General features: G+C 71.0%; 38 protein-coding genes. 13 read left to right on the top strand and 25 right to left on the bottom strand.

Annotated features, from left to right (window positions below; genetic code table 11):
* The 4 genes from ACZ7H1_RS15325 to ACZ7H1_RS15310 all read right to left on the bottom strand — a co-directional run.
* A partial coding sequence (locus tag ACZ7H1_RS15325; RefSeq protein ID WP_470786922.1) for an FKBP-type peptidyl-prolyl cis-trans isomerase occupies positions 1-203 on the bottom strand: 203 nt, incomplete at its 3' end.
* Between the two features lie 41 nt (positions 204-244).
* Complete coding sequence (locus ACZ7H1_RS15320; protein WP_470786920.1) at positions 245-1,249, bottom strand: FKBP-type peptidyl-prolyl cis-trans isomerase; 1,005 nt, start codon at positions 1,247-1,249, stop codon at positions 245-247.
* Between the two features lie 126 nt (positions 1,250-1,375).
* Complete coding sequence (gene pafA, locus ACZ7H1_RS15315) at positions 1,376-2,737, bottom strand: Pup--protein ligase (protein ID WP_470786918.1); 1,362 nt, start codon at positions 2,735-2,737, stop codon at positions 1,376-1,378.
* A gap of 9 nt (positions 2,738-2,746) precedes the next feature.
* On the bottom strand, positions 2,747-4,033 hold the full coding sequence (locus ACZ7H1_RS15310) for an MFS transporter (RefSeq protein WP_470786916.1): 1,287 nt from the start codon (positions 4,031-4,033) through the stop codon (positions 2,747-2,749).
* 172 nt (positions 4,034-4,205) lie between these two features.
* Between ACZ7H1_RS15310 and ACZ7H1_RS15305 the strand changes: the two genes are divergently transcribed.
* Positions 4,206-5,207 carry a LacI family DNA-binding transcriptional regulator gene (locus ACZ7H1_RS15305; protein ID WP_470786915.1) on the top strand — a complete coding sequence of 334 codons (1,002 nt, stop codon included), beginning with the start codon at positions 4,206-4,208 and terminating at the stop codon, positions 5,205-5,207.
* Between the two features lie 75 nt (positions 5,208-5,282).
* On the opposite strand, the gene prcA is transcribed toward ACZ7H1_RS15305, so the two are convergent.
* The 6 genes from prcA to arc all read right to left on the bottom strand — a co-directional run bounded on the left by prcA (position 5,283) and on the right by arc (position 11,396).
* A complete protein-coding gene (gene prcA / locus ACZ7H1_RS15300) occupies positions 5,283-6,044 on the bottom strand; it encodes a proteasome subunit alpha (RefSeq protein ID WP_470786913.1) in 762 nt (253 codons plus the stop codon).
* Positions 6,045-6,080: 36 nt separating this feature from the next.
* On the bottom strand, positions 6,081-6,920 hold the full coding sequence (gene prcB, locus ACZ7H1_RS15295; RefSeq protein ID WP_470786911.1) for a proteasome subunit beta: 840 nt from the start codon (positions 6,918-6,920) through the stop codon (positions 6,081-6,083).
* Positions 6,872-7,246, bottom strand: coding sequence for an endonuclease VII domain-containing protein (locus tag ACZ7H1_RS15290; RefSeq protein WP_470787003.1), 375 nt, complete (start codon positions 7,244-7,246; stop codon positions 6,872-6,874). Before ACZ7H1_RS15290 ends, prcB begins: the two co-directional genes overlap by 49 nt.
* A gap of 262 nt (positions 7,247-7,508) precedes the next feature.
* Positions 7,509-7,721 (bottom strand): ubiquitin-like protein Pup, encoded by a 213-nt coding sequence (locus ACZ7H1_RS15285; RefSeq protein ID WP_470786910.1) that lies wholly within the window; start codon positions 7,719-7,721, stop codon positions 7,509-7,511.
* A gap of 162 nt (positions 7,722-7,883) precedes the next feature.
* A complete protein-coding gene (dop, locus tag ACZ7H1_RS15280; RefSeq protein ID WP_470786909.1) occupies positions 7,884-9,395 on the bottom strand; it encodes a depupylase/deamidase Dop in 1,512 nt (503 codons plus the stop codon).
* A 234-nt stretch (positions 9,396-9,629) separates the two neighbouring features.
* Positions 9,630-11,396, bottom strand: a complete 1,767-nt coding sequence (gene arc / locus ACZ7H1_RS15275) for a proteasome ATPase (protein WP_470786907.1) — start codon at positions 11,394-11,396, stop codon at positions 9,630-9,632.
* A gap of 263 nt (positions 11,397-11,659) precedes the next feature.
* Between arc and ACZ7H1_RS15270 the strand changes: the two genes are divergently transcribed.
* Positions 11,660-11,980: a ferredoxin gene (locus ACZ7H1_RS15270; RefSeq protein WP_470786905.1), complete on the top strand. Its 321-nt coding sequence runs from the start codon at positions 11,660-11,662 to the stop codon at positions 11,978-11,980.
* 4 nt (positions 11,981-11,984) lie between these two features.
* On the opposite strand, the gene ACZ7H1_RS15265 is transcribed toward ACZ7H1_RS15270, so the two are convergent.
* The 3 genes from ACZ7H1_RS15265 to ACZ7H1_RS15255 form a co-directional block, all read right to left on the bottom strand.
* On the bottom strand, positions 11,985-12,542 hold the full coding sequence (locus ACZ7H1_RS15265) for a hypothetical protein (RefSeq protein ID WP_470786904.1): 558 nt from the start codon (positions 12,540-12,542) through the stop codon (positions 11,985-11,987).
* Between the two features lie 227 nt (positions 12,543-12,769).
* Positions 12,770-13,675, bottom strand: coding sequence for a tRNA (adenine-N1)-methyltransferase (locus ACZ7H1_RS15260; RefSeq protein ID WP_470786902.1), 906 nt, complete (start codon positions 13,673-13,675; stop codon positions 12,770-12,772).
* Positions 13,676-13,693: 18 nt separating this feature from the next.
* Positions 13,694-15,157 carry a site-2 protease family protein gene (locus ACZ7H1_RS15255; RefSeq protein ID WP_470786901.1) on the bottom strand — a complete coding sequence of 488 codons (1,464 nt, stop codon included), beginning with the start codon at positions 15,155-15,157 and terminating at the stop codon, positions 13,694-13,696.
* Between ACZ7H1_RS15255 and ACZ7H1_RS15250 the strand changes: the two genes are divergently transcribed.
* Together ACZ7H1_RS15250 and ACZ7H1_RS15245 are read left to right on the top strand one after the other, a co-directional pair.
* Complete coding sequence (locus ACZ7H1_RS15250) at positions 15,078-15,998, top strand: RecB family exonuclease (protein WP_470786899.1); 921 nt, start codon at positions 15,078-15,080, stop codon at positions 15,996-15,998. The two genes, ACZ7H1_RS15255 and ACZ7H1_RS15250, sit on opposite strands and share 80 nt — an antisense overlap.
* A 63-nt stretch (positions 15,999-16,061) precedes the next feature.
* Positions 16,062-16,733, top strand: coding sequence for a response regulator (locus ACZ7H1_RS15245; protein WP_470786897.1), 672 nt, complete (start codon positions 16,062-16,064; stop codon positions 16,731-16,733).
* A gap of 23 nt (positions 16,734-16,756) precedes the next feature.
* On the opposite strand, the gene ACZ7H1_RS15240 is transcribed toward ACZ7H1_RS15245, so the two are convergent.
* The 4 genes from ACZ7H1_RS15240 to metH all read right to left on the bottom strand — a co-directional run bounded on the left by ACZ7H1_RS15240 (position 16,757) and on the right by metH (position 24,844).
* A complete protein-coding gene (locus tag ACZ7H1_RS15240) occupies positions 16,757-18,352 on the bottom strand; it encodes an ABC transporter substrate-binding protein (protein ID WP_470786894.1) in 1,596 nt (531 codons plus the stop codon).
* Positions 18,353-18,432: 80 nt separating this feature from the next.
* On the bottom strand, positions 18,433-20,037 hold the full coding sequence (locus ACZ7H1_RS15235; protein ID WP_470786893.1) for an ABC transporter substrate-binding protein: 1,605 nt from the start codon (positions 20,035-20,037) through the stop codon (positions 18,433-18,435).
* A gap of 479 nt (positions 20,038-20,516) precedes the next feature.
* Positions 20,517-21,218, bottom strand: coding sequence for an HAD family hydrolase (locus ACZ7H1_RS15230; RefSeq protein WP_470786891.1), 702 nt, complete (start codon positions 21,216-21,218; stop codon positions 20,517-20,519).
* A gap of 113 nt (positions 21,219-21,331) precedes the next feature.
* Positions 21,332-24,844, bottom strand: coding sequence for a methionine synthase (gene metH, locus ACZ7H1_RS15225; RefSeq protein ID WP_470786889.1), 3,513 nt, complete (start codon positions 24,842-24,844; stop codon positions 21,332-21,334).
* Positions 24,845-25,139: 295 nt separating this feature from the next.
* Here metH and ACZ7H1_RS15220 point away from each other — a divergent pair, with 295 nt between their 5' ends.
* From ACZ7H1_RS15220 to ACZ7H1_RS15200, 5 genes are all read left to right on the top strand, one after another.
* Positions 25,140-25,907: an IclR family transcriptional regulator gene (locus ACZ7H1_RS15220; protein WP_470786888.1), complete on the top strand. Its 768-nt coding sequence runs from the start codon at positions 25,140-25,142 to the stop codon at positions 25,905-25,907.
* 326 nt (positions 25,908-26,233) lie between these two features.
* On the top strand, positions 26,234-26,989 hold the full coding sequence (locus ACZ7H1_RS15215) for an MIP/aquaporin family protein (RefSeq protein ID WP_470786886.1): 756 nt from the start codon (positions 26,234-26,236) through the stop codon (positions 26,987-26,989).
* Between the two features lie 73 nt (positions 26,990-27,062).
* Positions 27,063-28,610: a glycerol kinase GlpK gene (gene glpK / locus ACZ7H1_RS15210; RefSeq protein ID WP_470786884.1), complete on the top strand. Its 1,548-nt coding sequence runs from the start codon at positions 27,063-27,065 to the stop codon at positions 28,608-28,610.
* 49 nt (positions 28,611-28,659) lie between these two features.
* The gene (locus ACZ7H1_RS15205) at positions 28,660-30,267 is read left to right on the top strand and encodes a glycerol-3-phosphate dehydrogenase/oxidase (RefSeq protein WP_470786882.1); all 1,608 of its coding nucleotides are present in this window, start codon (positions 28,660-28,662) and stop codon (positions 30,265-30,267) included.
* Positions 30,268-30,448: 181 nt separating this feature from the next.
* Positions 30,449-31,429, top strand: coding sequence for a PAC2 family protein (locus ACZ7H1_RS15200; RefSeq protein ID WP_470786880.1), 981 nt, complete (start codon positions 30,449-30,451; stop codon positions 31,427-31,429).
* 172 nt (positions 31,430-31,601) lie between these two features.
* Here the strand turns inward: ACZ7H1_RS15200 and mshC are convergent, their stop codons facing one another.
* From mshC to ACZ7H1_RS15180, 4 genes are all read right to left on the bottom strand, one after another.
* A complete protein-coding gene (gene mshC, locus ACZ7H1_RS15195) occupies positions 31,602-32,831 on the bottom strand; it encodes a cysteine--1-D-myo-inosityl 2-amino-2-deoxy-alpha-D-glucopyranoside ligase (RefSeq protein WP_470786879.1) in 1,230 nt (409 codons plus the stop codon).
* A 121-nt stretch (positions 32,832-32,952) separates the two neighbouring features.
* A complete protein-coding gene (locus ACZ7H1_RS15190; protein WP_470787002.1) occupies positions 32,953-33,789 on the bottom strand; it encodes an SCO1664 family protein in 837 nt (278 codons plus the stop codon).
* Positions 33,753-34,343 carry a DUF3090 domain-containing protein gene (locus ACZ7H1_RS15185; protein ID WP_470786877.1) on the bottom strand — a complete coding sequence of 197 codons (591 nt, stop codon included), beginning with the start codon at positions 34,341-34,343 and terminating at the stop codon, positions 33,753-33,755. The genes ACZ7H1_RS15190 and ACZ7H1_RS15185 overlap by 37 nt, the downstream gene beginning before the upstream one ends.
* A gap of 96 nt (positions 34,344-34,439) precedes the next feature.
* Positions 34,440-35,222, bottom strand: coding sequence for a histidine phosphatase family protein (locus tag ACZ7H1_RS15180; RefSeq protein WP_470786876.1), 783 nt, complete (start codon positions 35,220-35,222; stop codon positions 34,440-34,442).
* Positions 35,223-35,277: 55 nt separating this feature from the next.
* Between ACZ7H1_RS15180 and ACZ7H1_RS15175 the strand changes: the two genes are divergently transcribed.
* Entirely contained in the window at positions 35,278-36,270 is a 993-nt protein-coding gene (locus tag ACZ7H1_RS15175; RefSeq protein WP_470786875.1) for a magnesium and cobalt transport protein CorA, read from the top strand.
* Between the two features lie 26 nt (positions 36,271-36,296).
* On the opposite strand, the gene ACZ7H1_RS15170 is transcribed toward ACZ7H1_RS15175, so the two are convergent.
* Positions 36,297-37,085 carry a ferritin-like domain-containing protein gene (locus tag ACZ7H1_RS15170; RefSeq protein WP_470786873.1) on the bottom strand — a complete coding sequence of 263 codons (789 nt, stop codon included), beginning with the start codon at positions 37,083-37,085 and terminating at the stop codon, positions 36,297-36,299.
* A 318-nt stretch (positions 37,086-37,403) separates the two neighbouring features.
* The gene (locus ACZ7H1_RS15165) at positions 37,404-38,453 is read right to left on the bottom strand and encodes an LLM class F420-dependent oxidoreductase (RefSeq protein WP_470786871.1); all 1,050 of its coding nucleotides are present in this window, start codon (positions 38,451-38,453) and stop codon (positions 37,404-37,406) included.
* Positions 38,454-38,553: 100 nt separating this feature from the next.
* Here ACZ7H1_RS15165 and ACZ7H1_RS15160 point away from each other — a divergent pair, with 100 nt between their 5' ends.
* Entirely contained in the window at positions 38,554-39,546 is a 993-nt protein-coding gene (locus tag ACZ7H1_RS15160) for an aldo/keto reductase (RefSeq protein WP_470786869.1), read from the top strand.
* On the top strand, positions 39,543-41,837 hold the full coding sequence (locus ACZ7H1_RS15155) for a helix-hairpin-helix domain-containing protein (protein WP_470786868.1): 2,295 nt from the start codon (positions 39,543-39,545) through the stop codon (positions 41,835-41,837). The genes ACZ7H1_RS15160 and ACZ7H1_RS15155 overlap by 4 nt, the downstream gene beginning before the upstream one ends.
* A 114-nt stretch (positions 41,838-41,951) precedes the next feature.
* On the opposite strand, the gene ACZ7H1_RS15150 is transcribed toward ACZ7H1_RS15155, so the two are convergent.
* On the bottom strand, positions 41,952-42,635 hold the full coding sequence (locus tag ACZ7H1_RS15150; RefSeq protein WP_470786866.1) for a hypothetical protein: 684 nt from the start codon (positions 42,633-42,635) through the stop codon (positions 41,952-41,954).
* 47 nt (positions 42,636-42,682) lie between these two features.
* Here ACZ7H1_RS15150 and ACZ7H1_RS15145 point away from each other — a divergent pair, with 47 nt between their 5' ends.
* Positions 42,683-42,871: a DUF5703 family protein gene (locus ACZ7H1_RS15145; protein WP_470786864.1), complete on the top strand. Its 189-nt coding sequence runs from the start codon at positions 42,683-42,685 to the stop codon at positions 42,869-42,871.
* A gap of 73 nt (positions 42,872-42,944) precedes the next feature.
* Here ACZ7H1_RS15145 and ACZ7H1_RS15140 read toward each other — a convergent pair whose 3' ends face one another.
* Positions 42,945-43,718, bottom strand: coding sequence for a chaplin (locus tag ACZ7H1_RS15140; RefSeq protein WP_470786862.1), 774 nt, complete (start codon positions 43,716-43,718; stop codon positions 42,945-42,947).
* Between the last annotated feature and the right edge of the window lie 253 nt (positions 43,719-43,971).

Raw genomic sequence — 43,971 nt, 5'->3', positions numbered from 1 at the left:
TGGAGCCCCGCCGGGTTGCCGTGGTTCCAGGAGGCGTCGAACTCCTCGCCGGGGGACAGGGCCACACCCACGGGGTGGACCTGGACGAGGTCGCCGGCCTTGGCGACGGCGCCGTCGCCCTCCCAGATCTCCTCGATCACCAGGTCGGCCGGAACGCCGCCCTCGTAGAAGTCGATCTCGGGCTTCTCGAGCTTGTCGCTCACTGCACTGCTCCTCAGATGTACGTCAGGCAACCGGAACAGTCTTACATCGCTCCGACGATGTCGACGACGAACACCAGGGTCGAGTTGGCCGGCAGCTCCGGACCCTTGTCCTGGTCCTTGTACGCCTGGGCCGGCGGGATCACCAGCAGCACCCGGTCGCCGACCTTCTTGCCGACGAGGCCCTTGTCCCAGCCCTCGATGACCTGGCCTTGGCCGATGACCGTCGTGAACGGCGCACCGGTCTTCCACGAGTTGTCGAACAGGGTCGCCTTGGCCTTGCCCTCGTTGATCTTCCAGGCGGCACCGCTGTACTGCATGTACACCGTCTGGCCGCTCTTGACCACGGGACCCTTGCCCTCGATCAGCACCTGGCTGACGAGCTCCTTCGGCGGGGCGTTCTTCGGGATCGCGATCTCGGCGGCCGCTTCCTTGTCCGCCTTGACCTGCGGCAGGTTCGACGGGATCGCCGCCTGCGTGCCCTCGGCCTTCTTCGCCATGACCTGGTCGACGTCCATCACGAGGACCAGGTTGTCGGTGCCGGAGATGCCCAGCTGCGGGTTGCCCTGCGCACCGAAGCCCGTCGCCGGGGGCGCCACGACCAGCAGCCGGCTGCCGACCTTCTGGCCCAGCACGGCGTCGCTGAACATCGGAAGGATCTTCGTCGAGCCCGCGGGGACCACCAGCGGCTGGCCGCCCTGGTCGTAGGAGCCCTGGAGGTCCTTGCCGGACTTCCAGACCTTCCCGGCGAACTTCGTCACCACGAGGTCGTCCTTCTTGACCTCCGCGCCCGTGCCCTCCTTGAGGACCTTCACCACGAACTTGCCGCTCGGGTTGCCCTTGGGCACGGTGATCGCCGGCTTCTTCCCGGCCTCGCCCGCAACCGTCGGCATCGGCTCGGCCGACTCCACCGGCTTGGGCACGCCCGCGGCGGGCGACTGCGACGCCGCAGCGTCGTCCTTCTTCTTGTCGGAGTCGTCGCCCCCACCGCACGCCGCAGTGAGCATCAGGGCAGGCACGATGAGCGCGGCAGCAAGTCGGCGTCGCACAGTGGTCCTCGGGGTAGCTGGGATGGTCCGTCGTCACGGCCACTCTACGGGCAAGCAGCCCGCCGACGGGTCCCAGGGAACACGAAGGCCCCGCACGCCACAGCGCACGGGGCCTCCCCGCCCGGATCACATCCCGGCGATCAACTTCTCCACCCGGTCGTCCACCGACCGGAACGGGTCCTTGCACAGCACCGTCCGCTGCGCCTGGTCGTTCAGCTTCAGGTGCACCCAGTCCACCGTGAAGTCCCGGCGCTGCTCCTGCGCCCGGCGGATGAAGTCACCCCGCAGCCGCGCCCGCGTCGTCTGCGGGGGCACGGACTTCCCCTCGAAGATCTTCAGGTCGTTGCAGATCCGCGCCGCCTGCCCCTTGCGCTCCAGCAGGTAGTACAGGCCCCGGCGCCGGTGGATGTCGTGGTACGCGAGGTCTATCTGGGCCACGCGCGGGTTCGACATGGTCATGTTGTGCTTGGCCCGGTACCGCTCGATCAGCTGGTACTTCATGACCCAGTCGATCTCCGTGTCGATCCGGCCCAGGTCCTGCTGCTCGATCGCTTCGAGCGTGCGGCCCCACAGCTCCAGGACCTGCTCCACCACACCGGTGCGGATGCCCCGGCGGTCGACGAAGTCCACGGCCTTGTCGTAGTACTCCCGCTGGATCTCCAGCGCCGAGGCCTCCCGGCCGCTGGCCAGCCGCACCTTGCGCTGACCCGTGATGTCGTGGCTGACCTCGCGGATCGCCCGGATCGGGTTCTCCAGGGTCAGGTCGCGCATCACCGTGCCCGCCTCGATCATGCGCAGCACCAGGTCGGTCGCCCCGACCTTGAGCAGCATCGTCGTCTCGGACATGTTCGAATCGCCCACGATCACGTGCAGGCGGCGGTAGCGCTCCGCGTCTGCGTGCGGCTCGTCGCGCGTGTTGATGATCGGCCGCGACCGGGTGGTCGCCGAGCTGACGCCTTCCCAGATGTGCTCCGCCCGCTGGCTCACGCAGTACACCGCACCCCGCGGGGTCTGGAGCACCTTGCCCGCGCCGCAGATCAGCTGCCGCGTCACCAGGAACGGAATGAGAATGTCCGCGAGCCTCGAGAATTCCCCGTGCCGCGCCACGAGGTAGTTCTCGTGACAGCCGTACGAGTTGCCCGCCGAGTCCGTGTTGTTCTTGAAGAGATAGACGTCTCCCGCGATTCCCTCCTCGTGGAGACGGCGTTCTGCATCGACGAGCAGGCCTTCCAGAATCCGCTCGCCCGCCTTGTCGTGCGTGACCAGTTCTGTCAGGTTGTCGCATTCGGGAGTTGCATATTCCGGATGCGATCCCACGTCGAGGTAGAGGCGGGCGCCGTTCCGCAGGAAGACATTGCTGCTGCGGCCCCATGACACGACACGGCGGAAGAGGTAGCGCGCCACTTCGTCAGGAGACAGTCGGCGCTGTCCCCTGAACGTGCACGTGACGCCGTACTCGTTCTCCAGCCCGAAAATGCGGCGGTCCATGACTGAACATTACGCCTTCTGCTGTGTTCTGAAACCGGGTTCGAGAGCGGCGTTCCGATCATTTTCAGATGAACCCGCCACGCGACGGCTCCGGCCGGGGCCCCCGAGCACCCGCTGAGTGGCCGTCAGGACCACCAGAGCCGCTGCTCCGCCGGCCACCGCGACACCGAAGCCCTCGGCCACACCGCCCAGTTCCACCACCGGACCGGCCGCCGCCGTACCGATCGCCGCACCCACGCCGAAGAACGTCACCAGCCAGGAGAACGCCTCCGTCACCGTGCCGGCCGGCGCGTGCCGGTCCACCACGATGAACGCGCACGCGATCGCCGGCGCCAGGAACACGCCCGCCACCGCCGACAGCACCGTCATCGCCACCGGCCCCGGCGTCAGCAGCAGCGGCACGTAACAGACCGCGAGCAGCGCCACCAGCAGCCGCAGCCGCCGCTCCGGCGTCCCCGCCCACTGGCGCGCACCGTAGACCACACCGCCGACCAGGGCACCGAGCCCCAGCGCCGCCATCAGCCAGCCGTACACCGCCTGCCCGCCGTGCTCGTCCGCGTAGGCCACACCGGCCACGGATATGGAGCCCAGCGCCGACCCGACGAAGAAGAACGACGCCAGCAGCGCCAGCAGCCCCTTCGAACGCAGTGCACCCAGCCAGTGCGCCTCGCGCGGCTCCGAGCGCCACGCCCGCGCCGGTGCCGAGGCCGCCACGGACGCCGCCCCCACCAGGCCCAGCGCATTGATCACCAGCAGCGCGGCCGCCGGCGACCACAGCGACACCAGCAGCGTCACCATCAGCGGACCGACGGTGTACATGACCTCCTGGGCCACCGCGTCCATCGCGTACGCGGCGTGCACCCGCTCCTCCTTGCCGCCGAGCACGCTCGGCCACAGGGCCCGCAGCCCGCCCTCCAGCGGCGGCGTGAAGAGTCCCGCGACCACCGCCGCCCCGTACGCCACCGCCAGCGAACCCGTGCCCGCCAGCGCCAGCACCGCCATGGCCAGCGCCGACACCAGCGCCGCGGGGAGCTGCACGCGCGGCTGCCCGTACAGGTCCACGGCCCGGCCCAGCAGCGGCTGGCCCACGGCCGTCGCGATGCCGTACGCCGCGGCCAGTGCGCCCGCCAGCGTGTAGCTCCCGCCCTCGGCACGGACGAACAGCACGATCGCGATGTTCGCGGTGGCCGTGGGCAGCCGCCCGACCAGCGTCCCGACCAGCAGCCGCGCCGCATGCCTGGTCCTGAGCAGGTCCGCGTATCCCGCGTATCCGCCGCTCGCGCCGCCCGCGCCCATGAGGCCACCCCTTCTGCCGGGGGCGCCTCCCGGCAGCAGCCGGGGAGTCCCTCCGAAGTTTTACGTATAACGTCCGCCGTCATACGTACCATGACCCCAGCCGGAGGTCCACTCCGCCGACCACACCGCCGGCCCCGAACCCCGGTGGGGACCAGAAACACGGAGGCCGCACGTGACGAGGCCCACCAGCCGCGACGTGGCCCACGCAGCCGGCGTCTCCCAGGCGACCGTCTCCCTCGTCCTCGGCGACAAATGGCGCGGCCGCGTCTCCGAGCGCACCGCCGCCCACGTCCGCGACACCGCCCGCGACCTCGGCTACCGGCCCAACCTCGCCGCCCGCAACCTCCGCCTCGGCCACACCCGCACCGCCCTGCTCGTCGTCCCCGCCCTCACCAACGAATTCTTCGCCCGCGTCTACACCGGCGCCGCCCGCGTCGCCGCCGAACACGGCTTCGGCGTCGTCCTCTACCTCTCCCCCGACGGCACCGGCCCCGCCCGCGACCCCTTCCCCTCCGCCCGCGCCGCCCTCGACGGCGTCATCGCCTCCTCCATGGCCGCCGGCGCCCTCGAAGCCATCCACGGCGAGGAACTCCCCCTCGTCATGCTCGACAGCGACCCCGCCACCGGCAGCGCCTCCGCCTTCGTCAACGTCGCCCTCGCCGACGGCATGCACCAGATCACCCGCCACCTCCGGCAACTCGGCCACCGCCGCTTCCTCCACCTCGCCTCCGCCGTCGACTCCTGGACCTTCGACGTCCGCGCCCGCGCCATCGCCACCGCCCTCGACGGCACCGGCGCCACCCTCCGCACCACCCGCGCCGCACTGAACGTCAACGCCGGCCGCGCCGCCATGGAAGCCGCCCTCGCCGACCCCGCCGACCGCCCCACCGCAGTCGTCTGCGACGACGACATACTGGCCGCCGGCACCTGCAAAGCCGCCCGCCGGCTCGGCCTCCGCGTCCCCCAGGACCTCTCCGTCACCGGATTCGACGACCTCTCCCTGGCCACCGCCATCGAACCCGAACTCACCACCGTCGCACTCCCCGCCGAACAAGTCGGCGAGCACGGCATGCACGCCCTCCTCGCCGTCCTCGACGGCACGCCCTGGCAGCGCCCCGACCTCCCCGTCACCCTCAAGGTCCGCGGCTCCACCGCACCCCCGCCCCGCCCCTGAACCACCCCCGGCACACCAAAGCGCCCCGGCCCGTACGAGACGGACCGGGGCACCGGTTGCACACTGCGGCGGCGACTACTCCGCATCCTCCGGAGACTCGTCGTTCGACACGGCGTCGGCCTGCGCCTCCGCCCCGACCACCGGCTCCAGCAGCCGCTCCAGCTGCCGGCCCCGGATCCGCTTGAACTTGCGCTGCTGCGTCCGCGTCCGGTCCAGCACCGCGACCTCCAGCCGGTCCGCGGGGATCTCCCGGTCCGCACCGTTGGCCTGGTTCGACAACGCCTGCACGGCCAGCTTCAACGCCTCCGACAGCGTCATGCCGTCACGGTGCCGCTGATCGAGGAACGTGCCGATCTGCTCGGCGTTCCCACCCACCGCGACCGACCCGTGCTCGTCCACGATCGACCCGTCATGCGGCAGCCGGTAGATCTGGTCCCCGGCCGCCGTCGCGCCGACCTCGGCGACCACCAGCTCCACCTCGTACGGCTTCTCGGCCGCCGAGGAGAAGATGGTGCCCAGCGTCTGCGCATAGACGTTCGCCAGCCCACGCGCCGTCACATCGTCACGGTCGTAGGTGTAACCGCGCAGATCCGCGTAGCGCACACCGCCGATGCGGAGGTTCTCGTACTCGTTGTACTTGCCGGCCGCCGCGAAGCCGATGCGGTCGTAGATCTCGCTGAACTTGTGCAGCGCACGGGACGGGTTCTCGCCGACGAACACAATGCCGTCGGCGTACTGCAGCACGACAAGGCTGCGACCGCGGGCGATGCCCTTGCGGGCGTACTCCGCCCGGTCGGCCATCGCCTGCTGGGGTGAGACATAGAACGGCGTCGACACCGGCTATCCGTCCCTTTCTTCTCGGGTGACGAGTGCTTAGAGGAGAGCCGCGCGCGGCCCGTCGGGCTGCTCCATGCGCCGCTCGGTGACCGAGCGGGCCAGTGCCGAGGACTCCTCCTCGGTGAGCCTCCGGTAGCCCTCGTCGGTGATGACGGCGACGATCGGGAAGATCCTGCGGGCCATGTCCGGACCACCGGTCGCCGAGTCGTCGTCGGCAGCGTCGTACAGGGCCTGCACGACCAGGGTGGTGGCCTGCTCCTCCGTCAGATCGCTGCGGTACAGCTTCTTCATCGAACCGCGGGCGAAGATCGAGCCGGAGCCGGTGGCCGCGAACCCGTGCTCCTCGGAGCGCCCGCCCGTCACGTCGTACGAGAAGATGCGGCCCTTCTCCTTGCCCTCGTCCCAGCCGGCGAAGAGCGGGACCACGGCGAGGCCCTGCATGGCCATGCCGAGATTGCCGCGGATCATCGTCGACAGGCGGTTCGCCTTGCCCTCCAGGGAGAGGGTCGCGCCCTCCACCTTCTCGAAGTGCTCCAGCTCCAGCTGGAACAGCTTCACCATCTCCACGGCGAGACCGGCGGTGCCCGCGATGCCCACCGCGGAGTACTCGTCGGCCGGGAACACCTTCTCGATGTCCCGCTGCGCGATCATGTTCCCCATGGTCGCCCGCCGGTCGCCGGCGAGCACGACCCCGCCGGGGAAGGTCGCCGCGACGATGGTCGTCCCGTGCGGCGCCTCGACGATCCCCTCCGGCAGCTTCCGGCCCCCCGGCAGCAGCTCGGGCGAGTGGTCCGCCAGGAAGTCCATGAACGAAGAGGAGCCCGGCGTCAGGAAGGCAGCTGGTAGACGCCCGGTGCTACGAGTGTTGGCTTCCACGCGTTTCCTTCCAGGTATGAGATGGCCCGACGAAGTATGTCGGGATCGTCTCCCAACTTGCCGATGGCCGAATTGCAGTTGAAGCACAGTACGCCACGGACCCTACCCGTCTCGTGGCAGTGATCCACATGGATCGCGGGGGCTCTGAGGCAGATGCAGCAGATGCCCCGGAGCGGCCGGAGCATCTCCTCGCGATCGGCTTCGGTGGTGCCGTAGGCACGCTTGAGGTGACCGGCCCGCCCTTCGACGGCACGGCACGGCTTGCATGCCGTCGACAGACCATCGGATGCCGTGCGGTTCCGATGCCACTCGGAGTGCGGCTTCACCTCACCGCAGCGCCGGCAGTACTTGCGACCTTCCGGGACTTCCACTCCGGGCCGGACATTCCGGCCCAGAGCTTCCTGACGCTTGCGGTGACAATCGGCCGCGCAGTCGCGGCAGTAGTGCTGAAGACCGTCGAGGTTCGACCGCCTCAGAGCAAAACAGTCACGAGGCTTGAACTCCCGGCACCGACCGCATCGCTTTCCATCTTCCGATGCCACCACTCACCCCACCCCTCGCCACCTTCGATTCGAAGGGAAAATACCTCTACTGCCCGCCCTTCTGAACGAAGGAGCGCACGAAGTCCTCCGCGTTCTCCTCCAAGACGTCGTCGATTTCGTCCAGTACCGAGTCGACGTCGTCCGAGAGCTTTTCCTGCCGCTCCTTGAGGTCGGACTGCGTTTCCGCGACCTGCTCCTCGACCTCCTCCGTCGAGTGCGTGGCCTTCTGCTGTCCGCCGCCGGTGTCCTTGGTCGCCATGTCTCCCTCACCCCGCTCGGTTCGCACGCTCGTAGAGAGATTCCCCGTTCGGAATCTCAAGATCAGACCCTGATCAGACCCTACATTCAGGGCCCCGATTTCGGGCCGGTCATTTCAGGAACGCCCGGGTCTCATGTCCATGATTCCCGGGCGGAGGGCATTTCAGCCGCCCGAGAGGACCCGGACGAGGTCCTCTGCCGTGCGGCACCGGTCCAGGAGCTCCTTGACGTGGTTGCGGGTGCCCCGCAGCGGCTCCATGGTCGGGACGCGCTGCAGGGAGTCCCGGCCCGGGAGGTCGAAGATCACCGAGTCCCAGGACGCCGCGGCGACGTCGTCCGCGTACTGCTCCAGGCACCGGCCCCGGAAGTAGGCCCGGGTGTCCTCCGGCGGCTTGCTCTCGGCCCGCTCGACGGCCGGCTCGTCCACCAGCCGCTTCATCTTCCCGCGGGCCACCAGGCGGTTGTACAGGCCCTTGTCGGGGCGTACGTCGGAGTACTGGAGGTCCACCAGGTGCAGGCGTGCCGCGTCCCAGCCGAGTCCGTCGCGCCTGCGGTAGCCCTCCAGGATCTCGCGCTTCGCGATCCAGTCGAGCTCGCCGGACAGGCTCATCGGGTCGCTCTCCAGGCGTCCCAGTACGTCCTCCCACCGGCTGAGGACGTCCTTGGTCTGCTCGTCGGCGTCGGACCCGAAGCGCTCCTCGACGTACTTCCTGGCGAGTTCGTAGTACTCCATCTGCAGCTGGACCGCGGTGAGCGTGCGGCCGCTGCGCAGCGTGATCAGGTGGCCGAGGTCGGGGTCGTGGGAGACCTGGTGGAGGGTGCGCACGGGCTGCTCGACGGCGAGGTCGACGGTGATGAAGCCGTCTTCGATCATCGAGAGGACCAGGGCCGTGGTGCCGAGCTTGAGGTAGGTGGAGATCTCGGAGAGGTTGGCGTCGCCGATGATCACGTGCAGGCGCCGGTATTTCTCGGCGTCGGAGTGCGGCTCGTCGCGGGTGTTGATGATGGGCCGCTTGAGGGTGGTCTCGAGGCCTACCTCGACTTCGAAGTAGTCGGCGCGCTGGCTGATCTGGAAGCCGTGTTCGCGGCCGTCCTGGCCGATGCCGACGCGGCCGGCGCCGGTGACGACCTGGCGGCTGACGAAGAAGGGGGTGAGGTGGCGCACGATGTCGGAGAAGGGGGTTTCCCGCTTCATCAGGTAGTTCTCGTGCGTGCCGTAGGAGGCGCCCTTGTTGTCGGTGTTGTTCTTGTAGAGGTGGATCGGCTGGGCTCCGGGCAGCTGGGCGGCCCGCTCGGCCGCCTCGGCCATGATCCTTTCGCCCGCTTTGTCCCAGAGGACGGCGTCGCGCGGGTTGGTGATCTCCGGCGAGCTGTATTCGGGGTGTGCGTGGTCGACGTAGAGGCGGGCGCCGTTGGTGAGGATCACGTTGGCGAGGCCGATGTCCTCGTCGGTGAGCTGGCTGCTGTCGGCCGCCTCGCGGGCGAGGTCGAAGCCGCGGGCGTCCCGCAGCGGGTTCTCCTCCTCGAAGTCCCAGCGGGCGCGTCGCGCCCGGTGCATCGCCGCCGCGTAGGCGTTGACGATCTGGGACGAGGTGAGCATGGCATTGGCGTTCGGGTGGCCGGGGACGGAGATCCCGTACTCCGTCTCGATCCCCATTACTCGCCGTACGGTCATGCGGCCCTCCTTGCCCGGCGGCGCTCCTCTTCGGAGCGGCGCTCAAGTACCGCTGGTGCTCCGGTGCGTGTGCGGTGCCCGTCCCCGCACTGCGGATGCGGCGGTACGGATGAGCCTAGAACGGCTCCGCGCTGGTGGGGAGATCATTTCAGTCATTGCGTTCGTCCTGTCAGCGGCTGAAAAGCAGTCGGCTGCGGATGCCCCGGATGGGGCATCCGCAGCCGCCCCGCTGGATCAGAGGTACTGACCGGTGTTGGCCACCGTGTCGATGGAGCGGCCGGTGTCCGCGCCCTGCTTTCCGGTGACGAGGGTGCGGATGAAGACGATCCGCTCGCCCTTCTTGCCGGAGATCCTGGCCCAGTCGTCCGGGTTGGTGGTGTTGGGCAGGTCCTCGTTCTCCTTGAACTCGTCCACGCACGCCTGGAGGAGGTGGGAGACGCGGAGGCCCTTCTGGTTCTGGTCGAGGAAGGCCTTGATGGCCATCTTCTTGGCCCGGTCCACGATGTTCTGGATCATGGCGCCGGAGTTGAAGTCCTTGAAGTAGAGGACTTCCTTGTCGCCGTTGGCGTACGTGACCTCGAGGAAGCGGTTCTCCTCGGTTTCGGCGTACATCTGCTCGACGACGGTCTGGATCATGCTGTGGACGGCGACCTCGGGCGATCCCTGGTGTTCGGTGAGGTCGTCGACGTGCAGCGGGAGGGATGCCTTGAGGTACTTCGCGAAGATGTCCCTGGCCGCTTCGGCGTCGGGGCGTTCGATCTTGATCTTCACGTCGAGCCGGCCGGGGCGCAGGATGGCCGGGTCGATCATGTCCTCGCGGTTGGAGGCGCCGATGACGATGACGTTCTCCAGGCCTTCGACGCCGTCGATCTCGGCGAGCAGCTGGGGGACGATGGTGTTCTCGACGTCCGAGCTGACTCCGGATCCGCGGGTGCGGAAGAGGGATTCCATTTCGTCGAAGAAGACGATGACGGGGGTGCCCTCGCTCGCCTTTTCGCGGGCGCGCTGGAAGACGAGGCGGATGTGCCGCTCGGTCTCGCCGACGTACTTGTTGAGGAGTTCGGGTCCCTTGATGTTCAGGAAGTAGGACTTCCCGGTTGCCTGACCGGTGACCTCGGCGACCTTCTTGGCAAGGGAGTTGGCGACGGCTTTGGCGATGAGCGTCTTGCCGCAGCCGGGGGGGCCGTACAGCAGGATGCCCTTCGGGGGCCGCAGTTCGTGTTCCTTGAAGAGGTCGGGGTAGAGGTAGGGGAGCTCGACGGCGTCGCGGATCAGCTCGATCTGGTCGCCCAGGCCGCCGATCTTGTCGTAGTCGATGTCCGGGACCTCTTCGAGGACGAGTTCTTCGACCTCGCTCTTGGGGACGACCTCGTAGACGTAGCCGGAGCGGGGTTCGAGCAGGAGGGCGTCGCCGGGCCGGATGGTGATGTCGAGCAGCGGCTCGGCGAGCCGTACGACCCGTTCCTCGTCGGTGTGCCCGACCACGAGGGCGCGCTCGCCGTCCTCGAGGATCTCTTTGAGGGTGACGATGTCCCCGGCCCGCTCGAATTCCATGGCCTCGACCACGTTGAGGGCCTCGTTGAGCATGACCTCCTGGCCGCGCCGGAGGTCTTCCGGGTCGACGCTGGGGCTGACGTTCACCCGGAGCTTGCGGCCCCCGGTGAAGATGTCGACGGTGCCGTCCTCGTTGGTCTGCAGGAAGACACCGAAGCCGGCCGGCGGCTGTGCGAGCCGGTCGACTTCCTCCTTGAGGGCCACGATCTGGTCGCGGGCCTCACGGAGGGTATTGGCGAGCCGCTCGTTCTGTGCGGACACGCCCGCCAGGTTCGTCTGCAGCTCGACGATCCGCTCTTCGAGAATCCTCGTGTGACGCGGCGAGTCGGCGAGCTTGCGGCGCAGGACGGCGATTTCCTGCTCAAGATAGGCAACCTGGCCGGCGGGGTCCTCAGACCCTCGCCCGGGCCGGATGCCGCGGTTGATGTCGTCGTCGTGGGCTGCCACGGTCCTCACCTCCTCCATGGGGAGCTGGACGCTTCCTGACCCTACCTGGGCTGGTGGTGATTGAAACCCCTAGATCACAAAGACGGTAGAGGCGTGTCCGATCTTCACCCTTGCGTACTCCCTCACGCCAGGGAAATACCCAGCCATCAACATCGGAAAGCAGCCGGTTGTAAGGTCGAACTGTTCAACACCCGTCAGAGGCGGCGCGACTTGCTTGAGTGCGGCCCGGGGTGGATCACAGAGCGCAGGGAACGGCAGGAGATATGACCGTGCAGCAGGAGGCTCCGGGAGTCGGCGAAGGCGTGAGCCGCGAGCCTCTGGAGGTCTGGATCGACCAGGACCTCTGTACTGGCGACGGGATCTGTGCGCAGTACGCGCCGGAGGTCTTCGAGCTGGATATCGACGGTCTGGCGTACGTGAAGAGCGCGGACGACGAGCTGTTGCAGGAAACGGGTGCGACGGCTCCGGTTCCGTTGCCGCTGTTGCAGGACGTGGTGGATTCCGCGAAGGAGTGCCCGGGGGACTGCATTCACGTGCGGCGCGTTTCGGACGGTGTCGAGGTCTACGGGCCTGACGCGGAGTGACGGATCACACACCCTCGGCTTCGGTGGTGTGCCGGAGGAACTTCCCGCCGGTCCAGTGCCACTTGGCGGTCTGCCGGGTGTCGGGGCAGCAGGCGGGTACGCCGGGGGCGGAGTAGCCGAGCAGGGTGGCGGTGACGGTCCCGCTGCGCAGGGTGAGCCGGGGGACGTTCTGGCGTTCGGCGGGGTCGAGCAGGGTGGCGACCACGCGGGGGCCGGTCCCGGGGGCGGCGGTGAGGACGTAGATGCCGTTGGGCGGGGTGCCGGAGCCGGCGGCGCAGCGGACGGCCGCGACGGTTTCGGGGTGGCCGTCGCCGTCGAGGTCTCCGGTGGCGCTGGCGGTGACGGCGTGTTCCAGTCCGTGGCAGTCGAGGGGGTAGCGGGCGGCCGTGGCGTCGGGGGCGGTCCTGGCGGGTCCGGGGGCGCCGTCGGCGGTGCCGTGGGCGGTGTCCGGCTGCAGGAGGCCGGCGCCGGCGACGACCGCGGCGACGGCCGCCGCGGTGGCGGCCCAGTGGAGCGGCCGGGTGCGGGTGTGGGCCAGTTCCGGGACGGCGGGGGTCTGCACGCGGGGTGTCTCCTGTGGTGCGCCTGCGGTTCTGAGGGGGAGCCAGCATCGTGTCACACCTCACACGGGGGCGGAACGGTCGGGTCCGTGCCGGTGTGCGTGTCGGTGCGGGGGCGTGCTGCTTGCGCCGGTGCAACGGAAAGGCGCCGTGGGCCAGTTCCCGGTTTTGCGGGGGAACTGGCGCACGGCGCCGTCGTGTTGTGCGGGTTCGGCCGCGGGGGTGCGGGTCAGCCGCGCTCGGAGCCGGAGCGGCTGCCGGGGCCCTCGTAGTCCTCGCCGTAGGCGCCCTTCGCGGGGCGGCGGCGGCGGAGCGGGGGCTCCACGCCGTCGGCGAGGCGGCGGGCGGTGACGAGGAAGCCGGTGTGGCCGATCATCCGGTGGTCCGGGCGGACGGCGAGGCCTTCGACGTGCCAGTTGCGGATCATCGATTCCCACGGCTGCGGCTCGGCGAAGCAGCCGATCTCGCGGATGGACTCGACGGTCTTGGACAGCTGGGTGGTGGTGGCCACGTAGCAGCAGAGGATGCCGCCGGGGACGAGCGCCTTGGAGACGGCCTCGAGGCATTCCCAGGGCGCCAGCATGTCGAGGATCACACGGTCGACGTCGGTGTCGGACAGGTTGTCCTGGAGGTCGCCGACGGTGAGCTGCCAGGCCGGGTGGGGTCCGCCGAAGTAGCGCTCGACGTTGTCCTTGGCGATCTCGGCGAAGTCGGCTCGGCGCTCGTAGCTGTGGAGCATTCCCTCGTCGCCGATGGCGCGCAGCAGGAAGCTGCTGAGGGAGCCGGAGCCCACACCTGCTTCGACGACCCGTGCGCCGGGGAAGATGTCGGCGAAGGCCAGGATCTGGCCCGCGTCCTTGGGGTAGACCACGGCGGCGCCGCGGGGCATGGACAGGACGTAGTCGGGGAGCAGGGGGCGCAGCGCAAGGTACGCGACGTTCCCCGTGGTACGGACAACACTGCCCTCGGGAGCGCCGATCAGCTCGTCGTGCGGGAAGGAACCCTTGTGGGTGTGGAAGTTCTTCCCGGCTTCGAGCGTGAACGTGTAGTGGCGTCCCTTGGGGTCGGTGAGCTGGACCTGGTCCCCGACCTTGAAGGGCCCGCGTCGGCGGGCGGCACCGGTCGGTTCGGACATGTGACCAGTGTATTGGCTTCAGGAGTGGGGCCGCGCCATGGCCTTCACGAAGGCCTTTTCTACGTCGAGGGTGGAGAGGACGCCGTAGATCTCGCCGGTCGGTTCGACGACGAGGTATTCGGTGGCGGGGGTGGTGCGCAGGGTGTCGAGGAGTTCTTCGCCGATGAGGTCTGCGGAAACCTTCATTCCGTCGGTGAGCTCCTGTGCGACGCTGCCGACGTCGATCCAGGGGCGGCGGTGTTCGGGTACGGAGGCGATGGCGCTTTCGCGGACGAGGGCGGTGGGGTCGCCCTGGGGGTCGACGACGACGAGGGCGCGGGCGCCGGATTCGTTGGCACGGCGGAGGGCTTCGGAGAGCGGGGTGGCGGCTTCGACGGGGATGGCGCGGCGGGTGAGGGTGCGGGCGCGCAGGTGCGGGAGGTGTTCGCGCAGGCGGGCCATGCGGAGGCTGTTGCCGGCGCCGGTCCAGATGATGGCGGCGAGGATGGCGGCGAGGAGGGCGTCGGTGACGGTGTCCATGCCGCCGAGGTCGTCGGCGTTGTTGCCGAGGATCTCGCTGCGGGTGAGCCAGGGCAGGCCGACGAGGACGGCGAGTGCGAGGGCGCGGCCGGTCCAGGCGGCGGCGATGGTGCCGGTCATGGGCTTGCCGGTGATGCCCCAGACGACGGCGCGGAGCATGCGGCCGCCGTCGAGGGGGAGGCCGGGCAGGAGGTTGAAGGCGGCCACGATGAGGTTGGAGATCATCAGGCCGGCGAGGAGCACGCCGGGGATGGTGGCGGGTGTGGTGGCCTGCATGCCGGCGTAGAAGAGGCCGGCGAGGAGGAGGGAGAGGAGGGGGCCGACGAAGGCGAGGACGAACTCGCGGCCGGGGGTCTCGGACTCTTTCTCGATCTCGGAGACGCCGCCGAAGAACTGGAGGCGGATGCGCCGCACGGGGAGTTTGTAGCGCAGGGCGGCGACGGTGTGGGCGAGTTCGTGGACGAGTACGGAGGCGTAGAAGGCGACGGCGAAGAAGAGGGCGACGAGGTAGCGGCCGGCGCCGAGGCCGGGCAGGACGGTCTCGAGGCGGTCGCCGAAGATCCAGGTGATGAGGGCGGCGACGAGGAACCAGCTCGGCGAGACGTAGACGGGTACGCCGAAGGGGCGGCCCATGAGGAGTCCGCCGCCGGGCTCGGACGGCCGCCGTCCGCCGTTCCTGTTGTCCCCGGGGCCTTCCGGTGTGTCGGTGTCGGCCACTGCTGTCCTTCTGTCGGCTGGTCGGTTCGTGGGGGGGGCTCGCAGCCTGGGGTTGCCGGGCCGTTCGTGCGCCGTTGCGCGGGGTGATGCCTCGATCATGCAGTGCGAGGGGGTTTGCCGTCGATGGTATGCGCGCGCTGTCGGTGGCGGGTCGTAGGGTCTGGGTATGACGACGATCCCCGGTCCGGGCGGCGGCGATGCCGTGGCGCCCTCTTCGCTGTCCCCGTCGCGGGCGAGCGACTTCATGCAGTGCCCCCTGCTGTACCGGTTCCGGGTGATCGACAAGCTGCCGGAGAAGCCCAGCGCGGCGGCGACGCGGGGGACGCTGGTGCATGCGGTGCTGGAGCGGCTCTTCGACCATCCGGCGCAGGAGCGGACGGTGCCGCGGGCGAAGTCCCTGGTCCCGGGGCAGTGGGACCGGCTGCTGGCGGCGAAGCCGGAGCTGGCGGAGCTCTTCGCGCCGTCGGCGGAGGGTGCCGGGGGCGAGGCGGATGCGGGGGGTGCCGGGGGTGATGCGCTGGCCCGCTGGCTGACGGAGGCCGAGGCGCTGGTGGAGCGGTGGTTCACGCTGGAGGACCCGACGCGGCTGGAGCCGGTGGAGCGGGAGTTCTTCGTGGAGACGGAGCTGGAGTCGGGGCTGCGGCTGCGCGGGATCATCGACCGGGTCGACGTGGCGCCGACGGGCGAGGTCCGGATCGTCGACTACAAGACCGGGAAGGCGCCGCGTCCGGAGTACGCCGAGGGTGCGCTGTTCCAGATGAAGTTCTACGCGCTGGTGGTGTGGCGGCTGAAGGGCGTCGTGCCGCGGCGGCTGCAGCTGGTGTACCTGGGCAGCGGGGACGTGCTGACGTACGACCCGGTGATCGCGGATCTGGAGCGGGTGGAGCGCAAGCTGCTGGCGTTGTGGGACGCGATCCGGGAGGCGACGGAGACGGGCGACTGGCGGCCGCGGCCCACGAAGCTGTGCGGCTGGTGCGATCACCAGGCGGTGTGTCCGGAATTCGGCGGTACTCCCCCGGTGTATCCGCTGGCGGTGGTGGCGCGGCCGGCGGAGGGCGCGGGGGCCGGGCGCCCGGCTGAGGACTGATCGCGGGGCCAGGGCAGAATGGGCGGACTGGCGTTGTTTCCGCCCGACGATGTGAGGTTTCCCGTGGCGATCCGTGTCCTCCTGGTCGACGACCAGCCGCTGCTGCGCACCGGTTTCCGGATGATCCTGGAGGCGGAGGCGGATCTGGCGGTGGTGGGTGAGGCCGGGGACGGCCTGCAGGCGCTCGACCAGGTACGGGCGCTGCAGCCGGACGTGGTGCTGATGGACATCCGGATGCCGCGGATGGACGGGGTGGAGGCGACCCGGCAGATCACGGGGCCGGACCGCAACGGCCCTGCGAAGGTGCTGGTGCTGACCACTTTCGACCTGGACGAGTACGTGGTGGAGGCGCTGCGGGCGGGGGCCAGCGGGTTCTTGCTGAAGGACGCGCCGGCGGCGGAGCTGGTCCAGGCGATCCGGGTGGTTGCCGGGGGTGAGGCGATGCTCGCTCCGAGCATCACGCGGCGGCTGCTCGACAAGTACGCGGGGCATCTGCCGTCGGGCGAGGAGCCGGTTCCGGACACGCTCGGGACGCTGACGGAGCGCGAGGTCGAGGTGCTGAAGCTGGTGGCGCGGGGTCTGTCGAACGCCGAGATCGCGGCGGATCTGTTCGTGAGCGAGACCACGGTGAAGACGCACGTGGGCCATGTGCTGACGAAGCTGGGCCTGCGGGACCGGGTGCAGGCGGCGGTGTACGCCTACGAGAGCGGGCTGGTGCGCCCCGGCGCCCAGTAGGGGGCGCCGGGGCGTCCGGCGGGTCAGCCCTTGCTGATCTCCCAGAAGCGGAAGACCGTGGAGGCGTCGAGGGACCACTGGAGTCCGGAGACGTTGTCCCGGGCCACGGCGTACTGCTTGCTCTGCCACAGGGGCAGCAGCGGGAGCTCGTCGGCGACGATGGCCTGGAGCAGGGTGTAGTCCGCGGTGGTGACGGTGCGGTCCGAGGCGGCCGTCGTCTTCGGGATGATCTTCTGGGTGATCGTGGCGTTCTCGTAGTTGTTGTTCAGGACGTTGCCCTTGCCGAAGAACGGCTGGGTGAAGCTGTCCGCGTCCGGGTAGTCGGGGATCCAGCCCTTGACGTAGACGCCGTACTTGCCCGCGGCGATGTCCTTCTCGTACTGCTCGTACGCGACCGACTTGACGTCGGCCTGGAAGAGGCCGCTGTCGTTGAGCTGCTTGGCGATCGCCTGGAGCTCCCCGTCGGTGGCGGGGCCGAAGCGGGACGGCGTGGACCACAGGGTCAGCGTGACCTTGTCGGTGATGCCGGCCTTGCGCAGGACCTGCTTGGCCTTCGCGGGCTGCGGGCTGCCGCCGTAGCGGTCGAAGAACGCGGTGGTGTGGGCGGCGATGCCCGAGGGGATGATCGAGTACAGCGGGGTGGCGGTGCCGTTGTGGACGTCGCGCACGAGGGCTTCGCGGTCGACGAGGTAGGCGATCGCCTTGCGGACGGCGGGCTTTCCGGCCACGGGGTCGTCCATGTTGAAGACGAGGTGCTGGACCTCGGCTCCGGTGCCCTGGACGACGTCGATCTTTTCGTCGCCGGAGCCGCTGCTCGCGCCGCCGCTGCTGATGCCCGCGATGTCCTGGGCCGCGAGGCCGCGGAACGCGAAGTCGATGTCCCCGCTCTCCAGGGCGCTCTTGAGGGCGCCCTGGTCGTCGTGGAAGAACTTCATGGTGACGCCGGAGTTCTTGGGCTCGGCGGCGCCGGTGTAGGAGTCGTTGACCGAGAACTTGGCGCTCTCGCCGTCGATCGAGTCCAGGGTGTAGACGCCGGAGCCGACGGCCTTGCCGTCGGTGCGGATCTTGTCGGCGGGGTACTCGCGGTGGTCCACGATCGAGCCGGCGCCCGCTGCGATCTTGCTGGGGAAGGTCGCGTCGTCGGTCTTGAGGCGGAAGACGATGTTCTTGTCGTCCGGGGTCTCGATGGTCTCGATCGACGAGAGCAGGACGGCGGGGCCGTTCGGGTCGTTGATCTTCAGCGTGCGCTCGAAGGAGAACTTGACGTCCTTCGAGGTCAGGCTGTTGCCGTTGCTGAACTTCAGCCCGCCCTTGAGGGTGCAGCGGTAGACCTTGCTGCCGCCGCCCTCGAACTGGCACTGCTGGGCGGCGTCGGGCTCGGGGGCCGTGTTGCCCTTGGGGAAGCTCAGCAGGGTCTGGAAGACGTTGTTGAACAGGAGCCAGGAGCCCGCGTCGTAGCCCGAGGCGGGGTCCGTCGCGGTCACCTTGTCGGACATTCCCATGACCACCGTGCCGCCGGTGCCCTTGGAACCGCTCTCGGTCGTACCGCAACCGCTGAGCAGGGCGGCGGCGGTCACCGCGCCGAGGGGGGCCGCCAACCACTGGTTACGTCTCTTCACGCGAACGTGCCTCACTGTCTTGACTGGTATGTCCGCCGGCCCGCGACACCCGCTGCCGGTTGCTGCAGCTCGCTGCAGGGTCAGCCGCTCATGCCGCGGCCGAGTTCCCACAGCTGAAGGTCCGAGATGGAGTTGACCGACCACTCCACACCGGTGATCCCGTCGCGTGCGGCGACGTACTGCTTGCCCTGCCACAGCGGCAGGACGGGTACGTCCTCGGCGACGATGTCCTGGATCTCGCCGAAGGTCTGCGCGGCGACGGTACGGTCGCCCGTGCGCCGGGACTCGGGGATCAGCTTGTTGCGCACCTTGCCGTTCACGTACGGCGTGTTGAGGAAGTTGCCCTCCTCCAGGAACGGTGCGGTGAAGTTGTCGGCGTCGGGGAAGTCGGGGAACCAGCCGAGGCCGTAGACCCCGTACTCGCCCTTCTTCTGCGCGGGGCGGAACTCGGCCCACGGGGCGCCCTTGACCGTGACCTCGAACAGCTTGGTGGCGTCGAGCTGGGCCTTGAGGGCCTCGAACTCGGCGGCGGTGCCGTCGCCGTAGTGGTCCGTCGTGTAGTTCAGGGTGAGCTTCACGGGGGTGCGGACGCCGGCGTCGCGCAGCAGCTTGGCCGCGGCGGCGGTGTCGTGCTCGCCGTACTTGTTGAAGAACGAGTTCACGTGGCCGCCGATGCTGGACGGCACGAGGGAGTACAGGGGCTCGGCGGACTTGCCGTAGACCTTCTCGATGAGGGCGGCCCGGTCGACCGCGGCGGCGAGCGCCTGGCGGACGGCCTTCTCCTTCACGACGGGAGCCTGGGTGTTGAAGCCGAGGTAGCGGATCTCCAGGCCGGGCATCGGAACGAGCTTGACGCCCTTCGGCGGGTTGTCCGTCAGGTCCTGGATCTGGGCGGGCGAGAGGCTGCGGGACATCATGTGGATGTCGCCGTCGGCCAGGGCCTTGCCCATCGCGGCGGAGTCGGCGAAGGTGCGCAGCTCGACCTTGTCGTTCTTGAGCTTCAGGTCGCCCTTGTACTTGTCGTTCTTGGTGAAGACGGCCCGGACGAGCTCGTTGTCCTTGACCTCGGCCTTCATCGTGTACGGGCCGGAGCCGTCGACGTCGAAGCCGGTGCGCAGCTTCTTGGCGTCGTACGTCTTGCGGTTGACGATGCCGGCGGCGGGCGTGGAGAGCTTGTGCGGGAAGGTCGCGTCGGGGGTCTTCAGGTGGAAGACGACGGTGTTCTCGCCCTTGGTCTCGACGGTGTCGAGGGTGGAGAGGAGTCCGGCGGGGCCGTTGTCGTCGTTGATTCCGAGGACGCGCTCGATGGAGAACTTGACGTCCGCGGCGGTCAGCGGGTCGCCGTTGGCGAACTCGAGGCCGGGGCGCAGGGTGCAGCGGTAGCTCTCGTTGCCCTGGTCGGTGAAGCGGCAGTCGGAGGCCGCTTCGGGGACGGGCTCGCCGCCGCCGCGCGGGATGTGCATGAGCGTCTGCACGGTCTGGCGCAGGACGTTCCAGGCGCCGGCGTCGTAGGCGTAGGCGGGGTCGAAGGGGGCGGGGGCGTAGTCCGCGGCCTCGAACCGGTCGGTGGTGCCGACGACGATCGCCCCTCCGCCCGCTCCCCCGCCGGTGGCGCTGCCGCAGGCGGCGAGCGCGGGGGTGAGCAGTACGGCGGCAGCCGTCAGCACCAGGTTCTTGCGGTTCATCCTCGGAGTTCTCCCTCAACCGGCACTTGTCACAGCGGTGTAGGGGCACTGCGCGGCGGTCGCCCGTTCGGGGCGGAACGATCGGGCCGGGTCAGTTGACGATCGGTTCCGTGCGAGCCGCGTACAGGGGTGTGTACGTCGGTCCGCGAAGGTGCGGCGTAGTGCCTGCGCTGACGATAGTGGGCTCGGGCGGGATGGCTGGAACTGGTCTGACTTGGGGCGTAATCGCACGGTGATGGGTGCGCACTGACTGCGCACGGTGACGGCGGGTCGGATTCGGTCAGGAGCTGATCAATCCGGACACAAAGGAAGGCCATCGGGGGCGCGGGGGCGCGCGATGGGGCGATATCAGGTGACAAAGGTCACCCGAAGCGGGCCCGGCGCGGCGATGGAATTTCGGCCTCCGCCGACGGGGCGGGCGCTTGCGGAAGCGGATGGTGACGCGGCGTGTTCGCCTGTCCGTCACCTGCGGTCACGGGTCAGTTCATCCGGGTGATGAGGGAGCGCAGGAAGGGCAGGTCGACGTCTTCGAGGGAGGCGACGACGGTGCGGCCGGGGGCGGGGGCGATGGTGCCGACGGACGGTACGGCGACGACCCGGCAGCCGGCGGCTTCGGCGGCGGCGACCCCGGTGGCGGTGTCCTCGATGACGGCGCAGCGGGAGGGGTGGGCGCCGAGTTCCCGGGCGGCGAGGAGGTAGGGGTCGGGGTGGGGCTTGGTGCGGGGGACCTCGTCGCCGGCGATGCTGAAGGTGAAGCGCTCGGGGCCCAGGGACCGCATGATCCGGTCGATGACGCGCCGGTGGGAGGCGGACACGAGGGCGGTGGGGACGTTGTGGCGGGCCAGCTCGGCCAGCAGGCGTTCGGCTCCGGGCATGAGCGGCACGTGGTCGGCGATGCGCGACTCGAAGCGCTCGTTGAGGAGCACGCTGAGTTCGGCGAGGGTGATGTCGGCGCCGGTGGCCTCGATGAGGTAGCCCGCGCTGCGGCTCATGGGGCCGCCGACGACGATGTCCTTCCAGGACTCGTCGAGGCGGTGTCCGAGCTCGCCGAAGACGGCCACTTCGGATTCCCACCAGAAGCCCTCGGTGTCCACGAGGGTGCCGTCCATGTCGAGCAGTACGGCCTGCAGCGCCGAGCCGTCGGCCGTCCGGGGGACGGATGCGGGAACCGTACTGGTCATACGGCACACCTCCTGAAGGGGACGAGAAGGCCGGCCGCCTTTCCCCGCGGGATGACCCCCCGGGGAGCAGGCGACCGGCCTGTGTGGGACCGACCAGTGTACGTCTCGTCCGCTTATCGTGCGTTGAAGTACTTGGCTTCGGGGTGGTGGATGACGATCGCGTCGGTGGACTGCTCGGGGTGGAGCTGGAACTCCTCGGAGAGGTGGACGCCGATCCGCTCGGGCTGGAGCAGGTCGGCGATCTTGGCGCGGTCTTCCAGGTCGGGGCAGGCGCCGTAGCCGAGGGAGAAGCGCGCGCCCCGGTACTTGAGCTCGAACATTTCCTCCACGCGTGCCGGGTCCTCGCCGCCGAAGCCGAGCTCGGCACGGACGCGGGCGTGCCAGTACTCGGCGAGGGCCTCGGCCAGCTGGACGGACAGGCCGTGCAGCTCCATGTACTCGCGGTAGGCGTTGTCGGCGAACAGCCGTGCGGTCTCCTCGCCGATCCGGGAGCCGACGGTGACGACCTGGAGGCCGACCACGTCGGTCTCGCCGGACTCCTCCGGGCGGAAGAAGTCGGCGAGGCACAGGCGGCGGCCGCGGCGCTGGCGGGGGAAGGTGAAGCGGGTGCGCTCGGAGCCGTCCTCGTGGAGGAGGATCAGGTCGTCGCCCTTGGAGACGCAGGGGAAGTAGCCGTAGACGACGGCCGCTTCGAGCAGGTTGTCGGTGTGGAGGCGGTCGAGGAGGCCGCGCAGGCGGGGGCGGCCCTCGCTCTCGACGAGCTCCTCGTAGGTGGCGCCGCCGGCGCGGGCCTGCTTGAGGCCCCACTGGCCCTTGAAGAGGGCGCCTTCGTCGAGCCAGGACGCGTAGTCCTTGAGGCCGATGCCCTTGATGACGCGGGTGCCCCAGAACGGCGGGGTGGGGACGGGGTTGTCGGTGGAGACGTCGGAGCGGCCGCCCGGCTCCTCGGATTCGGTGACCTGGAGGAGGGGGGTGTCGCGCTTGGCGACGCGGCGCTGCTTGAGTTCGGGCAGCTTGGCACCGGGTACTCCGCGCTTGACGGCGATGAGGGCGTCCATGAGGCGCAGGCCCTCGAAGGCGTCGCGGGCGTAGCGGACTTCGCCCTCGTAGATCTCGTGGAGGTCCTGCTCGACGTAGGCGCGGGTGAGTGCGGCGCCGCCGAGGATGACCGGGTAGTCGGCGGCCATCTTGCGCTGGTTGAGCTCTTGCAGGTTCTCCTTCATGATCACGGTCGACTTCACGAGGAGACCGGACATGCCGATGACGTCCGCCCGGTGTTCTTCGGCGGCTTCGAGGATCGCGGAGACGGGCTGCTTGATGCCGAGGTTGACGACGTTGTAGCCGTTGTTGGACAGGATGATGTCGACGAGGTTCTTGCCGATGTCGTGGACGTCGCCGCGGACGGTGGCGAGGACGATGGTGCCCTTGCCCTCGGCGTCCGACTTCTCCATGTGGGGTTCGAGGTGGGCGACGGCGGTCTTCATGACCTCGGCGGACTGGAGGACGAAGGGGAGCTGCATCTGGCCGGAGCCGAAGAGCTCGCCGACGACCTTCATGCCCTCGAGGAGGGTGTCGTTGACGATGTCGAGGGCGGGGCGCTCCCGGAGGGCCTCGTCGAGGTCGGTCTCCAGGCCGTTCTTCTCGCCGTCGATGATGCGCCGGCGCAGGCGCTCCTCCAGCGGGAGGGCGAGGAGTTCCTCGGCGCGTCCGGCCTTGAGGGACTTGGTGTTGACGCCCTCGAAGAGCGCCATGAGCTTCTGGAGCGGGTCGTAGCCCTCGGCGCGGCGGTCGTAGATGAGGTCGAGGGCGGTGTTGACCTGCTCGTCGTCGAAGCGGGCGATGGGCAGGATCTTCGAGGCGTGCACGATGGCCGAGTCGAGGCCGGCCTTGACGCACTCGTCGAGGAACACGGAGTTCAGCAGGACGCGGGCGGCCGGGTTGAGTCCGAAGGAGATGTTGGACAGGCCGAGCGTGGTCTGGACGTCGGGGCGGCGGCGCTTGAGTTCGCGGATCGCCTCGATGGTGGCGATGCCGTCCTTGCGGGACTCCTCCTGGCCGGTGCAGATGGTGAAGGTCAGGGTGTCGATGAGGATGTCCGACTCGCGGATGCCCCAGTTCGAGGTGAGGTCCTCGATGAGCCGTTCGGCGATGGCGACCTTGTGCTCGACGGTACGGGCCTGGCCGTCCTCGTCGATGGTGAGGGCGATCAGCGCGGCGCCGTGCTCCTGGGCCAGTCGGGTGACCTGGGCGAAGCGGGACTGCGGTCCGTCGCCGTCCTCGTAGTTGACGGAGTTGATGACGGCGCGGCCGCCGAGCTTCTCCAGGCCCGCCTTGATGACGGCGACCTCGGTGGAGTCGAGGACGATGGGGAGGGTGGAGGCGGTGGCGAAGCGGCCGGCGAGTTCCTCCATGTCGGTGACGCCGTCGCGGCCCACGTAGTCGACGCAGAGGTCGAGCATGTGGGCGCCTTCGCGGATCTGGTCGCGGGCCATCTCGACGCAGTCGTCCCAGCGGGCTTCGAGCATGGCCTCGCGGAACTTCTTGGAGCCGTTGGCGTTGGTGCGCTCGCCGATCGCCATGTACGCGGTGTCCTGGCGGAACGGCACGGTCTGGTAGAGCGAGGAGGCGCCGGGCTCGGGGCGCGGCTCGCGGACGGCCGGGGCGAGGCCGCGGACCCGCTCGACGACCTGGCGCAGGTGCTCGGGCGTGGTGCCGCAGCAGCCGCCGACCAGGGAGAGGCCGTACTCGCGGACGAAGCTCTCCTGGGCGTCGGCGAGCTCGGAGGCCGACAGGGGGTAGTGCGCGCCGTCCTTGGTGAGGATGGGCAGGCCGGCGTTGGGCATGCAGGAGAGCGGGATGCGCGCGTTGCGGGCGAGGTAGCGCAGGTGCTCGCTCATCTCGGCCGGGCCGGTGGCGCAGTTCAGGCCGATCATGTCGATGCCGAGGGGCTCCAGCGAGGTCAGCGCGGCGCCGATCTCGGAGCCGAGGAGCATGGTGCCGGTGGTCTCGACGGTGACGGAGCAGATCAGCGGCACGCTGACGCCGAGGGCGTCCATGGCGCGGCGGGCGCCGATGATGGACGACTTGGTCTGGAGCAGGTCCTGCGTGGTCTCGACGAGCAGGGCGTCGGCGCCGCCGGCGATGAGACCTTCGGCGTTGGTCTGGTAGGCGTCGCGGATGGCGTCGTACGAGATGTGGCCGAGGGTGGGCAGCTTGGTGCCGGGGCCCATGGATCCCAGGACCCAGCGCTGCTGTCCGGTGGAGGCGGTGTAGGCGTCGGCGGACTCGCGGGCGATGCGGGCGCCGGCCTCGGAGAGCTCGTGGTTGCGCTCCGGGATGTCGTATTCGGCGAGCGCGGAGAGGTTTGCTCCGAACGTGTTCGTCTCGACGCAGTCCACACCGACGGCGAAGTAGGCGTCGTGCACGGAGCGGACGATGTCCGGGCGCGTGGCGTTGAGGACCTCGTTGCATCCTTCGAGGTTCTGGAAGTCCTCGAGGGTGGGGTCCTGGGCCTGGAGCATCGTCCCCATGGCTCCGTCGGCGACGACCACGCGCGAGGCGAGCGCCTGGCGGAGGGCGTCGGCCCGGGTCTGGGTGTCAGCGGGCGGGTTAGGCAACGAGGCCATGGAATGCTCCCTGGGATGCGACGGCTGTCGGCTTTGCGCCCTTGTGTCGAGGCGCACGCCGTCAGGGTAACCGCGCAGGTGCCGGGCAGGTGAAGGCGTCCACGCTCCGGACGGCGACCTAGGCAACTAGGAAAGTCATCCTGGTGCGGGGGTGGCTGGCTCGACTCGGTCTTGACAGACTTTCCCGGACCATGCACAAGGTCGGCATCGACCGATAGTGTTCGTCATTGTCGAACCACGTCCGGCTCGCCGTCTCATCCACGCGCGGCCGGCAAGCACAGCAGGAGGCTGCGCGATGGCACGGAACATCCAGTCGCTCGAACGGGCTGCTGCGATGCTGCGCCTGCTCGCGGGCGGTGAACGCCGGCTGGGGCTGTCCGACGTGGCCTCCTCGCTCGGCCTGGCCAAGGGCACGGCTCACGGGATCCTGCGCACGCTGCAGGCCGAGGGCTTCGTGGAGCAGGATCAGGCCTCGGGGCGCTACCAGCTGGGCGCCGAGCTGCTCCGTCTGGGCAACAGCTATCTGGACGTGCACGAGCTGCGGGCACGGGCCCTCGTCTGGACGGACGACCTGGCGCGGGCCAGCGGCGAGAGCGTGTACGTCGGCGTGCTCCACAAGCAGGGCGTGCTGATCATGCACCACGTCTTCCGGCCGGACGACAGCCGTCAAGTGCTGGAGGTGGGGGCCATGCAGCCGCTGCACTCCACGGCGCTGGGCAAGGTCCTGTCGGCGTACGACCCGGTGGCGCACAGCGAGGCGGTGGAGGCCGAGCGCGAGGCGCTCACCCCGGCCACGGTCACGGACCTGGCGGCCTTCGAGGCCGAGCTGGACCTCACGCGGGCCCGCGGCTGGGCCGCGGACGTGGAGGAGACCTGGGAGGGCCTGGCGTCGGTCAGTGCCCCCATCCACGACCGCCGGCGGATGCCGGTGGGCGCGGTCGCCGTGGCGGGCGCGGTGGAGCGGGTGTGCGGCCCGTCCGGCGAGGTGCGGTCCGAGCTCGTGGCCGCCGTACGGGACTGCGCCCGCGCGGTGTCGCGGGATCTGGGCGCCGGCCGGTTCTGACCGCTCGCGGGCCGTACCCGCGGGAGCCGGGCAGTACGGGCGTGACGCGCGACGCGTCACGCCCCTTCGGCATGCCCGGATTAGAGCGGTTTGCGGCTGTTTACCTGGTGGTAACGATCCGGCATTCGGCCGCTTCGGACTCTTGACGCCATCTTCACCAGGGCGGAAAACTGCCGTTCACCGGTCGGCATTGTCGAACAGCTAACGGCAATACGCGTTAGGGTGTGGCAGAGCCAAGGGCCGGAATTGCACTCACCGAGTGCGCGGACCACCGGAAGGGACCCGGTGTCCGCTCACCCCCTGGACGTAGGACAAAGGAGTCGCGGGTGTCCAGCTCCGACATCTTCATCGGCGAGACCATCGGTACCGCCCTGCTCACACTGCTCGGCGGCGGCGTCTGCGCCGCGCTGACCCTCAAGAGCTCCAAGGCCCGCGGCGCGGGCTGGCTCGCCATCACCTTCGGGTGGGGCTTCGCGGTGCTGATCGCCGCCTACGTGTCCGCTCCGCTCTCCGGCGCGCACCTCAACCCGGCCGTCACCGTCGGCATCGCCGTCAAGGACGGCGAATGGGGCAACACCGGCGTCTACCTGGCCGGCCAGCTCCTCGGTGCCATGATCGGCTCCGTGCTGATGTGGATCACGTACTACGGCCAGTTCCGGGCGCACCTGACGGACCCGGAGCTGAAGCCCGACCTCACGCAGCCCGCCGGCCCGGTGCTCGGGATCTTCTCCACGGGCCCCGAGATCCGCAACGTGGTCCAGAACCTCGCCACCGAGATCATCGGCACCGCGGTCCTGATCCTGGCCATCCTCACCCAGGGCCTCCAGGACGGCGGCAAGGGCCTCGGCGTCATCGGCGTCCTGATCACGTCGTTCGTGGTCGTCGGCATCGGCCTCTCGCTGGGCGGCCCGACCGGCTACGCCATCAACCCGGTGCGCGACCTCGGCCCGCGCATCGTCCACGCTCTCCTGCCGCTGCCGAACAAGGGCGGCTCGGACTGGGGATACTCCTGGATCCCGGTGGTGGGCCCGCTCGTCGGCGCCGTGCTCGCCGGCGGTCTGTACAACATCGCGTTCGCCTGATTCGCAAGAACAGCAGCAGCTGCACCGACCACCTGACTCGCTTCCCTCTTACGGACATCCAGGAGCAGACACCATGACCAAGAGCACCGGTACTTCCTCCCACGGAGCCGGCCCGTTCATCGCCGCGATCGACCAGGGCACCACCTCCTCCCGCTGCATCGTCTTCGACCGCGACGGCCGCATCGTGTCGGTCGACCAGAAGGAGCACGAGCAGATCTTCCCGAAGCCGGGCTGGGTCGAGCACGACGCCACGGAGATCTGGACCAACGTGCAGGAGGTCGTCGCCGGGGCGATCGCCAAGGCGGAGATCACCGCGGCCGACGTCAAGGCCGTCGGCATCACCAACCAGCGCGAGACCACCGTGCTGTGGGACCGGCACACCGGCGAGCCGGTGCACAACGCGCTCGTGTGGCAGGACACCCGCACCGACGCCCTCTGCAAGGAGCTCGGCCGCAACGTCGGCCAGGACCGCTTCCGCCGCGAGACCGGCCTGCCGCTCGCGTCGTACTTCGCCGGCCCGAAGGTCCGCTGGCTGCTCGACAACGTCGACGGCCTGCGCGAGCGCGCCGAGGCCGGCGACATCCTCTTCGGCACCATGGACTCCTGGGTCATCTGGAACCTCACCGGCGGCGTGAACGGCGGCGTGCACGTCACGGACGTCACCAACGCCTCCCGCACCATGCTGATGAACCTCCACACCCTGGCGTGGGACGAGAAGATCGCCGAGTCCATGGGCGTCCCGCTCAACGTGCTCCCGGAGATCAAGTCCTCCGCCGAGATCTACGGGGAGGTGAAGGAGGGCGCCCTCGCCGGCGTCCCCGTCGCCTCCGCGCTCGGCGACCAGCAGGCCGCGCTGTTCGGCCAGACCTGTTTCGCCGAGGGCGAGGCCAAGTCCACGTACGGCACCGGCACGTTCATGCTGATGAACACCGGCGACAAGATCATCAACTCCTACAGCGGCCTGCTGACCACGGTCGGCTACCAGATCGGCGAGCAGAAGCCCGTCTACGCCCTGGAAGGCTCCATCGCCGTCACCGGCTCGCTCGTCCAGTGGATGCGCGACCAGATGGGCATGATCAAGACCGCGGCCGAGATCGAGACCCTGGCCTCCTCCGTCGACGACAACGGCGGCGCGTACTTCGTGCCGGCCTTCTCCGGCCTGTTCGCCCCGTACTGGCGCTCCGACGCCCGCGGCGTGATCGCCGGCCTCACCCGCTACGTCACCAGGGCGCACATCGCCCGTGCCGTGCTGGAGGCCACCGCCTGGCAGACCCGCGAGATCACCGACGCCATGACCAAGGACTCCGGCGTCGAGCTGGCGGCGCTCAAGGTCGACGGTGGTATGACGTCCAACAACCTGCTGATGCAGACGCTCTCCGACTTCCTGGACGCCCCCGTGGTGCGCCCGATGGTCGCCGAGACCACCTGCCTCGGTGCCGCCTACGCCGCCGGCCTGGCCGTCGGCTTCTGGCCCGACACGGACGCGCTGCGCGCGAACTGGCGCCGGGCCGCCGAGTGGACCCCGCGGATGCCCGCCGACCAGCGGGACCGCGAGTACAAGAACTGGCTCAAGGCCGTCGAGCGGACCATGGGCTGGATCGACGAGGACGAGAACAGCTGACACCGGCTGACGTACTTGTCGATCACTGACAGCTGACGAGGAGCTAACAATGAGCAGCCTGCAGAGCGTGCCCGCACTGGGCACGCACCCGACCGCCGGTTCGACCGCGAGCCGCGCCGAGACCAGAGAGCAGCTGGCGAAGGCCACGTACGACCTGCTGGTCATCGGCGGCGGAATCCTGGGCACTTCGGTGGCCTGGCACGCCGCGCAGTCGGGTCTGCGGGTCGCCATGGTGGACGCCGGCGACTTCGCCGGCGCCACCTCCTCGGCCTCCTCCAAGCTCGTCCACGGCGGTCTGCGCTACCTGCAGACCGGCGCGGTCAAGCTGGTCGCCGAGAACCACCACGAGCGCCGGGTGCTGGCCAAGGACGTGGCCCCGCACCTGGTCAACCCGCTGACCTTCTACCTGCCCGTCTACAAGGGCGGACCGGTCGGCGCGGCCAAACTGGGCGCGGGCGTCTTCGCCTACTCCGCCCTCTCGGCCTTCGGCGACGGCATCGGCAAGGTCATATCGCCCGCCCGCGCCGCCGCCGACAACCCGGGCCTGCGCACGGACAACCTGAAGGCCGTCGCGGTCTACTACGACCACCAGATGAACGACTCGCGCGTCGCGGTCATGACGGTCCGTGCGGCCGTCGAGTCCGGCGCCGTCGTCCTCAACCACGCCGAGGTCACCGGCCTGCGCACGACGCAGGGCCGGGTCTCGGGCGCCGAGCTCAAGGACCGCCTGGACGGTACGGAGTTCGGGGTCAACGCGCGCGTCGTGCTCAACGCCACCGGCCCGTGGGTGGACCACCTGCGGCGCATGGAAGACAAGCACTCGATGCCGTCGATCCGCCTCTCCAAGGGCGCGCACATCGTCATGAAGCGCAAGTCGCCGTGGAAGGCCGCGATGGCCACCCCGATCGACAAGTACCGCATCACCTTCGCCCTCCCGTGGGAGGACCAGCTGCTGCTCGGAACGACCGACGAGAAGTACGAGGGCGACCCGGCGGACGTGCGCGCCACCGAGTCCGACATCCAGCAGATCCTGGACGAGGCGGCGTTCTCGGTGCAGGACGCCGACCTGGACCGCTCGCTGATGACGTACGCCTTCGCGGGCCTGCGGGTGCTGCCCGGCGGCCCCGGCGGCGTCGAGAAGGCCAAGCGCGAGACCGTGGTCTCCGAGGGCAAGGGCGGCATGCTGTCCGTCGCCGGCGGCAAGTGGACCACGTACCGCCACATCGGCCGCGTCGTCATGGACAAGCTGGCGAAGCTGCCCGGCAGCCCGCTGACCGAGGACATGGAGCCGGTGAAGTCCCTGGTGCGCCGGGTGCCGCTGCCCGGTGTCGCCAACCCGAACGCCGTCGCGCACCGCCTGCTGGTGGACCGCGACCCGGGGATGCGGATGGACCCGCTGACCGCGCGCCACCTGGCGACCCACTACGGCTCCCTGGCCTTCGACATCGCCCGTCTCGTCAACGAGGACCCGTCGCTGGGCGAGCGGATCCACGAGGACGGCCCGGAGATCTGGGCGCAGGTCGCCTACGCCCGGGACCACGAGTGGGCCGAGACCGCCGACGACGTCCTGCGCCGCCGTACGACGGTGACGATCCGCGGTCTGGACACGGACGGCGTGCGGGCGCGCGTCGAGGACATGCTCAGCCGCAAGGCCTGAGCCCGTCCGGCCCGCGGGGCCCGGTGCACGAACCGGGCCGCGCGGGCCGCAGAAGGGGCGGTCCGCATGCGGACCGCCCCTTTGTGCTGTACATCGCCGTTTTCCGCACGCTGTGGCGGGGATGGATCCAAGCCGTAGGCTGACCCCGGTAACGGCAAGGGAACTTCGGAAGGAGACCTGGGTGATCGAGCTTGAGGGCGTGCCCGAGCTGATCGACCCGGTCATGGTGGCCGCGTTCGAGGGCTGGAACGACGCGGGTGACGCGGCCTCCGGTGCGGTGGCGCACCTGGACCGGGAGTGGAAGGGCGAGGTCTTCGCGGCTCTGGACGCCGAGGACTACTACGACTTCCAGGTCAACCGCCCCACGGTGTGGCTGGACGGCGGAGTACGGAAGATCACCTGGCCCACGACGCGGCTGTCCGTGGTCCGCATCGGCGGGGCGAAGCCGCGCGACCTCGTACTGGTCCGCGGGATCGAACCGTCCATGCGCTGGCGGTCGTTCTGCAACGAGATCCTCGGTTTCGCGCACGAGCTGGGCGTCGAGATGGTCGTCATCCTCGGGTCGCTGCTCGGCGACACCCCGCACACCCGGCCGGTGCCGGTCAGCGGCGTGACGTCGGATCCGGACCTGGCGCGGACCATGGACCTGGAGGAGACCCGGTACGAGGGCCCGACGGGCATCGTGGGGATCCTCCAAGAGGCTTGTACGCACGCGGGGGTGCCCGCGGTGTCGCTGTGGGCGGCGGTGCCGCACTACGTGTCGCAGCCGCCGAACCCGAAGGCGACGCTGGCGCTGCTGAACCGGCTGGAGGATCTGATCGACCTGCGGATCCCGCTGGGCGAACTGCCGGAGGACGCACGGGCCTGGCAGCTGGGCGTGGACCAACTGGCCGCCGAGGACAGCGAAGTGGCGGAGTACGTCCAGACTCTGGAGGAGGCCCGCGACACGGCCGATCTCCCGGAGGCGTCCGGCGAGGCCATCGCGCGGGAGTTCGAGCGGTACCTGCGGCGGCGCGACGGCGGTCCGGGGCCGGCCACGGACGGCGGCGACGCGACGTACCTGCGGGACACGTCGGGCGGGCGGACCCGGCCGCCGAAGCCGCCCCGCAAGCCGGACGGATCCCCGGAGGACACCCCTCCGCCGGAGACCCCGGAGGGGTAGCGCACGGCGACCGGCCCCGGGCGGCGCCCGCTGCGGGCCGCGGGGCCGGTGCGGGCGTGCAGGGGCGAGAACGGCCGAGGGGGCCGGCACCGTGAGGTGCCGGCCCCCTCGCACGTACGGGGTGCCGTGTCGCCGTGCGGCTGCCCGGTGGCTGCCGGCGGCTGCCGTGCCGCTACAGCGCGACGCCCAGGAGGGCGTCCACCGTGCGGGAGACCAGGCCGGGCGCGGACTCGTCCGTGCCGCCGCCGGACTCCTGGAGCGCGGCCCAGCGGTCGACCGCGGCGAGCGCGGCGGGCGCGTCCAGGTCGTTGGCGAGGGCCTCGCGGACCTCCTCGACGAGCGCCTCGGCGGACGGTCCGTCGGGGCGGGAGACGGCCGCGCGCCAGTGCCCGAGCCGCTCGACGGCGGCCTCCAGGACGGCGTCGGTCCACTCCCAGTCGGCGCGGTAGTGGTGCGACAGCAGGGCGAGGCGGATGGCGACGGGGTCGACACCGGCCCGGCGCAGCGCCGAGACGAAGACGAGGTTGCCCTTGGACTTGGACATCTTCTCGCCGTGGAGGGCGACCATGCCGGCGTGGACGTACGCCTTGGCCATGGGGAACTCGCCGGTCAGCACCTGGGCGTGGGAGGCGCCCATCTCGTGGTGCGGGAAGGCCAGGTCCGAGCCGCCGCCCTGGATGTCGAAGCCCATCCCGAGGTGGTCGAGGGCGATGGCGACGCACTCGATGTGCCAGCCGGGCCGGCCGCGGCCGAGGGACGCGCCGTCCCAGCTGGGCTCGCCCTCGCGGGCGGCCATCCACAGCATCGGGTCGAGCGGGTTCTTCTTGCCGGGGCGCTCGGGGTCGCCGCCGCGCTCGGCGGACAGCAGCCGCATCGCCTCGGCGTCGAGGTTCGAGACCTTGCCGAAGTTCGGGTCGGACTCGACGGAGAAGTAGACGTCGCCTTCGAGCTCGTAGGCGGCGCCCGCGTCGCGGAGCCGTTCCACGAGCGGCACGATGCCGGGTATGGCCTCGACGGCGCCGATGTAGTGCTGCGGAGGGAGCATCCGCAGGGCGGTCATGTCCTCGCGGAACAGGGAGGTCTCGCGCTCGGCGAGTTCGGTCCAGTCGTGGCCGTCGCGCAGGGCCCGCTCCAGCAGCGGGTCGTCCACGTCGGTCACGTTCTGGACGTAGTGAACCTGCCGCTTGGTGTCGAGCCACACGCGCTGGACGAGGTCGAACGCGTTGTAGGTCGCCGCGTGACCCATGTGGGTCGCGTCGTACGGGGTGATCCCGCAGACGTAGATACGGGCGACGGGACCCGGGACGAGGGTGATCGTCCGCTGGGTCGCGGTGTCGTGGATCCGGAGGTCGCGGCCCTTGCCGGGCAGGGCGGGAACCTCAGAAGCGGGCCAGGCATGCATGCCTTGAGCCTAACCGGACGGATGTTCCGGAAACGAACCGGATGGGGACTGTTGGCCGGATCGGCGCTCTTGCGGTCCGCCGGGGGGTGTGCATGGGCCGCGGTCGGCGCTGCGGTGCACGTCAGACGGGCGGCCACGGGATCGCGGGCCACTGCCCGGAGGGTTCCGGGTGCCGCCCGGTGCGCAGCAGCTGAGCCACCCGGCCGCGTACGGCGGCCAGCTCGGCCGGGGTGATCAGTTCGGCCAGCCGGGTGGCGAGGGGGGTGCCGTCGGCGAGCGCGCGGGCGAGTCCGGTGAGCACGGTCACGGCCTCGGGGGTCAGGGGTTCGCCGGCCCAGCCCCAGAGCAGGGTGCGCAGCTTGTCCTCGGTGTGGAAGGTGACGCCGTGGTCGATGCCGTAGAGGCGCCCGCCGGGTGCCGGGAGCAGGTGGCCGCCCTTGCGGTCGCCGTTGTTGATCACGGCGTCGAGGACGGCGAGCCGGCGCAGGCGCAGGTCGTCGGCGTGGACGAGGAGGGCGGTACGGCCCTCCCCGACCTCGGCGAAGGCGACGGGCCGCCAGCCCTCGCCGGCCTCCTCGCCGTCCACGAGGGCGAGCAGGCCGCCCTCGGGCGCCTGCTCCTCGGACTCGATCCACTGCTGGACCATGCCCTCGCCGTACGGGCCGTCGCGCAGCACGGTCGGGGGGATCAGGTCCCAGCCACTGGCCTGTGAGAGCAGGTACGCGGCCACCTCGCGGCGGGCGAGGTTGCCGTCGGGGAAGTCCCACAGGGGGCGCTCCCCCGCGACCGGCTTGTACACGCACTGGGCGGTTGCACCGTCACATGTGACGGTGCACAGCAGCACGGCATTGGAGGCCTCGCGGATGCGGCTGCGCACGGTCAGCTCGCCGCGCCTGAGCAGCTCTTCGGTGTCCACGGTCGTCACGCTCCGCGGCGGTATCCGTTCTGGCGCGGACAGACGTGCCCCTCCGGGTCCAGCGGCAGGCTGCACAGCGGGCACGGCGGCCGGCCGGCGTTGACGACGTCGAGGGCGCGCTTGGCGAACGCGCGGGCCTGCGCCCCGGTGAGGCGGACCCGCAGCATCGGCGGGCCGTTCTCCTCGTCCTGGAGGAGCCTTTCCTCGGCTTCCGCGAGGTCTTCCTCCGAGTCGGCGTCCAGTTCGACGAGCGCCTGCGCCTCGACGATCATGCGCTGCTCCTCGCCGTCCCAGGCGAGTGCCATGGTGCCGACGCGGAACTCCTCGTCGACGGGCACGTCGAGCGGGGCGGTGTCGGTGACCTCTGCGGGGGCGACGGCGGGCACGGGGGCGTTGCCCCCGGTGCGCCGGACGACCTCGTCCAGCAGCTCGTCCATCCGCTCGGCGAGCGCGGCGACCTGGGTCTTCTCCAGGGAGACGCTGGTGACCCGGGGGCCGGCGGACGCCTGGAGGAAGAACGTACGGCGTCCAGGCAGACCGACCGTGCCGGCCACGAAGCGTTCCGGCGGGTCGTAGAGGAACACCTGACGGGGCACGTCCAGTCTCCAGGGGAATCCGGCTGCGGAACACGTGCAGCGCGCGGGCAGGGCGGGGCCGGGGTCCGGCGTTCTCCACCCTACTGCGCCGTTCGATCACACCGCGCCCGTGGCGCCTCCCACGACGGCGTTCGCGCCATATTCCCCGCCGTTCCCGGCCGTCCCTGCCTCCCCTGCCGTCCCCGCCGTGTCGGCGTCCTCGGCGGTGTCCGCGGCCTCTGCGGGGCGGGTGTTCGCGGCGGGCTCGCGCGGGGCGAGCGAGCCGAGGTCGCCGGTGTCGCCGAGGCGCAGCAGGAAGGGGCGCAGCGGGGTGTACCGCACGACGGTGACCGAGCAGGGCTCCACGGAGACCCGCTGGAAGAGGTCGAGGTGCATGCCGAGGGCGTCCGCGACAAGGGACTTGATGATGTCGCCGTGGGAGCACATCAGGTAGACGGCCCCGGCGCCGTGCTCCTCTTCGATGCGGGCGTTCCAGTCGCGTACGGCCTCGACGGCGCGCTGCTGCATGGCCCGCATCGACTCGCCGCCCGGGAAGGCGGCGGCGGAGGGGTGCTGCTGGACGACCTTCATGAGGGGTTCGTCGGCCAGTTCGGAGAGTTTGCGCCCGGACCAGTCGCCGTAGTCGCACTCGCCGATGCGGTCGTCGGTGTGCAGGGGCAGGCCGGGCCGGGCGGCCAGCAGCGGTGCCAGGGTCTCCGCGCAGCGCTGGAGCGGGCTGGTGACGGCGGCGGCCAGCGGCAGTGCGGCGAGCCGCCCGGGGAGCGCGGCCGCCTGCGCGGCGCCGTGCTCGTCGAGCGTGACCCCGGGGGTCCATCCGGCGAGCAGCCCGGCGGTGTTGGCGGTGGAGCGTCCGTGCCGTACGAGGATCAGCGTGGCCATGCGGACCAGCGTAGGCGCTGCCGCGCGGATGCGGGGCGGGTGCGGGCGGGGGACAATGCCCGGCGTGATTGTCGACTGCGCGATTTACAAGGACGGCAGCCGGGTGGCGGGTCCGGCCGATTTCTCGGACGCCCTGGACGAGGCGAGGGCCGGCGGGGACGCGTTCCTGTGGATCGGGGTCCACGAACCGACCGCGCGCGAATTCGATCTCGTCAGCAGCGAGTTCGGGCTGCATCCGCTGGCGGTGGAGGACGCGCTGACCGCGCACCAGCGGCCGAAGCTGGAGGTGTACGACGACTCGCTGTTCGTCGTGCTCAAGCCGGTGGTCTACGACGAGTCGTCGGACTCCGTGACGGCGGGCGAACTGATGGTGTTCATCGGGGATTCGTTCGTGGTCACCGTGCGGCACGGCGAGGGCGCCCCGCTCGGCGCCGTGCGCCGGCGGCTGGAGGAGGAGCCGGGGGTGCTGCGGCACGGTCCGACGGCGGTGCTGTACGCGGTCAGCGACGCGGTCGTGGACCACTACATCGACGTGGCGGCCGAACTCCAGGCGGACCTGGAGGAGCTGGAGGCGGACGTCTTCGCCCCCGCGGCCTCCGACACCAAGCACACCGCGGCGCGCATCTACAACTTCAAGCGGCAGGTCATGGAGTTCCGGCGCGCGACGAATCCGCTGACGCAGCCGATGACGCGGCTGGCGGGGCCGGGCGTGCCGTTCGTGCACGACCAGGCGCGGCCGTTCTTCCGGGACGTCGCGGACCACCTGGCCAAGGCCAACGAGTACGTGGAGGGCCTGGACCGGCTGCTGTCGGACGCGCTGGCGGCGCACCTGGCGCAGATGGGCGTGCGGCAGAACGACGACATGCGCAAGATCTCCGCGTGGGCGGCGATGGCGGCGGTGCCGACGATGGTCGCGGGCGTGTACGGCATGAACTTCGCGCACATGCCGGAGCTGGGGCAGTGGTGGGGGTACCCGCTGGCGCTCGGGGTGATGGCCGCGGCGGTGACGGGCCTGTTCCGGCTGTTCAAGCGCCGCGGCTGGCTTTGAGGGCTCGGCGACGGCTCCCCGCGGCGTCAGGCGAACCCGGGAGCCGGCGTGGCCGGCCCGCCCAGGGCGTCGCGCCGCTCCGGCATCGTCAGGCTGACCGCCTTGTGCCACCCGGCGAAGCGCTCGTACGCGTACGCGCCGCGGATGCCCGCGCGCAGGGTCGCGGACTTGGCGGCGGGCCACTTCAGGATCCGGCCCATGTGGTCCATCACCGCGAGGCTCACGTCGCGGTAGATGCCGATCTCGGCGAGGGCGCTCTCGCGCAGCACGCGCTGGATGGTGCGGCCGTGGCCCTCGCGGGCGAGGCGCAGCAGCTCCTCGTGGCAGTACGCGAGGTGGTTGTCCTCGTCGTGGCTGATCATGCGGATGGCACGGCCGACCTCGGGGTGGTCGCCGAAGTACTTCACGAGCATGACCATCTGGTCGGCGGCCCGCTGCTCGGTGACCCGGCTGTGCGAGAGGTAGACGACGATGTCGTGCTCGGTGAGCGGGGTGGCGGCGCGCAGCTTGGCGTGGGCGAGCCCGATGCCGTTCTTCTCCAGGAGCATCGTGTAGTCGGTCTCGGGGGGCACGGGGACGGGAGGCAGGCCGCGCTTCTTGAGGAGCGCGTTGAAGATCCTGCCGTGCTTGTCCTCGTCCGCGCCGTGCCGGGTGATCTTCGGGGCCATGTCCGCCATGGACGGGGGTACGAGCGCGGCGATCCGGGCGTTCTCCCACCCGCCCTGCGACTCGCCGCTGGCCGCGATGGAGCAGAACAGCTGGAAGGAGTCGTCGTTGTCGACGATCTCCTGGAACAGGCTTCGGGCCGAGAGCATCACTGCCACCTCCTACGGGCCCCCTCAGACGAGTGAAATGCCGATGGGGGAGGCGGGCAACAGGTGCGTCGCAGCACTCGGCCGAACGAAGTACGCGGAGGACACGGCGGACACGGCGGACACGGCGGACACGGCGGACACGGCGGATACGGCAGGACATGCCGGGACACCGCGGACCGGGTGGAGGGGGACGCGGTGAGCGGCCGGGCGTAACCCGCGGGGCCCGGCGGGCGTTGTTGGCTGTGTCGGCCGTGGCGGGGAAGACCCCCGAGCCCCCACCACGGCCGCAGACCCCTCCCGCGGGGCCCCCGGACGGGGCTACGCCAGTCCGGCGAGCTCCAGGGCCTCGACACCCGCCCGTACGGCCGCCAGGCGCTCCTCGCGGGTGAAGCCCGCGGGGGCAAGCGTGAGGGTGGTGACCCCGGCCTCGGCGTAGGCCTTCATGCCGTCCGCGATCCGCTCGACCGGGCCGAGCAGGGTGGTGGAGTCGATCAGCTGGTGGGGCACCGCGGCCGCCGCGCCGTTCTTGTCGCCGGACAGGTACTTGTCCTGGATCTCGGCGGCTTCCTTCTCGTAGCCCATGCGCTGGGCTAGCTGGTTGTAGAAGTTCTGCTTGCGGCTGCCCATGCCGCCGACGTACAGCGCGGTGTACGGACGGAACACGTCGGCCAGTGCGTTCACGTCGGCGCCGAGCGCGAGCGGCACGGTCGGGCAGACGTCGAAGCCCTCCATGGTCTTGCCGGCCTTCTCGCGGCCCGCCCGGATGTGGCCGAGCGCCGTCGACTCCAGGTGCTCCGCGGCCGGGAAGATCAGCAGGGCGCCGTCGGCGATCTCGCCGGTCTGCTCCAGGTTCTTGGGGCCGATCGCGGCGATGTAGAGCGGGATGTGCTCGCGCTCGGGGTGCACGGTGAGCTTGAGCGGCTTGCCGGGGCCCCCGGGCAGCGGGAGGGTCCAGTGCTCGCCCTCGTAGCTCAGCCGCTCGCGGGTCATGGCCTTGCGGACGATCTCGACGTACTCGCGCGTGCGGGCCAGCGGCTTGTCGAACTTCACGCCGTACCAGCCCTCGGAGACCTGCGGGCCGGACACGCCGAGGCCGAGGCGGAACCGGCCGCCGGTCAGCGAGTCGAGGGTGGCCGCGGTCATCGCGGTCATCGCGGGCTGGCGGGCCGGGATCTGGAGGATCGCCGAGCCGACGTCGATGCGCTCGGTCTGGGCGGCGACCCAGGCGAGCACGGTCGGGGCGTCGGATCCGTAGGCCTCGGCGGCCCAGCAGACGTCGTAGCCGAGGCGGTCGGCCTCCTGGGCGACGGCGAGGTTGTCGGCGTCCATGCCCGCACCCCAGTAACCGAGATTGATGCCGAGCCGCATAGGTCGTCCCCTTACCGGTTTACCGATCAGTAACGTTGGTCTGCGGGGACTGTAGCGCGCCCGGCTCCGATCCGTCAGGGCCCCAGTAGTCTCAGCGCTCATGGAGCAGAGGCATCTCGGCCGGACGGGCCTGCGCGTGTCCCGGATCGCACTCGGCACCCTCACCTGGGGACAGAGCCCCGGCGGCTCGGCCGAGTCCGACGCCGCCGAGCAGTTGAAGGTGTTCTGGGAAGCGGGCGGCACGCTCGTCGACACCGCGGACGTGTACGCGGGCGGCGACGCCGAATACCTCCTCGGCCAGCTCGTCGGCGGGCTCGTACCGCGACGCGACCTGGTCATCGCGACCAAGGCGGGCGGCGTACGGGACCCCGAGCGGCGCTGCGACGGCTCGCGCGGCCACCTGCTGGCCGCGCTCGACGCCTCGCTGGCGCGGCTGGGCACGGACTACGTCGACCTGTGGCAGGTCCACGCCTTCGATCCGTACACCCCGCTGGAGGAGACCCTCCAGGCCCTGGACCTGGCCGTGAGCAGCGGGCGGGCCCGGTACGCGGGCGTGGCGGGCTTCTCCGGCTGGCAGCTGGCGAAGGCGGCGACCTGGCAGCTGGCCGCTCCGGGCGTGCGGACCCGGCTGGCCAGTACGCAGATGGAGTACTCGCTCCTCCAGCGCGGCGTGGAGCGGGAGGTGCTGCCGGCCGCACTCGACCTGGGCGTCGGCCTGCTGCCCGCCTCTCCGCTGGGCCGCGGGGTGCTGACGGGCAAGTACCGGGACGGCACCCCGGCGGACTCGCGGGGCGCCTCGGAGGTGCTCGCGGGCTTCGTGGCGCCGTACCTCGACGAGGCGGCGAGCCGGATCGTGGACGCGGTCGCGACGGCGGCGCACGGTCTGGCCGTGACCCCGCTGCAGGTCGCGCTGGCGTGGATCCGGGACCGGCCCGGTGTCACCGCGCCGGTCGTCGGCGCGCGGACCGCGGCGCAGCTCGCGTCGGCCCTGTCAGTGGAGGCGCTTAGTCTTCCCGAGGAGATCTGCCAGGCGCTGGACGACGTTTCGGCGCCCGTGCACCGCTACCCCGATCAGGACTGGAGCACGTTGTGAGTACCGAGCGCGCCGATCGCGCCGAAGGCGCGGAGAGCGGCCCCGGAGACGGGGCCGACGCCGCCGTGGGTGCCGGAGAAGCAGGCGCCGCGGAGGCCGCGGAGGCGGCGGCGGTCTCGGACGTCCCGCAGGAGCCGGAGGGCGCGCAGGAGCCGGAGGCTGGCGGGGACGGGGAAGCCGGCGCCGGCGCGGCGGCCCAGGACTCGGCGCCGGCGGAGGCGGCCGCGCCCGCCCTGAGCGAGGCCGAGGCCGAGCTCGCCGCGCAGAAGGTGGAGCGGGAGCGGATCGAGCGGCGCAAGGCGGAGCGCGAGGCTCCGATCGAAGCGGGGGCGAAGCTCAGCGGCACGGCCGCCGATCTGCTGGCGGCCGTACGGGCCGTGGAGAGCGGGCAGCGTCCCCAGACCCCGCCCCCCGTCCGGTCCTTCGACGGCCGCGGCGAGCAGGCACCGCGCCGGGCCCCCGCGCCCGCCGCTCCCCCGCCGCGCCCGGCCCCGGTCACCCCGGCGACCCCCGCGCCCGCCGCCCCGCCCCGGGATCTGGTCGAGGCCGTACGGACGGTGCTGGCGGTCGGCGGCGCACCCGCCGCACTCGCCGCAGCGGCGGCCGCGACCCTCGGCGACGGCGCGGCCGAGGTTCTGCGGCACGACCCGTGGCGGCTGCTGGAGCTGCCCGGGGTCAAGCCGGCGCAGGCCGACCAGTTCGCGCGCGCCCTGCTGGGCCCGGAGTGCGGACCCGCCGACGAGCGCCGGTCCGTGGCCCTGGTCGGCTGGCTGTTGGCGCAGGCCGCGCTCAAGGGCCACACGGCACTGGAAGCGCCCGTGCTGACCGGCGCGCTGGGCCGGTACGGCGTCCCGGACGCGGACCGGGCACTGGAGGAGGCCATCACGGACGGCGCGGTGCTCGTCTTCCAGGAGGCCCTGGACGAGCCCGCCGCCGCCCCCGCGAGCGCCGGAGAAGACGCGGAGGCCGAGCAGCCCGTGCGGCTGCTCGTAGGGCTGGAGGGCCACGCCCTGGCCGAGGAGAGCCTCGCGGACGGCCTGGCCCGGCTGATCAACACCTTCGGCAAGGAAGGCCCCCCGGCTGATGGCGGGGACGGCGAGTCCCGCTGGGAGGGCGCCGCGACCGCCGCGGCCGGACCCTCGGCCGCGGAGCTGATCCGCGCGGCCGCGGGCCACGGCCTGGTGACCCACACCGGCGGAGAGGCGGCCCGCGCGGAGCCGCTGGCCCTGGTCGCGGCAGCGCACGCGCTGGGGCTGCGCGCCTGTGCGGCGGCGCACTCCCCCGACGGCCGGGACCGCGCCGCCGCGGCGCTGCCCGACGGGGCCGCCGTGACGGTGGCCGAACTGCTGTCCGGCGCCCGGGGGCCGGGGCGCGACGCCGACGGGGCCCTCGCGCTCGACCTGCTGGTGGTGCTGGACGCCCCGCAGCTCGACGTGGACACCGCCGCCGCGCTCGTGGAGTCGGTCGCCGACGGCGCCCGGCTGGTACTCAGCGGAGACCCGGGCGGTCTCGGATCGGCCGGACCGGGACGGGTGTTCGCCGATCTGCTAGCCGCCCGCGCCTGCCCGCAGATCGCCTCCCGCACCCCGGACCCGGGGCCGCTCGGCGAGCTCGTCTCCGGAATCGGCATCGGGGAGCTGGCGCAGGTCGACGCCCCCGGCAAGGAGGTCGTGATCGTTCCGGTGCGGGACGCCGGGGAGGCCGTGCACCGCACGGTGCAGCTCGTCGCCGACTCCGTGCCGCGGGCTTTCGGCATCGAGCCCCGCCACACCCTGGTGATCACCCCGGGCCACGGCGGATCGGCGGGCACCCGCGCGCTGAACACCGCGCTGAAGGAGCGCCTGAACCCCGGCCCCGGCCGGTTCGGCGGCTTCGACCCCGAGGACCGGATCGTATACGTGCCCTCGCCCGGCCGCGCCCTGCCCGGCCGGGTGCTGTCCGCCGACGCGGCCGGACTGCACCTGGAGTGCGCCGGCGAGCGGATCGTCGTACCGAAGGAACACGTGGAGTCGGCCGTCCGGCACGGCTGGGCCGTGACGGCACACCAGGCCGTGGCCACCCGCTGGCCGGCCGTGGTGGCGGTGCTGCCCGGGGACGCGGCGGACGCGCTGTCGCGGGACTGGGTGTACACGGCGTTCGGGCGGGCCGAGCGGCACCTGTCGGTGGTGCACGGCGTGGACCAGGCGCTGCCGCGCGCGGTGGCCGAGGTCCCGGCCCGGCCCCGGACGACCCGGCTCACGGCGCTGCTGCGGGCCCTGGTGGCCGCTGCGGGCACGGAGAGCGCCGTCTGAGACCCCGCCCGCGGGCGGACCCGCGGGCATGAGGACGCCCGGGTGCCCCTGCGGTCGGCAGGGGCACCCGGGCGTTCGGGCAGCAGGTGCGGACGGTCGGGGCGCGTGCGGGGGCTACGGGCGCGGGGACTCGAGGGGCTCCAGGTCCGTGTCGTCGGCGTCGGCGCCGGCGTCGTCCTCGTACTCCTCGTCGGCGTCGGCGTCCTCGTCGAAGACCGAGCTGAAGTCGAACCGGTGCAGGACGTGCTCGGGGTCAGCCTGGTCGAAGGGCGTGTTGAGCCACTCGCCGGGCTCGGAGGCCTCCTCACCGGCCGCGACCCAGAGGGTCGAGTCTCCCTCTTCGAGCCCGAAGTCCTTGTGGCGGGAGGCGATTTCGTCCGGCTCGTACTCGCCGAACAGCACCCCGAGCGCGCCCGCGGTGCCGGAGGCGTCCGCGGGATCGAGATCGCGGTCGAGCGCGGAGACACGTTCCGCCTGTGCGATGAGCCGCTGGGGCTCGGCCACGACGTAGTCGCGGCGGATCAGCACGCTGAAGGCGGTCGGCTCGGCGGGCCCGGCGTAGGGCACCGCGTCCTCGGTGGCCGGGATCTCGAAGGGCGTGACCTCGTCGTAGCGCTCGTAGAGCAGTTCGTCGTACTCCTCGGCGGCCGCGGCCAGTTCGTTGAACGCGGCATAGACGGCCGGGTCGTCGTCCCCGGTCCGGCGCTCGACCGCCGCCAGGTGACGGTCCAGCGCGATCTTGACCGCCTCGGCGGCGGCGCGTACCTCGGCAGCGGTGGGCTGAGCAGCATCAGACATAGTGCAGACGCTATCCGTACCGGGTCACTGCGCGCACAATAGATGCGATGCCGGAATACGAATTTGTCGACGTGTACGTGCCCCGCGGTACCAGCCGCAAGGAGGCCACCCGTCTGCTGACCGACCACGCCGAGTACGGAAACTGGGAGTTGGACCGGCTCTCGCTGCGCCGCGACGGCAGCCGTCGCGTACGCCTGCGCCGCCGGATCATCCGCCAGCAGCGGGCCACGTGGTGAGGGGCCGGTCCCCGCGCCGGGTGCGCGGGGACCGGCCCCTCACGGCCTCCGCGGCCGCGGTCCGGGCCGGCCGTCAGGCGGCGGCGCGGGCCCTGCGGTAGAGCACGGCCCCGGCCAGCAGCATTCCGGCGCCGATGGGCAGGACCACGCCGAGCGCGCCGTCCGCGCCGGTGTGGGCGAGCGCGGAGCCCTGGACGTGCACGTCACCGCTGCCCTTGGCGCTCGCGTTGGCGGAGTCGCGGTGCGCGACCTTGCCGGTACCGGACGTGTCCGGGTTGCCGGGCTTGCCGGGCTCACCCGGCTTGGCCGGGTTGCCGGGGTTCCCCGGAGTGTTGGGCCGACCCGGCTCACCGGGCTTGCCGGGCTCACCCGGCTTGGCGGGCTCACCCGGCTTGGCGGGCTTGCCGGGCTTCCCCGGCTTGCCGTGGCCGTCGTTCGCGCACTGGTTGCCGGCGGCCGGGTTCAGCAGGCCGACGACCGAGACGGTGTTCCCGCAGGCATTGACCGGGACGTGGACCGGAGCCTGGACGGTGTTCCCCGAGCCGACGCCCGGAGAGCCGTGCGCGCCGCCCTTCGCCTGGGCTCCGCCATGGCCGTGGCCCTTGCCGGTGTTCGCGCACTGATTGCCGGCGGCCGGGTTCAGCAGCCCGATGACCGACACGGTGTTCCCGCAGGCATTGACCGGAATGTGGACCGGAGCCTGGACGGTGTTCCCCGAGAGCACTCCCGGCGAGTCCGACGTGCCGCCCGCGGCGCCTGCGTCCGCCTGTGCGTATCCCCCTCCGAGAGCGAGGACACCCCCTGCGGCCGCCACGGTGATCAGCGTCTTCCTGGTGACCTGTCGCATGTGCTCGTATACCCCCTGCTGCGTTGCTCGTGCATGCCGGCGCACGTGCTCCCCTGCTCGCACGCCGTAGAAAGCCCCGGAGCCCCGGGGGGGGGGGGGGGGGGGGGTCGGGGGGGGGGGGGGGGGGGGACGGGGGGGGGGGGGGGGGGGGGGTGGGTGGGGGGGGGGGGAGGGGGGGGGGGGAGGGAGGGGGGCGTGTAGTTGGCGGTTGTGTCTCCGTGCTTGTGTTAGGCGGTGTGGGCCTCTCCACCCT

Source organism: Streptomyces sp. NPDC037401 (genome assembly GCF_055602345.1).
This window is presented reverse-complemented; position numbering and strand designations above follow the sequence as displayed.

Bases quoted from the DNA above. Each gene is read 5' to 3' on its own strand.
- pafA (WP_470786918.1), bottom strand. From the start codon at position 2,737: ATGGACCGCCGCATTTTCGGGCTGGAGAACGAGTACGGCGTCACGTGC.
- ACZ7H1_RS15310 (WP_470786916.1), bottom strand. From the start codon at position 4,033: ATGGGCGCGGGCGGCGCGAGCGGCGGATACGCGGGATACGCGGACCTG.
- ACZ7H1_RS15285 (WP_470786910.1), bottom strand. From the start codon at position 7,721: ATGGCGACCAAGGACACCGGCGGCGGACAGCAGAAGGCCACGCACTCG.
- dop (WP_470786909.1), bottom strand. From the start codon at position 9,395: ATGACCGTACGGCGAGTAATGGGGATCGAGACGGAGTACGGGATCTCC.
- ACZ7H1_RS15270 (WP_470786905.1), top strand. From the start codon at position 11,660: ATGACCGTGCAGCAGGAGGCTCCGGGAGTCGGCGAAGGCGTGAGCCGC.
- ACZ7H1_RS15260 (WP_470786902.1), bottom strand. From the start codon at position 13,675: ATGTCCGAACCGACCGGTGCCGCCCGCCGACGCGGGCCCTTCAAGGTC.
- ACZ7H1_RS15250 (WP_470786899.1), top strand. From the start codon at position 15,078: ATGACGACGATCCCCGGTCCGGGCGGCGGCGATGCCGTGGCGCCCTCT.
- ACZ7H1_RS15255 (WP_470786901.1), bottom strand. From the start codon at position 15,157: ATGAAGTCGCTCGCCCGCGACGGGGACAGCGAAGAGGGCGCCACGGCA.
- ACZ7H1_RS15235 (WP_470786893.1), bottom strand. From the start codon at position 20,037: ATGAACCGCAAGAACCTGGTGCTGACGGCTGCCGCCGTACTGCTCACC.
- ACZ7H1_RS15230 (WP_470786891.1), bottom strand. From the start codon at position 21,218: ATGACCAGTACGGTTCCCGCATCCGTCCCCCGGACGGCCGACGGCTCG.
- metH (WP_470786889.1), bottom strand. From the start codon at position 24,844: ATGGCCTCGTTGCCTAACCCGCCCGCTGACACCCAGACCCGGGCCGAC.
- ACZ7H1_RS15220 (WP_470786888.1), top strand. From the start codon at position 25,140: ATGGCACGGAACATCCAGTCGCTCGAACGGGCTGCTGCGATGCTGCGC.
- glpK (WP_470786884.1), top strand. From the start codon at position 27,063: ATGACCAAGAGCACCGGTACTTCCTCCCACGGAGCCGGCCCGTTCATC.
- ACZ7H1_RS15205 (WP_470786882.1), top strand. From the start codon at position 28,660: ATGAGCAGCCTGCAGAGCGTGCCCGCACTGGGCACGCACCCGACCGCC.
- mshC (WP_470786879.1), bottom strand. From the start codon at position 32,831: ATGCATGCCTGGCCCGCTTCTGAGGTTCCCGCCCTGCCCGGCAAGGGC.
- ACZ7H1_RS15180 (WP_470786876.1), bottom strand. From the start codon at position 35,222: ATGGCCACGCTGATCCTCGTACGGCACGGACGCTCCACCGCCAACACC.
- ACZ7H1_RS15175 (WP_470786875.1), top strand. From the start codon at position 35,278: ATGCCCGGCGTGATTGTCGACTGCGCGATTTACAAGGACGGCAGCCGG.
- ACZ7H1_RS15170 (WP_470786873.1), bottom strand. From the start codon at position 37,085: ATGCTCTCGGCCCGAAGCCTGTTCCAGGAGATCGTCGACAACGACGAC.
- ACZ7H1_RS15165 (WP_470786871.1), bottom strand. From the start codon at position 38,453: ATGCGGCTCGGCATCAATCTCGGTTACTGGGGTGCGGGCATGGACGCC.
- ACZ7H1_RS15160 (WP_470786869.1), top strand. From the start codon at position 38,554: ATGGAGCAGAGGCATCTCGGCCGGACGGGCCTGCGCGTGTCCCGGATC.
- ACZ7H1_RS15150 (WP_470786866.1), bottom strand. From the start codon at position 42,635: ATGTCTGATGCTGCTCAGCCCACCGCTGCCGAGGTACGCGCCGCCGCC.
- ACZ7H1_RS15145 (WP_470786864.1), top strand. From the start codon at position 42,683: ATGCCGGAATACGAATTTGTCGACGTGTACGTGCCCCGCGGTACCAGC.
- ACZ7H1_RS15140 (WP_470786862.1), bottom strand. From the start codon at position 43,718: ATGCGACAGGTCACCAGGAAGACGCTGATCACCGTGGCGGCCGCAGGG.